This is a genomic window from Leclercia adecarboxylata (genome assembly GCF_023639785.1).
GTDB classification, from domain to species: Bacteria; Pseudomonadota; Gammaproteobacteria; order Enterobacterales; family Enterobacteriaceae; genus Enterobacter; species Enterobacter adecarboxylatus_D.
In genome coordinates, this window is the sequence record NZ_CP098325.1 from 1,491,435 (window position 1) to 1,549,105 (window position 57,671).

The window sequence follows — 57,671 nt, forward strand, 5'->3', positions numbered from 1 at the left end:
CGGCTATATCCGCCGCCTGCCGCAGGATCCGTGGGGCAACGACTATCTGCTGGTGAGCCCGGGCGAACACGGCGCGATTGATGTCTTCTCTGCCGGTCCGGACGGCGAAGCCAATACTGCCGACGATATTACTAACTGGTCGCTCGCGAAAAAATAATGAGTAAGCAACGCGGCTTTACCCTGCTGGAAATTATTCTCGCGCTGGTGATATTTGCCAGCTGCGCGATGATGGTGGTGTCGACTATTCCATCGCGCAGCGGCGCGGATATATTTGGCCAGCAGTTAAAAGCCCTTGTGGAATATGGATCCGATCGCGCGGTGATGGACGGGAATATTATTGGCCTGACCATCACTACCGATAAATATCAGCTGGTGACCTTCGAAGAGAAGAACGGTAAACGGGGCTGGGTGCCCTTAAGCGCCGGGCGGATCACCACCCGGGGGGATTTCCCGGAGGCCATGCACGTGTCGCTGTCACCCCAGCGGCTGGCGGCCACGGCGGATGCCGACCCGCAGATCCTCTTTTTGCCGGACGGCGAAATCAGCCGTTTCACTCTGTCGCTGCAAAGTGATGACAAACAGCACCGCTTTCGCGTGATCTCCCAGGGCGCGGCCCCGGTAACGGTAGAAAACGATGGCTAAGGCCAAACAACAGGGCATGACGCTGCTGGAGGTGATGGTCGCCCTGGTGATCTTCTCCACCGCCGCGCTGGCGCTGATGAACTCGGTGTCGCTTAACGTCCGCTTCACCTACGGGCTGGCGGATACGTTACAGGCGAGCTGGGTGGCGGAAAATCAGCTGGCGGAAGCCCACCTGAGGCAGAGCGACTTCCCCGACACCGAGGAGGAGGGGCGCGAAACCCAGGGCGGGCGCAGCTGGATCTGGCGCAAACAGCGGGTGAAAAGCAGCGAACATGGCCTGGTGGATGAGATCCGCGTCTGGGCCGACGGTGACGACAGCCAGCCGGTTATCACCCTGGATATCATCCCGCCAGGAGAGAAAAAGTGAAACAGACACGGCGCCAGCAGGGGTTCACCCTGCTGGAGATCATGATTGCGCTGACCATCTTCGCGGTGATCAGCACCCTGGCGTGGCAAATTCTGGATGGCGCGATGCGTACCAGCTCCGCCACCGATGCCAGCGCGGCGAAGCTCAACCAGCTGCAACGCGCCTGGAGCCTGCTGGAGCGCGATTTTTTTCAACTGCAGGGGCGCGCGCCGCGTAACGGAACGGGAGCGTTTCGCCTGAAAAACAATGCCCTGGAGATGACGACCCTCAACGGCGTCAGCGGCCAGGTACAGCTTGAGCGCGTGCGCTGGCGGCTGGAGGGCGGCCGCCTGTGGCGCGACGTCTGGCCGACCCTTGACGGCCCGGCCAACAGCAAACCGGACGAAGTGCCGATCGTCAGTGAGGTGAAAGCCGTGCAGTGGCGATTCTGGCAGGCGGACTGGCAAAAAACCTGGCGCGACATCGACCATCAGCCGGAAGGCGTGGAGCTGACGTTAACCATGGACAACGGCGACCGCTGGCGCTGGGTCTTTACCACCCCAGGAGATCTGCCCCCGGAAGCGGAAAAACCGGCGGAGCCGGAGGCGGAAAAACCGGTCCAGACGCCGTCGGACATCGCGCCGGACATCGCGCCAGAAGCCGCACCACTCTCCCCTGAAACGCCGCCCGCAGCGGAGGCCTTACGATGAATCGGGTACGCAAACAGCAGGGTGTCGCCCTGCTGGTGGTGCTGATCCTGCTGGTAATGATGTCGGCGCTGGCGGCGAAAATCAGCCAGCAGTTCTGCCGCAACCTGCAGAAAACCCACTACCAGGTGAGCCAGCAGCAGCTGCGCTGGGCGATGCAGCGTCAGGAGGAAGAGGTCAAACACCGGCTGCTGATGGCCATCAGCGGCGAGAACAGCGTCCTCACCCTGCAGGGCGAATGGCATGAGCCGCTGGAGACCCAGGGGGAGTACTACACGGTGGTCAGCCAGGTCGAGGATGCCCAGGACTGCTTTAATGTTAACAATCTGCTGGCGGTGCCAGCCACCGCCGGAAAGGACGAGACCCCGGCGCCAGTGGTAACGGAAAAGCCGCGCCAGCAGCAGATCGTGGAGCAGCTGCTCACCGACAGCGGCGTCAACACCCTTACGGCCGAGGAGATTTATCACCAGCTGGTGGATTACCTCGATGCGGACAGCCTGACCGCCAGAGCAGGGCAGGAGGATGATGCCTGGGCCGGGCTTGAGCCCGCGCGCCTGCCGGCGAACCGGATGATGCTCAGCCTGAACGAACTCAAGCTGCTGCCCGCGTTTCCGGCAGCGGCGTGGCCGAAGGTGAGCAAGCTGTTCTGCGCGCTGCCCACCACCACCAGCCGAATTGACGTCAACACCCTGACGGCGCAGCAGGCGGGCCTGCTGGCGGCGCAGTTCCCCGGCAAGCTGACCGCAGATGAGGCGAAGCGGGTGATCGATGCCCGCCCGGACGACGGCTGGGAGAGCGTTAAGGCGTTCAGCGAGCTGCTGGAGCGTAACGCCCCGCAGCTGAAGGACGATCTGAAACAGGCCGCCAGCCAGTTTGATGTCAACAGCCGCTTTTTCCGCGTGGATTACACCGGCAATACCGACGAGTTAACCCTGCGCGTGGTCAGCCAGCTGCGGGCGGAGCGCGACACGGGCGAGGTCAGAACCTGGCAGCGCCGTTACCGAATGATTGAATAATAAAAGTCTGAGTCTATGAAACAGGTAATTTTTGTGCGTCCCGACAGTCACGAGGACGCAAAGGTATGGTGGTGCGAATCGGGCAGTGAGCAGGTGATGGCGTTGAACGGGCATCAGGCGCTCAGCGAGCTGGCGTCACATCCGCTGGCGTCGAGCGTCTGTCTGCTGTTACCGGCGAGCGAGATGATTTTCCGTCACTTTACGCTGGCGAAAAAGACACTGTCCGCGCAGAACACGCCCTTTTCGTGGATGGCGGAAGAGACGCTGATCGGCGATGTCGACACGCTCCACTGGACGGTGCTGAACAAAGCCGGACGCGAGGTGGATGCGGTGGCCATCGACGCCCCGCGCCTGCATTGGTGGCTGGCTCTCTTCCATGACGCCGGGCTGAAGGTGGTGCAGGTGCTGCCGGATGCCTGGCTGCTGCCGGGCGAGGCAACCAGCAACACTCTGGTACCGCTGGAAGATCAGGTCTGGCTGCGCTGCGGCCAGACGAGTGCCTGCGAGGTGGATACTGCCCTGCTACCGCTGCTGCTGGCGAAAACCGCCGGGGAGATCGTCTGTTATGGTGAGGCCCCGGCGGGAGTGGCATGCAGTGAAACCCTGCCGGGGCAGCATCCGCTGGTGTTGATCCAGGCGCGCTGGAAACACTGCCGCATTAACCTGCTGCACGGTGAGTTCGACCGGCGGGTGGATGACAAAGGGGCGGCGAAAAAGCGCCGCCTTGCGACCGCGGCGATGGCGCTGCTGTGCGTCGGGTTACTGATCGGGCCACGGGCCGCCACGGCGTGGCTGCTGGTACAGGAGGAGAACCATCTCCAGCAGGAGATGGTGCAGCTTTATCAGCACCATTTCCCCAGCCTGCGCCAGCAGACCAATATCAAATACCATTTTGGTCAGAATATTAAAAAACAGAAGAAAGGGATCTTCCAGCAGCTGGAGGCGCTGGAGCAAATTAAACGCCGGGTGCCGGGTATGGAAATAGAAGGTATCGAATACGACAACGCGCAAAATAATCTCACGCTCAGCGTAAAAGCACAAAACCCGCAGCAGTTTCAGGAGTTTGTTCAGCAGGCGAGCGCGAATTTTGCCTTTTCCTTACAGCCTGTTTCCACGGCAGCACCTTATACCGCGATAGTGACAGGGAAATATAAATGAAAACGAAAATAGCGCAGTTAAAAAGCCGCTATCAGCAGTACAGCCTTCGCGAGCGCAACCTTATTAAGGTAGGGGCGGCAGCGCTGTGCTGTGCGGCGGTGTATTACGGCGGAATGGTACCGCTGGACACGATGATCGGCCGCAGCCAGGCGACGCTGCACCGACAGCAGGAGACATTGCGCTGGATGCGCGACGAAATTACCAAAAATCACCTACAGGTTCAGCAGTTGAAAACCAATAATCCACGCATCGCGGTAGAAAACAGCGCCCATGAGATCAACCTGACGCTCAGCGACGTGCATCAGGACGGACAATCCATGACCTTCGCCATTAACCGGGTGAACGTCTACGTGTTGAAAAACTGGCTGCGGGAGATGAACCTCGCCACCGGCATACAGCTGGAGAAGATGAGCCTGACCCCGGTGGATCACCTTAGCGACGTGAAAGCGGATATTCAGCTCATCTGGAAAAAACACGCATGACGGGGCCAGGATTCTGGGCCGCCAGCGGCGTGCTGGGGGCGATCCTCGGCAGCTTTCTTGGCGTGGTGGTGGAGCGCCTGCCGGGGTGGATGCGGGAAGAGGAGGGGGCGGGCAATCTGCTCTATCCCCCCTCGCACTGCCCGGCGTGCCAGCACCGGCTGAGCGCGTGGGAAAATATTCCGCTGGTCAGTTGGCTGATGCTGCGCGGACGCTGCCGCTGCTGCCGCTCGCCGATCCCCCTGCGGGTGCTGATGGTGGAGCTGCTCAGCGCGCTCTTTTTCGCTCTCAGCGCCTGGCTGATACCCGACTTAACGGTCCTGCTGGCGTTGTGGCTGCTGTGGTGCGGCCTGCTGCCGCTGGCGATGATCGACCTGCGGGAGCGGCTGCTACCGGACTGCCTGACCCAACCGCTCCTGTGGGCCGGGCTGCTGGTACATCTGCATGCGCACCTGCTGCCGCTGACCGATGCGTTATACGGCGCGGTGGCAGGCTATCTGGCGCTGTGGCTGGTTTATCACGGACATCGGCTGGTGACCGGGCGGGAAGGGCTGGGCTATGGCGACTTTAAGCTGCTGGCGGCGCTAGGCGCCTGGTGCGGCTGGCAGGCGTTACCCTCGATCCTGATGCTGGCGGCGCTGGGGGGGATCCTCGGCTGGGCTCTCTGTTTCCGCCATCAGGAGAATGGCAACGTTATTCCGTTCGGTCCTTTTCTGGCCCTTGCCGGACTGGTGATATTTATTCTGCAGCACGCCCTATTCATCATTTAATTCCTCTGGTCAAGTTTTTCCTCAGATTTTTTCATGAAAGCGAAGACGCGAAAAATAATGCGCCGGACGATATCGTAACAGCGGATTAATTAATCCTTTTACCATGCAGAATGGATCGCATGGGCTATTTAAGTTCACGTACATCAACAGGAATGAATAATGAAAATCATGCAGCCTAAATATCTGGCTTTATTTGTCGCTGCGGCGGTCAGTCCGGTATTCGCAGCAGTGCCGGGTAAACCGTCGCTGAGTAGCGGGAATGACAAATTTGCCATTGTTGAGGTGGACCAGGCAGCGCAGGTCTATAACTCGCTGATTAAGGTCAAGGACGGTGCTGATGTGACCGTTGAATGGAACACTTACAGCGGCGATGCTCCGACATCTGCCAAAGTGCTGTTGGACGGCCAGGAAGTCTGGAGCGGCGCGGGCAGCGCCTCCGGCAAAGCCACCTTCAAGGTGAAAAAAGGCGGTCGCTATCAGGAGCAGGTCCAGCTGTGTAACGCCAGCGGCTGCAGCACCAGCGACAGCAAGCTGGTCATCGTGGCAGATACCGACGGTAGCCATCTGCTGCCGCTGAACGCCCCGCTGCGGGAAAACAATAAATCCTTCGCTCAACACTCCGACAAAGTCGTCGCGGCCTATTATCCTGAATGGGGCGTCTACGACCGTAACTTCAGCATTGATAAAGTCCCTGCTGCCAACGTAAACCACATTATTTACGGCTTCATTCCGATCTGCGGTGACAACATTAACGCCAGCGCTGGTAACGCGCTGCAGGCGCTGAAAAAAGCCTGTGAGGGCCGCCCGGATTACACCGTGGCGATCCACGATCCCTGGGCCGCGCTGCAGATGCCGCAGGCCGGCGTTTCCAACTGGGACGACCCTTACAAAGGCACCTACGGCCAGATGATGGCGCTGAAAAAAGCGCATCCGGGCCTGAAAATTCTGCCATCCATCGGCGGCTGGACCCTCTCCGATCCGTTCTTCCAGATGCACGACAGCGCCATCCGCGCCCGCTTTGTCTCCTCGGTGAAAGAGTTCCTGCAAACCTGGAAATTCTATGACGGCGTGGACATCGACTGGGAGTTCCCGGGCGGCGGCGGTGAGAACCCGGCCCTCGGCAACCCGCAGGTGGATAAAGAGACTTACACCCTGCTGATGCGCGATCTGCGCGCGATGCTCAACGAGCTCTCCGCCCAGACCGGCCGTACCTATGAGCTGACCTCCGCCATTGGCGCAGGCACCTCGAAAATCGCCAACGTTGACTACAACGCGGCCCAGAAGTACATGGACTACATCTTCCTGATGAGCTACGACTTCTACGGCTCCTGGAGCATGACCGACCTCGGCCACCAGACTGCGCTGCACGCGCCAACCTGGAAACCGAATAGCGTGACCACCGAAGGCAGCGTGAATGCGATGCTGGCCCAGGGCGTTCAGCCGGGTAAAATCGTGGTCGGCGCGGCGATGTACGGTCGCGGCTGGACCGGCGTTCACGGCTATACCGGCGACAATCCGTTTACCGGCACCGCCACCGGCGCGATCCCTGGCTCCTGGGAGCCGGGCATTGTCGATTACCGTGACATTGTTAACAAGTACAAAGACAAAGCGGGCTGGGAATACAAATATGACGCCACCGCTGAAGCGCCATACCTGTTCAACAAGAGCACCGGCACGCTGATCACCTATGACGACGCCCGCTCCGTACAGGCGAAAGGCAAGTTCGTCCTGAACAAAAATCTGGGCGGTCTGTTTGCCTGGTCTATGGAATCCGATAACGGCGACATCCTCAACGCGATGAACGAAAGCCTGCTGAGCGGCACCTCCGGCAACGATGAACCGGTAGTGACCAACCATGCGCCTGTGGCGTCGGCAAGCGACCTGACCGTGAATGGCCCGGCGACCGTCACGCTGGATGGCTCTGCCTCTTCTGACCAGGACGGCGATGCGCTGACCTACAAATGGACGCAGATCTCCGGTACGCCGGTAACGCTGACCAACAGCACCAGCGCCAAAGCCACCTTCCAGGTCGCCGCGGTAACCAGCAACCAGACCCTGGTCTTCCGTCTGACCGTCACCGACAGCAAGGGCCTGAGCAGCACCGCCGACGTGCAGGTGGTGAACAAAGCGGCGAAAGCCAACCAGGCACCTGTCCTCAATGCGATGGAGCCGGTTGTTGTTGAAGCAGGCCAGACGGTCTCCTTACACGCGCAGGCTGTCGATCCTGATGGCGACGCGATGACCTACACCTGGAGCGTACCGGGCAACCTGAATGCCACAGGGACCGACACTGCAAACCTGAGCATCACCGCACCGGAAGTCAGCAGCGAAACCGCTTACAACCTGAGCGTACTGGTCAGCGACGGTAAAACCAGCGTACAGGGTAACGTTGGCGTTACCGTAACGCCGAAAGCCGCCGAAGAAGAGACCACCCCGGCTGAGGATACCACTCCGGCTGAGGACACTACGCCTCCTGCGGATGACAGCAGCTGCGCAAGCGCTGCGGATCCTGCTGCCAGCAACTATGCAGCATGGAGCGCCAGCACCGTTTACACCAGCGGCAACATGGTCAGCTTCAACAACCTGGTCTGGAAAGCGAAGTACTGGACCAAAAATAACCAGCCGGGCCTCGGCTCAGATGCCTGGGAGCTGGTGAGCCAGGTGAAATTCGACTGGCGTCCTGAGATGGTCTACAACGGTGGCGACACCACGACCTTTGAAGGCAACGTCTACCGTGCGAAATGGTGGACGAGAGGGGACAAACCAGGCCAGAACGACGTCTGGGTGAAAGAGGGCGCGGCACCAGATTGCCATTAATCGTCCGCAGCTGATATGACGGGGGCTTGCCCCCGTCTTTTTGCGTCTGGTGGGTAAGGAAATGAAACGTCTTATACTTCTCTGGCTGCTGCTCAGCCAGAGCGCCCTGGCTAACTGCTGGGATAGCGCAGGATACCGCTATCATGTCGATCCTTATTTGCTGTTTGCCATTGCGAACGTGGAGTCGGGGATGAACCCCTATGCGGTGGGATGGAACCATGACGGCACGCGGGATGTCGGACTGATGCAAATTAACAGTTCACACTTCCCGGAACTGCAACGCGCCGGCATTGATGAAAACCGTCTGATCACTGAGCCCTGTACCTCTGTCATGGTCGGGGCCTCAATCTTATCAGGGATGATCAAAGTGTATGGCTACAACTGGGAAGCGGTAGGGGCTTATAACGCCGGGTTAAAAAAAGAGAACTATCCGCAGCGCATGCTCTACGCCCGCAAGGTCTGGCAGAAATACCAGCAGCTCAAATCCCCCGGCAGACGCTAATCAACGATGTAGCTTACCGTGATCCCGCAGCCAGGCGGCGGTGCGCTCAATGCCTTCATCCAGCGTCACCAGCGGCTTATAGCCGAGCTCGCTCTCGGCGCGTTGCGTGTCGAGGGTAAAATCAAAGTTCAGTTTCGACACCCCGTAGTGGGTCAGCGCAGGCTCTTTGGCGGCTTTATTCCCCAGCCGCTCCATGCTGCGGGCAATAATATCCAGCATCGGGTAGGGCACAGAGCGGATCCGGCAGTGAATATTCAGCTCGTCGATCAGCTTTTGCACAATGCTGCGCAGGGAGCGCGGTTCACCGTTGGTGATGTTGTAGGCCCGGCCGGACGGCAGACCGTCGCAGGCGCTCTGGCTCGCCAGCCACATGGCGTGAATGGCGTTGTCGAAATAGGTCATGTCCACCAGCGCATCCCCGCCGCGCGGCAGCAGCACGCTGCCGTAGTGGTGCATCATCTGCGCCAGGCGCGGAATAAACACTTTATCGTGCGGGCCAAACAGGCTCTGTGGACGCAGAATGGTAAAGCGGGTGTGCGGGTTCGACTGCGCCAGGAGATCGATCACCTCTTCGCTGGCGGCCTTGCTGCGGGCAAATTCGCAGGCGAAGCGGGCCGGGCGGAAATCTTCCTGGATATCGCGATGGTGGTGATAGTCAAAATAGAGCGACGGGGAGGAGATATGCACGAAGTTGCGCACGCCCCAGGCCACGGCCCACTCGCCGAGACGGCGGGTAGCCCGCACGTTTGCCAGATCGAACGCTTCCTGGGTTCCCCAGGGTGAGGTAAAGCTGGAGCAGTGCCACAGCGTATCGATCCCGGCCAGCATCACTTTTGCCTGAGAAGAGACCAGTTCCGTCAGGTCGGCATGGACAAACTCTGCGCCCATTTTTTGCAGCAATTTACCCATCGCTTCATTACGACCGGTGGCCCGGACGCTGACGCCTTTATTGCGCAAAAACTCCACCGCATTGCGGCCTAAGCCGCTGGTGGCGCCGGTAACCAGTACCTTCATATCGATCCACTGTTTTGAAAGAATTTCGTGCGCATTCTTCCGTGAATTACGCCTGTATGCAATGGGAAACGTGAAAGATTCGGAGTTTTAATTAGTCCTTTTCTGGGTTTTGTTCTGCCAGAAAGGCAATGCGCCGCGCCATCCCCCGGAAGATAAACAGGTGCGCCGGGATCATCAGCAGCCAGTAGAACAGACCCGGCATGCCGTGCGGATGCCACCAGGCGCGCACGTCCAGCTCACGGCAATCACCTTTATCCTTCAGGGTAAAACAGAGCCGTCCGAGGCCGGGGGCTTTCATGCCAAACAGCAGCGCCAGCTGCTTCTCTGGCTCAACGATGATCACCTTCCAGCTGTCAACGGTATCGCCGGTTTGCAGGTACGGTGCGGCCGGGCGGCCTTTCGCCAGCGTATGCCCGACAAGCCGATCCATCATCGCCCGGGTTTGCCACAGGGCGTTGCCGAAGAAGTAGCGCTCTTTGCCGCCGATCTGGTTCACCACCTGCCACAGGGCACGCAGGCTGGCGGCGGTTTTCACCGTGCATCCGGCCTGTTTCGGGTAGTACCCGTATTCCGGACGCCAGCGGGCGAAGGCCTGGGGGTCGTAGCCCCAGTCGCTGGAGTTCACCAGCTTCTCCTCTTCCTTCAGCGTGTTGCGAACCGCCTCATCAAAGGGGATCAGCGTTTGCGGGATCAGGGCGCGCAGTTCGCGATCGTCCGCCAGCAGATCGTGCTTCAGGCCCTGGATTAGCGCTTTGGCGACGGTCGGCGGGACGGAGGTGATGACGTTTAAAAACCACACCGAGATCCAGCGGGTCGGGAAGGGGATGGGGATCAGCGGACGACGACGGCCGCTCACCCGCATAAAGTGTTCGAACTGCTGCTGATAGCTCAGTACTTCGGGCCCGGCGGCCTCCAGCACCCTGTGCGCTGTTGTGGGATGATTCAGCAGCTCAAACAGGTAGTGCAGCAGGTTCTCCAGCGCAATCGGCGTGGTGCGCGAGCGCACCCAGCGCGGCGGGGTCAGTACCGGCAGGTTGTAGACCATATCGCGCATCACTTCGAAGGCCGCCGAACCCGCGCCGACGATGATCCCGGCCCGCAGCTCGGTGAGCGGTATTCCCGCGCTGCGCAGGATATCGGCGGTCACTTGCCGGGCGCGCAGGTGGTCGGACTGCTCATGCGCCGGGGCCTGCAAGGAGCTGAGAAAGAGTATCTGCTTAACGGGATGTTCCAGCAGCACGTCGCGGACGTTCATCGCCACCTGGCGTTCGTGGGCAATAAAATCGCCCCCTTCGCCCATGCTGTGGACCAGATAGTAAAGGGTGTCGACCCCCTCCAGCAGCGACGCCAGCGTCTGCGGCCAGTTGAGGTCGACAGTATGGCAGGTCACGCCCGGCAGGTTCTGCTTTTGCAGACGCTCAATACTGCGTGCCGCCGCCCGTACCTGATGCCCGCGTGCGCTCAGGGCGGTAACCAGATGTTGACCGATATACCCGCTGGCACCCAGGACCAGAATACGTTGCGTCACGTGTGTTCCTTAGCGCTGCAAAAACGCCTGCCAGTGGGCAACCACGTCTGCCAGTTGCTGGCGGTTGACATCGAGATGCATCACCAGACGCACCACCGGCGAGGCGTTAATCAGCACGCCGCGCGCCTTCATAAACTCACCCAGCGCCGCCGCGTGCTCATCCCCGACGCGGATAAACAGCATGTTGGTGTCGTGACGCATCACGTCAGCGCCGATCTCGCGCAGCTGCGTGGCCATCCACGCCGCGTTATCGTGATCGTCCTTCAGACGGGTAACGTTATTTTTCAGAGCAAACAGACCCGCTGCGGCGAGGATCCCGGCCTGGCGCATGCCGCCGCCGGTCATTTTACGCCAGCGATTTGCGCGCTTGATGTAGTCGGCATTGCCCACCAGCAGGGAGCCCACCGGCGTGCCCAGCCCTTTGGAGAGACAAATGGTGAACGAGTCGCAATATTGCGTTATTTCTTTCAGCTCGCAGCCATACTCCACCACGGCGTTAAAGATGCGCGCGCCATCAACGTGCAGACCCAGTCCGCGCTCGCGGGTAAATTCCCATGCCGCCTTCAGGTACTCACGCGGCAGCACTTTGCCGTTATGGGTGTTTTCAAGGCTGAGCAATTTTGTGCGGGCGAAGTGGATGTCGTCGGCTTTGATTTTGGCCGCGACCTTGTCCAGCGGCAGGGAGCCGTCTGCGGCGGCATCAATGGGCTGGGGCTGAATGCTGCCGAGCACCGCTGCACCGCCGGCTTCGTACAGGTAGTTATGCGCACCCTGGCCGACGATATACTCTTCGCCGCGCTCGCAGTGGCTGAGCAGAGCCACCAGGTTTGCCTGGGTGCCGGTCGGCAGGAACAGAGCGGCCTCGTGGCCGCTCAGCCCGGCGGCATAGCGCTGAAGCTCATTAACGGTCGGGTCATCGCCGTAGACGTCATCCCCGACCGGCGCGGCCAGCATCTCTTCCAGCATGGCTCGGCTCGGTCGGGTGACGGTATCACTGCGTAAATCAATCATGGCATTTCCTTATTATTTTAAAGGCGATGCCGATTGTTTTACCTGAGCCAGTTGGTTTTGGCTAGCTCCAAAACTTCGTCGCCACGGCCGCTGATAATGGCGCGCAGCATGTACAGGCTAAAGCCCTTTGCCTGCTCCAGTTTGATCTGCGGCGGAATGGCCAGCTCCTCTTTGGCGACCACCACATCCACCAGCACCGGCCCCTCGGTGGCAAAGGCGCGCTGGAGGGCGTCATCCACTTCCGAGGCCTTCTCGACGCGGATACCGGTGATGCCGCAGGCTTCGGCGATGGCGGCGAAGTTGGTGTCGTGCAGATCCGTACCGTCGGTCAGATAGCCGCCCGCTTTCATCTCCATTGCCACAAAGCCCAGCACGCTGTTGTTAAAGACGACGATCTTGATCGGCAGCTTCATCTGCGCCACGGAGAGAAAATCCCCCATCAGCATACTGAACCCGCCGTCGCCGCACATCGCCACCACCTGTCGCTCCGGCGCGGTGGCTTTCGCCCCCAGCGCCTGCGGCATGGCGTTGGCCATCGAGCCGTGGTTAAACGAACCCAGCAGACGGCGCTTGCCGTTCATTTTCAGATAGCGCGCCGCCCAGACGGTGGGAGTGCCCACGTCACAGGTGAAGATGGCATCGTCGTCGGCATAGTGGCTGATCTGCTGCGCCAGATACTGCGGATGCAGCGCCTTATCGCCGGGCTTCGCCAGATCGTCCAGCCCTTTGCGGGCATCGCGATAATCGCTCAGGGCCTTATCCAGGAAGGTGCGATCGGTTTTCTCCTCCAGCAGCGGCATGAGTGCGGCGAGGGTGGCCTTGATGTCGCCCACCAGCGCCATGTCCACCTTGCTGTGCGCCCCGATGCTGGCAGGGTTGATGTCAATCTGAATGATTTTGGCGTCTGTGGGGTAAAACGCGCGATAGGGGAACTGGGTGCCGAGCAGCACCAGGGTATCGGCGTTCATCATGGTGTGGAACCCGGAAGAGAAGCCGATCAGCCCGGTCATCCCCACATCGTACGGGTTATCGTACTCCACGTGCTCTTTTCCACGCAGGGCGTGCACAATCGGTGCTTTAAGGGTGCCGGCAAATTCCAGCAGCTCCTCATGCGCGCCGGCGCAGCCGCTGCCGCACATCAGGGCGATATTGCTGGAATAACGCAGCAGCTGGGCCAGTTTTTTCAGCTCGGCATGGGCAGGGGTGACCATCGGCTGCGGTGCCGGATACCAGTGGGTGCTGGCCTGTTCCGGCGCCGGTTTCAGCGCCACGTCACCGGGCAGCACAATGACAGAGACGCCGCGCTTGAGGATGGCGTTGCGCAGCGCCAGCGCCAGCACCTGAGGGATCTGCTCCGGGGATGAGACCAGTTCACAGTAGTGGCTGCATTCGCGGAACAGCTCCTGAGGATGCGTCTCCTGAAAATAGCCGCTGCCGATTTCGCTCGACGGAATGTGCGCGGCAATGGCGAGTACCGGGACATGGTTGCGATGACAGTCAAACAGGCCGTTGATCAGGTGCAGGTTACCCGGCCCGCAGGATCCAGCGCAGACCGCCAGCTCACCGGTAAGCTGCGCCTCGGCCCCGGCGGCAAACGCGGCGACCTCCTCATGGCGGGTCGGCATCCATTCGATAGTGCCCATCCGGTTCAGGCTGTCGCTCAGACCGTTGAGGGAATCACCGGTAACGCCCCAGATCCGTTTGACCCCGACCTGTTCCAGCATTTTCGCAATATAGTTCGCCACGGTTTGTTTCATGGTAGTCCGTCTCCTGAATGTGATAACGCTTTCAAGCTTAGATGAAACTGACCGGCGTGCCCGCGAATTCCCCCTGATTAATCGTTGCTTTCAATGTGCAACATTTCGTCATATTCTGGTGGCTATAACTTTAAAAAATGGAGTAAATTCAGGTGGTTAAATCATTGTTAATGGCTGTTAATAAAACGCTAACGCGCGACGATGCCGGCAAACTGTTGTTGCGTCTGGCGGTAGGGGGCTTGATGCTGTTTCACGGGATGCATAAGGCCATCGATGGGGTGGGGGGCATTGCAGGCATGCTGGTGGCAAAAGGGCTGCCAGGCTTTATCGCCTATGGCGTTTTGATTGGCGAAGTGGTGGCGCCGATCCTGATTATTCTTGGCATTCTCACCCGTCCGTCGGCACTGGTTCTGGCCTTTACCATGGTGGTGGCGTGGCTGATGGTGGGTACCGGCAAAACCTTTGCGCTGGACGCGGTAGGGGCCTGGGCGATTGAAAGTCTGGTCTATTTCTTCGTTGGTGCGCTGGCCGTGGCATTTTTAGGGGCAGGGCGGTATTCGGTGGTGAGCGATCCCGTCTGGAAGTAACGCCGGGCGGCACTGCGTTTGCCCGGCCTACAAAACCCGTAGGCCCGGTAAGCGCCAGCGCCACCGGGCGTTACATCACGCCAGAACCAAATCCCCCTGCGGATGACAGGAGCAGGCCAGCACATAGCCTTCTGCCACTTCGGCATCCGTCAGCGTCATGGTGCTGGTGACGGTATAATTTCCGTCCATCACCTTCGTTTTACAGCATCCGCAGACGCCCGCCCGACAGGCGGCAACAACCGGTACGTTATTGCTCTCCAGCGCTTCCAGCAGCGTGCTGCCCACGCGGCCAAAGAAGGTTTTTGCGGGCTCCAGTTTGGTAAACTTCAGCCCACTGGTGGCGGCTTCGGCCACTGGCGTGAAGAACTGCTCTTTGAAGAAGCGGGTGACGCCCAGGGCCTTCACCTCTTCTTCAACGATGTCCATATAGGGCGCCGGACCACAGGTCATCACGGTCCGGGAGGCGATATCCGGCACGCTTTGCAGCAGCTCGCGGCTCAGGCGACCGGCGACAAACCCCTCGGTGGCGTTATTTTCCGCCACCAGGGTCACCGGATAATTCCGCCATTCTTCAGCAAAAATCACATCCTGCGGCGAGCGCACGCTGAAGATCACCGCCACGTCAGCCTGCGGACGGTATTTCGCCAGCCAGCGACGCATGGACATCACCGGCGTCACGCCGCAACCGGCGGCCAGCAGCAGGAATTTATCGTCCGGCTTGTCGTCACAGGTAAAATCACCCTGCGCGTCAGAAAGCCAGATGTAATCCCCACGTTTGACATCGTGCGTCAGCCACTGAGAGCCTGCCCCCTCATCAATGCGGCGGACGGTCAGCGTAATGTACTCGCTGATGCCAGGCGTCGAGGAGATCGTGTACGCCCGCAGCGTATCCGCTGAGTGACGCACGCTGACCAGCGCATACTGCCCGGCACGGTATGGATAGTAGTCGTGGCACAGCAACGAAATTGTCCAGACATCCGGCGTTTCCTGATGGATGTGGTGAACCTGCATCCGCCATGGGCACTGATGGGTTGGCATAGTCATTCTTTTACTCCTTACGCGCTCAGCAGTTGCTTCATGTCTTCTTCAACGGTGGTCACGGAACGCAGACCAAACTTCTCGTTGAGCACCGCCAGCAGATCCGGGGTAAAGAAGCCCGGTGCGGTCGGGCCGGTGACGATGTTTTTTACGCCCAGCGACAGCAGGGTCAGCAGGATCACAATCGCTTTCTGTTCGAACCAGGAGAGTACCAGCGACAGCGGCAGGTCGTTCACGCCACAGCCCAGTTTTTCTGCCAGGGTGACCGCCAGGATAATGGCAGAGTAGGCATCGTTACACTGACCGGCATCGATCAGGCGCGGCAGGCCTTCGATATCGCCGAACTCCAGCTTATTGAAGCGGTATTTACCGCACGCCAGGGTCAGGATCAGGCAGTCGTCCGGGACGCTGGTGGCAAAGTCGGTGAAGTAGTTACGTTCGCTGCGCGCGCCGTCACAGCCGCCCACCAGGAAGATGTGACGCAATTTTTCGCGGCTCACCAGGTCGATCAGGGAATCGGCAGCGCCCAGCAGGGTCTGACGACCGAAACCGACGGTGATCAGGTGAGGAATTTCGCTGTAGGGGAAGCCCGCCATCTGCTGCGCCTGGGCAATCACCGGACCAAAGTCGTCCCCTTCGAGGTGGCTTACGCCCGGCCAGCCGACGATGCTGCGGGTCCAGATGCGATCGTCGTAGGCGCCCACGGTTGGGTCGATGATGCAGTTAGAGGTCATCACGATGGGGCCAGGGAAGCGGGCGAATTCCACCTGCTGGTTCTGCCAGCCGCTGCCGTAGTTACCGATCAGATGTTTGAATTTACGCAGCTCCGGATAGCCGTGGGCGGGCAGCATTTCGCCGTGGGTGTAGACGTTGACGCCGGTGCCGTCGGTCTGCTCCAGCAGGTTATAGAGATCTTTCAGGTCGTGACCGGAGATCAGGATGCACTTGCCTTCGGTCGCCTTAACGTTGACCTGAGTTGGGGTTGGGTGGCCATATTTGCTGGTTTCACCGGCGTCCAGAATGCTCATCACTTTGAAGTTCATCTGGCCGATTTCCATGGCGCACTCCAGCAGCGCGTTCATGTCCGCAGGCCAGGTGCCCAGCCACGCCATGATGTTGTGGTACTGGGCGTAGATGGCGTTGTCGTACTGATCCAGCACGTGGGCGTGTTCCATATAGGCCGCGGCACCTTTCAGGCCGTACAGGCAGAGCAGGCGCAGGCCGAGGATGTTCTCGCCAATCGCGGCTTTGTCTTTGTTCGGGGTAAATTCTGCCGCCTGGCGCTGCAGGTCACCGAGGTCGTCGCTTACCAGCTGCAGGTCGGCCATCGGGTTATCGACGCGGGCGCTGGCATCGGCATTCAGGCACTGCGCTTTAAGGGCTTCACGCAGGGCAATGGCTTCCCGGGCGTAGCCCACGATGCGCGGGGAATCGAAGTTAACGTTGGTCAGGGTTGAGAAAAACGCGCGCGGGGCGAAGTTATCGACATAGTGGTCGATAATGCCATATTCCCGGGCCTTAAATGCCCAGGCGGATAAACCCTGCAGGGCGGCAATCAGTAAATCCTGCAGATCGGAGGTTTCGGCGGTTTTACCGCACATGCCCTGTGCGTAAGAGCAGCCGTTGCCGGCTGGGGTACGGATGGTTTGTTCACATTGCACACAAAACATAATCACACCTGTTAAAGTTATATTTGATATACATGTTTAAGGTTATGCCTGTGTCGGTACGCTGAAAAGGGCTTTCTACGACAAAATAGAGGGAGATTGATTTAGCGCAATTTTGGCGGCAGCAGGCTACCGCCAAAGAAGTATCAGGCTGAGAAGAAGGCCATCATGACGGGCACCAGCAGGCTTAAAATAAAGCCATGCACGATGGCAGCAGGCACCATCTCCAGCCCGCCTGAACGTTGCAGAACCGGCAGGGTAAAGTCCATTGAGGTGGCGCCGCACAGCCCCAGCGCCGTGGAGCGGCTGCGGCGAACCAGACCCGGGATCAGCATAATGGCGATAAGCTCGCGGGCGAGATCGTTAAAGAAGGCGGCGCTGCCAATCACCGGACCAAAGGATTCGGTTAACAGAATGCCGGAAAGGGAATACCAGCCAAAGCCGGAGGCCATCGCCAGGGCAGTATTGAGCGGCAGGTCGAGAATAAAGGCATTAATTACGCCCCCCACCAGCGAACTGCCCACCACGACGACCGCCACCATCATGCCGCGACGGTTAAGAACGATCTGCTTCAGGGTCATGCCATTATTTCGCAGCTGAATACCAATAAGGAACAGCAGGAAGATCAGCGTATATTCGCTGGCCTCGGTGGCGTGCTGTAAAAAAGCGTAGCCCGTCAGCCCCAGCAGAAAACCGAGGACTAGCACGCCGCATAATTTTAATGACTCCAGCGCCATCGCAATACGTGAGGGTAATTTTTCCTGATGATGGTGGTTTTTCCATGGAATGGCGCGCTCCAGCCAGAAAAGAGCCGCAATATTGCACGCGAGGATAACCACCATCGTAATAATGGAGTAGTGAAGAATAGAGAGCAGATTGGTGGCCAGATTATCGAGGAAGGCGAGGCTGATCCCCATAAAAAAGAGAATGACGTAGACAATCCAGCTCAGTAAACGGTTGATCAGTTTTAACGCTGACACTTGATGAAGCGGAATGAGATAGCCCACGATCAGCGGGAGGAGAATGATTAAGAGTCCTGAAAACATGAACAACCGGTCCTTTATTTGAGTGGCGCTGAGACACTACCCAATAAAGGCTGTTCAGTAAAGGTAGAAAATGGGGGCGGTGCGGTTTAATGCCGGGCGGCGCTGGCGCTTGCCCGGCCTGCGAAATGCCCTGTCTGTAGGCCGGGTAAGGCGAAGCCGCCACCCGGCACCACAACGCGTGCAATCTTAATCGCGTTTTTCCAGCAGGGTACGATACAGCACGCCGCCAAGGATACCGCCAATAATCGGCATCACCCAGAACAGCCACAGCTGCTGAAGCGCCCAGCCACCCTGGAAGATAGCTACCGCGGTGCTGCGAGCTGGGTTAACGGAGGTATTGGTCACCGGAATGCTGATCAGGTGGATCAGCGTCAGCGCCAGGCCAATTGCAATCGGTGCGAAACCGGCCGGAGCGTGTTTGTCGGTTGCACCGTGGATCACCAGCAGGAAGCCAGCCGTCAGCACAATTTCAATCACAATGGCAGAGAGCATGGAGAAGCCGCCCGGGGAGTGCTCGCCAAAGCCGTTTGAGGCAAAACCGCTGGCCGCAGCGTCAAAGCCCGCTTTACCGCTGGCAACGACATACAGAATAGCGGCAGCGATAATTCCGCCAATCACCTGGGCAATAATATAGCCAATAACGTCTTTCGCCGGAAAACGACCGCCAGCCCACAAGCCTAATGTTACCGCCGGGTTAAAGTGACCACCGGAAATATGCCCTACGGCATAGGCCATGGTTAATACCGTTAAGCCGAAGGCCAGTGAAACACCAACAAAACCGATTCCCAGCTCCGGGAAACCTGCTGCCAGTACTGCGCTGCCGCAGCCACCAAATACCAACCAGAATGTACCAAAACATTCTGCTGCTAATTTTCTGAACATAACCACCTCAAAGAAAAATGAGCGCAATCCTGCGCCATTATTATTTATCGCCAAAATTAGCGATGATTTAAAACGCCACTATTCTAAAAATGAATATTCCCCCTCACCAGTTAAATAAATACGGTAAGTTTGATGTAGGGCAATGTGTTGCGCTTCCTTGCTAAATTAAGGCGCTGCAAAGCAGAGTTGCATTTTCGGCCGCTAGAATATTCGGCAGGAATTGTTATTTCAAATGAAAGTTGCTGGTTAAATTCTTAATTTTCGATCCTGCCGCCCTTTATTCCGCCGACGATTGGGTGTCCGTCCGGGCCCGCTGGCGTTATACTCCTGATAACTTAAAGGAAAAAGTTCATCTCTCCCGGAGGGTACATGTTGCTTGAACGTGTGGAAATCGTGGGGTTTCGCGGCATCAACAGGCTGTCGCTGATGCTTGAGAACAACAACGTACTGATCGGGGAAAATGCCTGGGGTAAATCCAGTCTGTTGGATGCCCTGACGCTGCTGCTGTCACCGGAAACGGACCTGTATCATTTTGTCCGGGAAGATTTCTGGTTCCCGCCCGGGGATGTACTGGGGCGCGAACACCATCTGCATATCATCCTCACCTTTCGTGAAAGCGAGCCTGGTCGCCATCGCGTCCGCCGTTACCGTCCCCTGGCCGACTGCTGGGTGCCCTGTGATGACGGCTACCAGCGCATTTTTTATCGTCTGGAGGGCGAGCTGGCCGACGATGAGAGCGTCCTGACGCTGCGCGGTTTTCTCGATACCGACGGCCATGTCCTGCCGCTTGAGGACATCGACGAACGGGCACGCCATCTGGTACGCCTGATGCCGGTGCTGCGCCTGCGCGACGCCCGCTTTATGCGCCGCATTCGCAACGGTACGGTTCCGGATATGCCTGATGTGGAGGTCACCGCCCGGGAGCTGGACTATCTGGCCCGGGAGCTGGTGGCCCGCCCGCAAAACCTGACCGACGGCCAGATCCGCCAGGGACTGTCGGCGATGGTGCAGCTGCTGGAACACTACTTCTCCGAGCAGGGCACCTCGCCGGGACGTAACCGGCTGATGCGGCGACGCTCCCATGACGAGCAGCGCAGCTGGCGATATCTCGACATCATCAACCGGATGATTGACCGGCCCGGCGGCCGTTCGCACCGGATGATCCTGCTTGGGCTGTTCTCTACGTTGTTGCAGGCGAAAGGCACCGTCCGGTTGGATCGGGACGCCCGCCCGCTGCTGCTGGTGGAAGATCCCGAGACGCGCCTGCACCCCATTATGCTCTCGGTGGCGTGGCACCTGCTGAACCTGCTGCCGCTGCAGCGCATCGCCACCACCAACTCAGGGGAGCTGCTGTCGTTAACGCCGGTGGAACATGTCTGTCGCCTGGTGCGTGAGTCGTCGCGCGTCACGGCTTATCGCCTCGGACCGGGCGGCATGAACGCCGAAGACAGCCGTCGTATTGCCTTTCATATTCGCTTCAACCGGGCCTCCTCGCTGTTTGCCCGCTGCTGGCTGCTGGTGGAAGGGGAGACCGAAACCTGGGTCATTAACGAGCTGGCCCGTCAGTGCGGCCACCATTTCGATGCCGAGGGCATCAAGGTGATTGAGTTTGCCCAGTCGGGTTTAAAACCGCTGATTAAATTTGCCCGACGGATGGGCATTGAATGGCACGTGCTGGTGGACGGTGACGAGGCGGGCAAGAAGTATGCAGCGACCGTGCGCGGGCTCATCAATAACGACAGGGAGGAGGAGCGCGAACACCTGACGGCGCTGCCAGCCATGGACATGGAGCATTTCATGTACCGTCAGGGGTTTTCTGACGTCTTTCACCGGGTGGCGATGATCCCCGACGATATCCCGATGAACATGCGGCGGGTGATCATGAAGGCCATTCACCGTTCGTCGAAGCCCGATCTGGCAATAGAGGTGGCGATGGAGGCGGGACGACGCGGCGTCGAGGCGGTTCCCACGCTGCTGAGGAAAATGTTTTCCCGCGTGCTGTGGCTGGCGCGCGGGAGAGCGGATTAACGGCGGGTTGCCTGGTTGACTTGTTCAACCAGGCTGTCCAGCAGGGCAAAGCGGCGGCGATATTCGGCGCGTTTTTTGCTGGCGATCTCCTCCATCGGTTTGCGCGGCATGGCGAGTGGCAGCCTGAAGTTGCCCGCGCTGTCGCGCTCCCCGCCAAGGGAGAGCCAGAAGCTGTCGTAGTCGGCCAGCAGTTTGCCCTCTTTTTTCTTGCGATAGCGCCAGCTGCGATAAATATGGGTGCTGTTGCTCACGGCAATAATGTGATCCACGGCCAGGGCGCTGCCCAGCGTCATGGCGGCCTCCACCAGCAGGCGTTTCGGGAACAGACCGTGGCAGGCTTTGGTAGCGCTCTGGATCGCCTCGTGCGGCACGAAGGCTTTTGCCCCCTGCATTCCGCCGATAAACAGCGTGGAGGTGCCGTTAATCTGGCACAGGGTAAAGGTCATCTCCGCCAGCACCGTCTGCTGCGCGTCGCAAAACGCCAGCGTCGCTTCGCCCTCTTTATCGAGAAACGCATCGGCGCACAGGCGCACGGTAAAAAGCTGCTCGTCTTTGCCGATGAGGGTCAGTAACGTGATCCCCTCCCTGGAGAGATAACCGTTCATCAGCGCGGCCGGGAGCTGGCGCTGCAGGGTCTGATAGTGCCAGTTCAGCGCCTGCAGCGTCTGCTGGCGGTTCATCGCCACCGAAAGCCACGGACGATGCAGGCGGCAGGGCAGGCCAGGCTGAGCCTGTAACATCTGCATTAACTGCGGCTGCTTTGCCAGATTGGCGAGCAGACGCCCGGTGCTGAATGGCGTCATCAGCGATCGCAGCATAAACTTGCGGCGATAGGCCGGGTTGCGCCAGGCGAGGCCGGGGGTTAATGTCCCGGATGCCAGATGCTGAAACAGCTGCCAGGCGGATTTTGGCTGCGGCTGATGTGAATAAGATGACTCTGCGATGGATGACATGATAAATCCCGGTCTTGTTGCCAGGGCTTTATTTCAGCAGGGGAATTATCAACCTCTCCTCAACGATTTTCATCCATCCGGAACTGCAGGGGTTTCGTTGAGGAGCGGTTTAGTTAGAATCAACAGTTATGTAAGCCGGAATAGCTATTTGGAATATTTATGAACTTAAAGGGAAAGCGCAGGAAGCTGTTTCTGCTGCTGGTGCTGATTGTACTGGTGGGTGGATTCTGGCTGTGGCGGGTGCTTAACGCGCCGGTGCCGCAATATCAGACACTGATTGTCCGTCCGGGCGAGCTGCAGCAAAGCGTGCTGGCTACCGGCAAGCTGGACGCGCTGCGCAAGGTTGACGTGGGCGCCCAGGTCAGCGGCCAGCTGAAGACGCTGTCGGTGGAAATTGGCGACAAGGTGAAAAAAGGGCAACTGCTGGGGGTTATCGACCCGGAGCAGGCCGAAAACCAGATTAAAGAGGTGGAAGCGACGCTGATGGAGCTGCGCGCCCAGCGTAGCCAGGCGGAAGCGGAGCGCAAGCTGGCCCAGGTCACCCTCAATCGCCAGCGCCAGCTGGCCACGACCCAGGCCATCTCGCAGCAGGATCTGGATACGTCGACGACCGAGCTGGCGGTGAAGCAGGCGCAGATTGGCACCATCGATGCGCAGATCAAACGCAACCAGGCCTCGCTGGACAGCGCGAAGACCAACCTTGATTACACCCGTATCGTCGCGCCGATGGCCGGGGAAGTGACGCAAATCACCACCCTGCAGGGGCAGACGGTGATTGCCGCTCAGCAGGCGCCGAATATCCTGACCCTTGCGGATATGAGCACCATGCTGGTGAAGGCTCAGGTATCTGAAGCGGATGTGATCCACCTTAAGCCGGGGCAAAAGGCCTGGTTTACCGTGCTGGGCGATCCGCAAACCCGCTATGAAGGGGTGCTGAAAGATATTCTCCCGACCCCGGAGAAAGTCAACGACGCCATCTTCTATCACGCCCGCTTTGAAGTGCCTAACCCGCAGGGGGTGCTGCGCCTGGACATGACCGCCCAGGTGCATATCCAGCTGTCCGGCGTGAAAAACGTACTGACCATTCCGCTGGCGGCGTTAGGCGCGCCGGTGGGGGATAACCGCTATAACGTGAAGGTGCTGCGTAACGGCGAAACGCGGGAGCGTGAGGTGAGCCTCGGCTCGCGTAACGACACCGATGTGGTGGTGGTTAAAGGTCTGGAAGAGGGGGAAGAGGTGGTCATCAGCGAGAGCCAGCCGGGGGCGGCTAAATGACGGCCCTGCTGGAACTGAATGATATCCGCCGCAGCTACCCGTCCGGCGACGGGCCGGTAGAGGTGCTGAAGGGCATTACGCTGCGGGTGGAGGCCGGGGAGATGGTGGCGATTGTCGGGGCCTCGGGTTCCGGTAAATCGACGCTGATGAATATTCTCGGTTGCCTCGATAAACCCACCAGCGGCACCTACCGGGTGGCAGGCACCGATGTCTCAACTCTGGATAGCGACGCGCTGGCCAAACTGCGCCGGGAGCATTTCGGCTTTATCTTCCAGCGCTACCATCTGCTCTCGCACCTGAGCGCGGCGCAGAACGTCGAAGTGCCGGCGGTCTATGCGGGCGTAGAGCGTAAGAAACGTCTGGAGCGGGCCCAGGCGCTGCTCACCCGTCTCGGGCTGGGGGAGCGGGTGGATTATCAGCCTTCGCAGCTCTCCGGCGGCCAGCAGCAGCGGGTCAGTATCGCCCGGGCGCTGATGAATGGCGGGCAGGTGATCCTCGCTGATGAACCCACCGGGGCGCTGGACAGCCACTCCGGGGAGGAGGTTATGGCGATCCTGCATCAGCTGCGGGATCAGGGGCATACGGTGATCATCGTGACTCACGACCCGCAGGTGGCCTCCCAGGCTGGGCGCATCGTCGAGATCCGCGATGGCGAACTGGTCAGCAATCCACCCCCCAGCCTCAACGCCACCCGGCGTCAGGAGGTGGCGCTCCCGCCGCCGTCCGGCTGGCGGCAGTTTGCCAGCAGTTTTCGCGAAGCCTTGACGATGGCCTGGTTGGCGATGGCTGCAAACAAAATGCGCACCCTGCTGACCATGCTCGGGATCATCATCGGTATCGCCTCGGTGGTATCCATTGTGGTGGTAGGCGATGCCGCCAAACAGCTGGTGCTCTCGGATATCCGCTCCATCGGCACCAACACCATTGACGTCTATCCCGGCAAAGACTTCGGTGATGATGAGCCACAGTACCAGCAGGCGCTGAAATATGACGATCTCGCGGCGATCCAGAAGCAGCCGTGGGTTAACTCTGCCACCCCGGCGGTATCGCAGAACCTGCGTCTGCGCTACGGCAACATCGACGTGGCCGCCAGCGCCAACGGCGTCAGCGGGGATTACTTTAACGTCTACGGCATGACCTTCAGCGAAGGGGGCACCTTCAATGGAGAGCAGCTCGCAGGGCGGGCCCAGGTGGTCGTGCTGGATGCCAACTCCCGGCGACAGCTGTTCCCTGATAAAGCCAGGGTTGTGGGCGAGATCGTGCTGGTGGGCAATATGCCCGCGACGGTGATCGGCGTGGCGGAGGAGAAGCAGTCAATGTTTGGCAGCAGCAAGATTTTGCGCGTCTGGCTGCCTTACACCACCATCTCCGGTCGCATTATGGGGCAGTCCTGGCTCAACTCGATCACCGTGCGGGTGAAAGATGGCTACGACAGCGCCCAGGCGGAGCAGCAGCTTGAGCGCCTGCTGTCCCTGCGCCACGGGAAGAAAGATTTCTTCACCTGGAACATGGACGGGCTCTTGAAAACGGCTGAAAAGACCACACGTACTTTACAGCTCTTTCTCACCCTGGTGGCCATCATCTCTTTGCTGGTAGGGGGAATTGGGGTGATGAACATTATGCTGGTGTCGGTAACGGAGCGTACCCGGGAAATCGGCATTCGCATGGCGGTGGGGGCCCGGGCCAGCGACGTACTGCAACAGTTTTTAATTGAGGCGGTGCTGGTCTGTCTGGTTGGCGGGGCGCTGGGGATTGCGCTCTCGTTGTTAATCGCCTTTACCCTGCAGCTGTTTTTACCCGGCTGGGAAATTGGTTTTTCACCGATGGCGCTGCTAACCGCCTTTCTTTGTTCTACCTTTACCGGGGTGCTGTTTGGCTGGCTACCGGCAAGAAACGCCGCGCGGCTGGATCCGGTGGATGCGTTAGCCCGGGAGTAAGTGCGTTGGCACACAAGAATTTGTAGGCCAGTGCAAGCGTAGCGCCGCCGGGCATCAGGCCGCACAACCGCACACAAATAAAAATGCCAGCGCATCGGGCTGGCATTTTGAGAGCGGGGTGTACACAATGAAACAGAGGGCTATGCCACCACTTCTGCTTCGATGGGCACAATAACGCTGGCATGATTGCCTTTTGGCCCAAGGTGTACATCGAACCGGACGGCCTGCCCGGCTTTCAGCGTTCTGTAACCATCCATCTGAATGGTGGAGTAATGCGCGAAGATGTCTTCGCCGCCGCCTTCAGGGCAGATAAAACCAAACCCTTTGGCGTTGTTGAACCACTTAACTGTACCCGTTTCCATGCTTCGACATCCTTCGTAAATCTTATTGAGTTAGATGTAATGAACCGGTGGTGAAGTGGGGGCTGTTCAAAACCTCGCCAACTCACGCTTGTACAATTTAGATAAACCAAAGGCAGCGTCAAGCGTTTGGCGGGGAAGAGAGAGGAAAAATGCGTCAAAATTTGAAGCAGTTAACGCTATTGCCAGGTATTGTGACAGACATCGCGGATGGTAATAATAGGTGTGAGTTATCTGACATCTGAGGTAGATTCAGGTTATGTATAGCCTCCCGTCAGCATCAGAAAGACGCGACCGGAGACCGTAAACGAAGATGACGGCTGATAATGGGTAAGACGAACGACTGGCTCGATTTTGACAAGCTGGCGGAAGATAAAGTGCGCGACGCGCTAAAACCGCCATCTATGTATAAAGTTATGTTAATGAACGATGATTACACGCCGATGGAATTTGTTATTGACGTGCTACAAAAGTTCTTTTCTTATGATGTAGAACGTGCAACGCAACTGATGCTTACGGTTCACTATCATGGCAAAGCCATCTGCGGTGTTTTTACTGCTGAAGTCGCCGAAACAAAGGTGGCAATGGTGAACCAGTATGCGAGGGAGAACGAGCATCCGTTGCTGTGTACGCTGGAAAAAGCCTGAATAAGGCAATGAAAATTGGGGGAGGTGCCTATGCTCAATCAAGAACTGGAACTCAGTTTAAACATGGCTTTCGCCAGAGCGCGTGAGCACCGACATGAGTTTATGACGGTCGAGCACCTGCTGCTTGCACTGCTCAGTAACCCATCCGCCCGCGAAGCACTTGAAGCCTGCTCCGTGGACCTGGTGGCGCTGCGTCAGGAACTTGAAGCCTTCATCGAACAGACCACACCTGTGCTGCCCGTCAGTGAAGAGGAGCGCGATACACAACCCACGCTCAGCTTCCAGCGTGTACTCCAGCGTGCGGTGTTTCACGTCCAGTCCTCCGGACGTAGCGAAGTTACCGGTGCAAACGTACTGGTTGCCATCTTCAGCGAGCAGGAGTCGCAAGCCGCCTACCTGCTGCGCAAACACGAAGTCAGCCGCCTTGATGTGGTGAACTTCATCTCTCACGGAACGCGAAAAGACGAGCCGAATCAGGCGTCGGATTCCAGCAATCAGGTCAACAGCGAAGAGCAAGCAGGCGGGGAGGAACGTATGGAAAACTTCACCACCAATCTTAACCAGCTTGCCCGCGTCGGCGGTATCGACCCGCTGATAGGCCGCGACAAAGAGCTGGAAAGGGCGATTCAGGTGCTTTGCCGCCGCCGCAAGAACAACCCGCTGCTGGTGGGGGAATCTGGCGTGGGTAAAACCGCCATCGCCGAAGGGCTCGCCTGGCGCATTGTGCAGGGCGACGTCCCGGAAGTGATCGCCGACTGCACCATCTATTCGCTGGATATCGGTTCCCTGCTGGCCGGCACTAAGTACCGCGGTGATTTTGAAAAACGTTTCAAAGCGCTGCTGAAACAGCTGGAGCAGGATACCAACAGCATTCTGTTTATCGACGAGATCCATACCATCATCGGTGCCGGTGCGGCTTCCGGTGGCCAGGTAGATGCCGCCAACCTGATTAAACCGCTGCTCTCCAGCGGCAAGATCCGCGTGATTGGCTCAACCACCTACCAGGAGTTCAGCAATATTTTCGAAAAAGATCGCGCCCTGGCGCGTCGCTTCCAGAAAATCGACATTACTGAACCGTCGGTTGAAGAAACGGTGCAGATCATCAACGGCCTGAAGCCGAAGTACGAAGCGCACCACGATGTGCGTTATACCGCGAAAGCGGTGCGTGCGGCGGTGGAGCTGGCGGTGAAATACATCAACGACCGTCATCTGCCGGATAAAGCGATCGACGTGATCGACGAAGCGGGCGCGCGTGCCCGTCTGATGCCGGTCAGCAAGCGTAAGAAAACGGTCAACGTGGCGGATATTGAATCCGTGGTGGCCCGCATCGCGCGTATCCCTGAGAAGAGCGTGTCTCAGAGCGACCGCGACACGCTGAAAAACCTCGGCGATCGCCTGAAAATGCTGGTCTTTGGTCAGGATAAAGCCATTGAGGCCTTAACCGAGGCCATCAAGATGGCCCGCGCCGGACTGGGGCATGAACATAAGCCTGTAGGTTCCTTCCTGTTCGCCGGTCCGACCGGGGTGGGGAAAACCGAGGTGACGGTGCAGCTCTCTAAAGCGCTGGGTATTGAGCTGCTGCGCTTTGATATGTCCGAGTATATGGAGCGTCACACCGTTAGCCGTCTGATCGGTGCGCCTCCGGGCTATGTGGGCTTTGACCAGGGCGGCCTGCTCACCGATGCGGTGATCAAGCATCCGCATGCGGTTCTGCTGCTCGATGAGATCGAGAAAGCGCACCCTGACGTCTTTAACCTGCTGCTGCAGGTGATGGACAACGGCACGCTGACCGACAACAACGGGCGCAAGGCGGACTTCCGTAACGTGGTGATGGTGATGACCACCAACGCCGGTGTGCGTGAGACCGAGCGTAAGTCCATCGGCCTGATCCACCAGGATAACAGCACCGATGCGATGGAAGAGATCAAGAAGGTCTTTACGCCGGAGTTTCGTAACCGTCTGGATAACATTATCTGGTTCGATCATCTGTCTACCGAGGTGATCCATCAGGTGGTGGATAAGTTCATCGTCGAGCTGCAGGTTCAGCTGGATCAGAAAGGGGTCTCCCTGGAAGTGAGTCAGGAAGCCCGCAACTGGCTGGCGGAGAAAGGCTACGATCGTGCGATGGGTGCCCGTCCGATGGCGCGTGTGATTCAGGACAACCTGAAGAAACCGTTGGCTAACGAGCTGCTGTTTGGAACGCTTGTGGACGGCGGGCAGGTGACGGTGGCCCTGGATCAGGCGAAGAACGAGCTGACGTATGATTTCCAGAGTGCGGCGAAGCATAAGCCGGAAGCGGCTCACTAACGCTGTTATGTGATGATAAAAACCGGGTGAAAGCCCGGTTTTTTTTATGTTTGAGTTTGGGCGGGCGTTGTAGGCCCGTGCAAGCGCAGCGCCGCCGGGCAATGCACGGTGGTGACATGTGGCAGCTGTGGTGGTTCCGTTCACCATACTTTCCTTGCTTCTCTGTCAATCACGTCACCCGTGAACGTGCCAGGGGGGCTCGCCTGCACTGAACCCCGGATCCTGGACACCAGATTCCAAATCTGGAGGTTCAGAACGATGAAACATCCTTTCCATATCAGACTTGCGGCTGTAGAGCATTACATGGCCGGAAAGTCGGGCATTAAAGAAACAGCCCGCCTGTTCAGTGTCGGCAAATCACCCCTGACCCGCTGGCTACGGGCTTACCGTCGTCAGGGTAAAGCCGGGCTGGAGGACCGTCCTGCGCGGACCTATACTGCAGAATTCAGGCTCCGCGTTGTCCGTTACGTCGCAAAAAACAGGTGCAGCTATGCGGAGGCTTCATCGCGCTTCGCCATCCCCAATGAATCCCTTATTCTCAACTGGATGAGGCGCTACCGGAGGGGAGGGGCAAAGGCGCTTCACACTGCCAGACCCGGACCCGCTATGTCACAGAAAAAATATGTCCCCGGTGCTAAGCCCTTCAGTGAAATGACGCCCAAAGAACTGCAGAGGGAGCTGGAATATCTGCGTGCGGAAAATGCTTACTTAAAAAAGCTGAAAGCCCTGAGAGAAGAAAACGCGCTCAGGGAGCAGGAGAAAAAACCAGAATAGTGCAGTCGTTGCTGACGGCACACAGGCTGCCCTGCCTGCTGTATGCCGCGCGGTTGTCACGCAGCACATATTATTATCATGTCTCGCACCCTGAGCACGGGACTGAGCGTTATGCGGATGCGGTCAGTGCAATGAAGGCCATCAGCCAGCGGCATGCGCAGCGTTATGGCTACCGGAGAATGACGAGAGCACTGCGGGATGAGGGCTTCACGCTCAATCACAAGACAGTGCGCAGGCTGATGAAAGAGCATGGCCTCACCTGTCAGCTGCGGCGGAAAAGATACCGCTCGTATATGCCGGATGCAGGGCTGGCATCCGCCAATCTGCTGGCCCGCGACTTCAGCGCTGAACGAAGCGGGATCAAGTGGTGTACGGATGTGACGGAGTTCCGGGCCGGGGGACAGAAACTGTACCTGTCAGCCCTGCAGGATCTGTTCAACAACGAAATCGTGGCCTGGAATATGTCGACCAGCCCGTCACAGCCTCTGGTCTGCAGGATGCTACATAAGGCCCTGAAAGCAAAAAGACATAGTGAAGGCCTGGTCTTACACAGCGATCAGGGCTGGGCTTACAGGACGCCGGCATGGCGGTTAATGCTGGAAAAAGCCGGGATAGTCCAGAGTATGTCGCGAAAGGGAAACTGCCTGGATAATGCAGTAATGGAAAACTTCTTCAGTCATCTGAAAGTGGAGATGTACTACCGCAAGAAGTATGGTTCCGTGAAGGAGCTGGAGCGGGATATCAGGGCTTATATTCGTTACTTCAACACCGAACGAATTAGCCTGAAAACTGGCGGCCTGAGCCCGGTGACGTACCGGACTCAGGCAGAAAAAACAAAAGAATAGAGGTGTCCAGGAAACGGGGTTCAGTGCACCGCCTCCCCCCTGGCAACCCCGGCTCCCGGCAAAGAAAATCGCCGCTTTGCGGTTCCTTCGGCTTATTCCCTTCGGCTTTCGGGTCGGGGGCGATCCTACATCCATGTAGGTCGCCCCCTCTCGGCGCGTCCATGCGCCTCGCCCCGGCCTGCGTTCAACGCCTCAGCGATTTTCAGCCGGACCAGGTCGTCGCTATAGTTGCCAAATCAAACTTGCGCTCTGGCATCGCTGCATGCTCGATCGGTTCCCTCTCCCTGAGGGTTAGGGTTAGGGTGAGGGGGAGGCCGCGTGAACCCTAATCAATAATTTTGCGAGGCGTTATCCAGAATTGAAACAGGGATATTGCTGGATAAAACCACAGTAATAAAATGGTGATGCCCTGCAAAATCAGGTGCCGGGATTGGCGTCCTGAATTGTGTGCACAGATATGTTCCCGTGCATAAAGGATTGATTTATGACTAACGAAAATAATGTTGCCCAGCTTTACAGCGAACTCGAACACAGCACCCCCGATCTATCCACTCTCGCCGCGCGCTGCAACCTGCTCACCGAAATCCTCGTCGATTGCGACTCCCTACCGCAAACGCAGCCCGTCTGCCGCTGTCTTGCGGCATACCTGAACGCATTTAAAAGCGAGCTGGAAAAATCGATGACCGATTTTCGCGTGCTGGATGAGACGGAGCTTCCGCCCACGCACAAACAGGAGTGGCTGCTGGACAGCACCGAAGCCCAGTGCGATTACTGCCGGGCCTTAAACCATGTGCTGCTGGTGTCGCATTTTGACCGCGAAATGCTCCCATATCTCACCGGGCTGCTGCACGAGATTTCCCATGCGATGCTGGCCGATCTGACCGTGGTGCATATCCACTGATACACGACGGGCATAAAAAAAGGCCGGGATTACCCGGCCTTTATTATTCTCACTACGCCATTCGCGGCGAAAAACTCTTAGCGACTACGGAAGACAATGCGGCCTTTGCTCAGGTCGTACGGGGTCAGCTCAACAGTCACTTTGTCGCCCGTCAGAATACGGATATAGTTCTTACGCATTTTACCGGAGATATGCGCGGTAACAACGTGACCGTTTTCCAGTTCTACGCGAAACATGGTGTTAGGCAACGTTTCGAGAACGGTACCCTGCATTTCAATATTGTCTTCTTTGGCCATCTAATCCTCTGGGGTATCACTACCAAGTTTTGAACCGGCAAGATAATGCCGAAATTCATCAATTAAGTAAAGATTTGCGCGTTTAAAACGCAGCAAAGCAGTTTCAGCGTATTACCCGGACGTCACGGATGAACCGTACGAAAAGCGCATACGTAAAGGGGAGATGGCAGGATAAACGATAGGGCGTTATCGGATGCGAACTATTCCCAAACGGCGGCGGGGCAACAGGCAGAACCTACTCTGCGGCAGAATTATAGCACTTTGAGGAAAAATATGCGGAAAACATTTATCTCTGGGGCATAAATAACGTCGTTGGCACCCAGAAGTTCTGCGGTAATTTTTGCATGCGCAGGGTTGCCAGCTGTGCGAGATATTCATGGCGGGAGATCTCAACCGCGCCCAGGGAGGCGGTGTGTTCGTTCAGCACCTGGCAATCAACTAATTTCCCGCCGCTGCGGGCAAAACGCTCGCAGAAGACCAGCAGCGCGGTTTTCGAGGCGTTAATCGCCCGGCTGAACATCGATTCGCCGCAAAACAGCGTGCCCTGCGCCACGCCGTACATCCCGCCTACCAGCTCGTTTTTATCGTCCCATACCTCAATGGAATGGGCGTAACCCAGTTCGTGCAGGCGATGGTAGGCGGCGATCACCTCGGGGGTGATCCAGGTCCCTTCAAAACGATCGCTGGCGCACCCCTGGATCACCTGGCCAAAGGCGTGGTTAAGGGTGACGCGGTAGGGGGAGCGGACGTGAAAGCGCTTCATGCTGCGGCTGATATGAAACTCTGCGGGCCACAGAATGGCGCGGGGATCCGGTGACCACCATAAGATCGGATCGCCAGGGGAAAACCACGGAAAAATCCCGCGCTGGTACGCCATCAATAAACGCGACGGGCTCAGATCGCCGCCCAGGGCCAGCAAACCATTAGGTTCGCGTAGCGCCCCTTCCGGAGAAGGGAACGCAAGAGAATGACGAGAGAGCTGGACCAGGCGCATGACAACAAAACTCCAGTACGCAAAGTGGGGATCGGTTCAAATATAGACTACAGACGTTGTTTAAACTGGTAGTAGCGGCCCTGTTTTGCCAACAGTTCAGCGTGATTACCTTGCTCAATAATTTGTCCGTTGTCCATCACAATAATTTGATCGAAATCCGCCAGGCCGCGCAGACGGTGCGTCACCATTAGCACCGTTTTGCCCTGCATCTCTTTTTTCAGTAAATCAAGGATTTGACGCTCCGTGGTGGCGTCCAGTCCCTCGGTAGGTTCATCCAGCAACATCAGTGGCGCATCGTGCAGCAGCGCGCGGGCAATCGCCAGACGGCGCAGCTCGCCGCCGGAAAGCTGACGCCCGCCTTCACCGAGCCAGCTGTTGAGCCCGTCGTCTTCCAGCAGCTTGTGCAGACCCACTTTCTCCAGCATCGCACCTAATACCTCGTCGGCGGTGCCGGGGGCAGCCAGCAGCAGGTTGTCGCGCAGGGTAGCGCTGAAAAGATGGACCCGCTGGGGCACCACGCTTACCGTTTTGCGCAGCGCGGGCTCACTCATCTGCATCAGGGGCATATCGTTGAACAGGATCTCTCCCTGGGCCGGATCCCAGGCTCGGGTCAGGAGCTGCAGCAGCGTGGATTTACCGCAACCCGTACGTCCCAGCACCGCAACCTGTGCGCCTGCGGGGATCGTCAGAGTAATGTGGTCCAGCGCGGGTTGGGCCTGGCCGTCGTAGGAAAAACTCACATCCACAAGACGCAGCGCCAGTTGCTCAGGTACTTCAGAGGCGGTGGTGCTGAACCGTACCTCAGGCTCCTGGCCGGTAATTTGCGTGATGCGCAGCGCCGAGGCTACCACCTGACCCAGATGCTGAAACGCACCGGTCACCGGAGCAAGGGCTTCGAACGCTGCCAGCGCACAGAAGACAAACAGCGCGATGAGCGGACCCGGCTGGGTATTATCGCCCACGCCGCCGGAGGCCAGCCACAGCATCGCCATGACTGCGCCTGCGCCAATCAACAGCATCAACGCCTGAGACAGGGCCGTCAGCTCAGACTGCTTGCGCTGGGCTTCGTGCCAGTTCAGCTCGGTATTTTCCATCTGCGCGCGATAGCGACGGCTGGCACCAAAGATTGTCAGCTCAGCCTGACCCTGCAGCCAGCCCGTCAGCTGCTGGCGATACTCCCCGCGCAGGCGGGTCAGGTTTTCACCGGTCGGTTTTCCGGCGCGGTAAAACAGCGGCGGCAATAAAAAGAGCGTCGCGAGCATGATGCCGCCGAGCACCAGGGCAATGTGAACATCCAGCAGGCACAGCCCGAGGGTGACAACCACAATCACCACCAGCGCCCCCACCAGTGGAGAGATCACGCGCAGGTAAAGGTGATCGAGGGTATCCACGTCGGCGACGACGCGGTTAAGCAGTTCACCCTGACGATAGCGCGCCAGCCCGGCAGGGGAGAGGGGTAATAGCTTGCTGAAGGTGGTCACGCGCAGGTGTTGCAGCACGCGGAAGGTCGCATCGTGGCTGACCAGACGTTCAAAGTAGCGCCCGGCGGTACGGGTGATCGCCGTGCCGCGCACCCCGGCGGCAGGCAGCATATAGTTGAAGCTGTACAGTCCGGCAAACCCGGCTACCGCCGAGGCAGAGAGGAACCAACCGGAGAGCGTTAACAGGCCGATACTGGCCAGCAGGGTGACAATCGCCAGCACCACCCCCAGCGTCAGCAACCACTTGTGACGCATATACAGCGCCAGATAAGGCAGTAAAGCGCGCATCAGATCTCCTCCTGACGGTTTGCCAGCAGGGCCGCAAACGGACCCTGTGCCGCCGCGAGCGTAGCGTAATCGCCCTGCTCAACAAGCTGGCCGTTTTCCATGACCCAAATCTGATCCCACTGAGCAATGCCCTCCAGCTGGTGGGTCACCATCAGTGTGGTCTGCTGCTGCGATGCGGCATCCAGGGCCAGCATTACGCGCTGTTCACTGTGCGCATCCAGGCTGGCGGCGGGCTCATCCAGCAGTAAAAGCTGGCACGGGTTAAGCAGGGCGCGGGCCACGGCAATACGCTGCGCCTGGCCGACGGAGAGCCCCGCCGACTGATCGCCCACCACTGTGTCCACACCGTTCGGCAGCAGAGGCAGAAACTCGCTGACCCACGCACGATCGAGCACCGACTGCAGCTCTTCTTCGCTGGCGTCCGGGCGCGCCAGGAGCACGTTTTCCCGCAGCGTAGGCGCTGGCAGCTGCGGGTTCTGACCCACCCAGCTCAGGTGGGTGCGCCACTCATCAGGATCGAGCGCAGAGAGCTCTGCCTGATTGATCCGCAGCGAGCCGCTGTAGGCCATAAAGCCGGACAATGCATTCAGCAGCGAGCTTTTGCCGGAGCCGCTGGTACCCACCAGCACCACCCGCTGACCAGCCGCCAGGGTGAAGTTTAATGGCCCTGCCAGCACTTTGCCCTCTGGCGAGAGCACGCAAAAATCTTCGGCCTCCACGCTGACCGGTTTGGTGGTGCTCAGGGTGACGTCGCCGCGCTGCGGATGGGCCAGCGGGGTTTCTAGGAAGGTTTTCAGGCTGTCGGCTGCGCCCACTGCCTGAGCCTTCGCATGGTAAAAGGTGCCCAGATCGCGCAGCGGCTGGAAAAACTCTGGCGCCAGAATCAGGGCCAGGAAGCCTGCGGAGAGGGTCACAGCGGTACCGTAGTGACCAAAATCGAGGGCACCCAGATAGGAGAAACCAAAATAGACGGCAACCAGCGCAATCGACAGCGAGGTGAAAAACTCCAGTACGCCGGAGGAGAGAAACGCCAGGCGTAACACTTCCATGGTGCGCTGGCGGAAATCCTGCGAGGCGTGGCGGATGTTTTCGGTTTCAGCTTCACCGCGACCAAAAATACGCAGCGTTTCCATGCCACGCAGGCGGTCAAGGAAATGGCCGCTGAGACGCCCGAGCGCCAGGAAGTTGCGGCGGTTGGCATCGGCCGCGCCCATGCCGACCATCGCCATAAACAGCGGGATCAGCGGGGCGGTACCCAGCAGGATCAGCGCCGCGACCCAGTTGTAGGGGAAAATAGCGAGCACAATCAGGAGGGGAACAAAAGCGGCCAGCGCCATCTGGGGCAGATAGCGGGCATAGTAGTCGTGCATATCATCGATTTGCTCGAGGATCAGCGTCGCCCAGCTTCCGGCAGGCTTGCCCTGGATCCACGCGGGTCCGGCCTCCTGCAATCTGTCGAGCACCTGGCGGCGAATTTCATAGCGAATGTTCTGCCCGGCGTGAAAACCCACGCGCTCACGCAGCCAGGCCACCCAGGCACGCAGGATAAACACAAGGATCAGCACAATGAAAGGCAGTAACAGCGCCTCCCGCGGGATATTTTCCATGATCATATGGTTAAGAATGCGGGCCAGCAGCCATGCCTGGCCAACAATCAACAGCCCGCTGATAAACCCTAAAAGACGGGAAATATTCAGCCAGCGGCGGGAAAGAACGCTTTGCTGTTTAAGCCAGCGTGTTAACTCTTGTTGACGGGTTTTTTCCATTGCGTGCTTTGCAGGTGAAGTTATTAGGTATTGGGCACGGCAATGTTACAACGCAGGGACAATAAAGGCGACTTATCGTCGCCTTTTTTACGTTTGTTGCTGATTTGTAAAAATTATTTACTCTGATCGGCCAGTCCGTCGAGATATCGTTCTGCATCCAGCGCGGCCATACAACCGGTGCCTGCAGAGGTGATCGCCTGACGATAAATGTGGTCCATTACGTCGCCCGCAGCGAATACGCCAGGGATGCTGGTCTGGGTCGCATTGCCATGAATACCGGACTGCACTTTGATGTAGCCGTTCTCCAGCTCCAGCTGACCGTCGAAGATCGCCGTGTTCGGACTGTGGCCGATGGCAACAAACAGACCCGCCACTTCCAGCGTTTCGACGTTGTCGGTGTTCTGCGTATCACGAATGCGCAGACCTGCAACGCCCATCTGATCGCCGGTCACCTCTTCCAGGGTGCGGTGGGTGTGCAGCACGATGTTGCCGCTGGCCACTTTATCCATCAGACGCTTGATCAGGATCTTTTCCGCGCGGAAAGTATCACGGCGGTGAATAAGATGAACTTCAGAGGCGATATTCGCCAGGTAGAGAGCCTCTTCAACCGCGGTGTTGCCGCCGCCGATGACCGCGACCTTCTGGTTGCGATAGAAGAAACCGTCGCAGGTTGCGCAGGCGGAAACGCCGCGGCCTTTAAACGCCTCTTCAGACGGCAGACCCAGATAGCGGGCAGAGGCGCCGGTAGCGATGATCAGCGCGTCGCAGGTGTATTCCGCGTTGTCGCCGGTCAGGCGGAACGGACGGTTTTGCAGATCGACCTGGTTGATGTGGTCAAAAATGATTTCGGTATCAAATTTGGTGGCATGCTCATGCATGCGCTCCATCAGCAGCGGCCCGGTCAGGCCTTCAGGATCGCCTGGCCAGTTTTCTACTTCAGTGGTGGTGGTCAGCTGACCGCCTTTTTCCATGCCCGTGATCAGTACCGGTTGCAGGTTAGCGCGTGCCGCGTAGACCGCTGCGGTGTATCCCGCAGGTCCAGAACCAAGAATTAGCAGCTTACTGTGTTTGGCCGTGCCCATGAGATCCCCATTGTTGTTGGCAGACATTTTCCCGGATTGTAGGGAATTTACTGCCGTAAAAAAAGGGCGCAGCGATTTTGTTAACGATGTGTGTAATAGAAAGCGCCAATCAACCGCGGTGCAGAAAAGGTGATTTTATAACAATATTTGTAGGCAATCGGTCGAAACTGCGGCGGTAACATGAGGATTAATCGCCGGACGTAATGAATATCCGGCATGTTGTACTAAAAATCGATGTTTTGCTTTGACAATCCCCTGCGCTTTTGCGAAAACATTCAAGGAAGAAAAAAATCGGTCTTTGTGTTTCGCATAGTCATGCACAAAATCACCATTTTTACCGGGTCAGCGAAATCTACGCATGGTGTGGACAGATGCCATTCGTGATGTTGATGGCCGCCTCTGGGCAACGGTCTTCATACCACATAACCCCAATCGGTATCGCGTAAACTAAAAAACAGGCGATGCGGTTAACCGGGGGAAAGACTCTGAACAGTGAAGTGCACAGGGTCCTGGCAGGAGTTAGGGAAGGAATACAGAGAGACAATAATAATGGTAGATAGCAAGAAGCGCCCTGGCAAAGATCTCGACCGTATCGATCGTAACATTCTTAATGAATTGCAAAAGGATGGGCGTATTTCCAACGTCGAGCTTTCAAAACGTGTGGGACTTTCCCCGACGCCATGCCTTGAGCGTGTGCGCCGACTGGAAAGACAGGGTTTTATTCAGGGCTATACAGCGCTGCTGAACCCGCATTATCTGGATGCCTCACTTCTGGTATTTGTTGAGATTACTCTGAATCGTGGTGCGCCGGATGTGTTTGAGCAATTCAATGCCGCCGTACAAAAACTTGAAGAAATTCAAGAGTGTCATCTGGTTTCCGGTGATTTCGACTACCTGTTGAAAACCCGCGTACCTGATATGTCCGCATACCGTAAGCTGCTGGGTGAAACCCTGCTGCGACTGCCTGGTGTGAACGACACCCGTACCTATGTGGTAATGGAAGAAGTCAAACAGAGCAATCGTCTGGTTATTAAGACGCGCTAACACGGAACAGGTGCATTATCAGCGTACTTTGATTACACTCCTGGTAATCCATACAGCAACAGTGTCGGGCTTCCCGGCACTGTTGTCCGTTTAGCACTCAGGCAGGAATTGCCTGATACCTGGAGAGCCTGTTTTGAGCCAGGAATATACCGAAGACAAAGAAGTCAATTTAACCAAGCTCAGCAGTGGGCGCCGACTCCTTGAGGCGTTACTGATCCTTGTTGCTCTTTTTGCCGTCTGGTTGATGGCAGCCTTACTCAGTTTTAATCCCTCCGATCCCAGCTGGTCACAAACCGCGTGGCACGAGCCTATTCATAATTTAGGCGGCGTACCGGGCGCATGGCTGGCGGATACGCTGTTCTTTATCTTTGGCGTGATGGCGTACACCCTTCCCGTGATTATTATTGGCGGCTGCTGGTTCGCCTGGCGCCATCGCCAGAACGATGACTACATCGACTATTTTGCCGTTTCGCTGCGCCTCATTGGCGCGCTGGCGCTGATCCTCACCTCCTGTGGTCTGGCGGCGATTAACGCTGATGACATCTGGTATTTTGCCTCCGGCGGCGTGATTGGCAGCCTGCTGAGTACTGCACTGCAGCCGATGCTGCACAGCAGCGGCGGCACGCTTGCGCTGCTCTGCGTCTGGGGCGCGGGGCTGACGCTCTTTACCGGCTGGTCCTGGGTGAGCATTGCCGAGAAAATCGGCAGTGTGATCCTCAATCTCCTGACCTTTGCCAGCAACCGCACCCGTCGCGACGACACCTGGGAGAACGACGAGGAGTATGAAGACGACTACGAAGATGCCGAGCCGAGCCCCGAGCGTCGTGAGTCCCGTCGGGCCCGCATTATGCGCGGGGCGCTGGCGCGTCGTAAGCGTGTGGCAGAGAAGTTCGCCAACCCATTAGGCCGCAAAACCGACGCGGCGTTGTTCTCCGGCAAACGGATGGACGACGACGAAGAGGTGGCTTACAGCGCCCGTGGCGTAGCCGCCGATCCGGATGATGTGCTGTTCTCCGGCAATCGTGCGCTGGCATCCGATTATGATGAATACGATCCGCTGCTCAACGGGCACTCAGCGGCTGAGCCGCTTGCCGCCGCCGCGGCTGCAACTACGGCAACCCAGGCTTTCGCTGCACCCGTTGATCCGGTGATCCCGACTCCTTCGGTACCGGAGATGCCGCTGCAGCCTCCTGCCGTTGACTGGCAGGCTGAGCCTGTTGCGCCAGCAGCCCCGGCGTATATCCCTGAGCCAGAACCTTACACCGCCCCTGCCTCACAGGAGCAGTGGCAACCGCCTTATCAACCTGAGCCGGTCTTTGCGCAGCCGCAGTACGAGCCACAGCAGCCCGTTTATCAGCCAGAACCCGTTTATCAGTCTGAACCTGTCTATCAGCCAGAGCCGGTTATTGCTCAACCGGTTGTTGAAGAGCCGCCGGTTGAAGAGGTGAAACCGTCCCGTCCACCGCTTTACTATTTCGAAGAGGTGGAAGAAAAACGTGCCCGTGAACGTGAGCAGCTCGCAGCCTGGTATCAGCCGGTACCTGAGGCGGCACAAGAGCCAGCCCCTGTTAAAGCCGCTGAAACCCCGACTATTCCGGTTCCCGCTGTGGAACCCGCCTCCGTCGTCGCGCCTGTTGCCGCCAGCGTACAGCAGGCAACAAGTGCAGGTGCCGCTGCGGCCAGCGCTGGAGCACCGTTATTCAGCCTCGCGACCAGTGGCGCTCCGCGTCCGCAGGTGAAAGAGGGCATTGGCCCACAGCTGCCGCGCCCTAACCGCGTGCGCGTTCCTACCCGCCGTGAGCTTGCCTCCTATGGCATCAAGCTGCCTTCTCAGCGGATGGCGGAAGAGAAAGCGCGTGAAGCCGGACGCCAGCAGTACGAGGATGAACACTACGATGACGATGCCGATGAAATGCAGCAGGAGGAGCTGGCCCGCCAGTTCGCTCAGCAGCAACATCAGCGGTATGGTGGCGATGAGTATCAGGCCGAGCCGCCGCAGTTCGTCACTCAGGATGACGAAGACGATGCCGCAGAGGCGGAGCTGGCGCGCCAGTTCGCCGCCACGCAGCAGCAGCGTTATTCCGGAGAGCAGCCGACGGGCGCTAACCCGTTCTCGCTGGCGGACTTCGAATTCTCGCCTATGAAAGATCTGGTGGATGATACGCCGAGTGAACCCCTGTTCACGCCAGGCGTGATGCCGGAAGCCGAGCCGCCGCGCCAGGCGGTTACGCCACAGCAGCCACAGCAGTATGCCCAGCCGCAACAGCCTGTTCAGCAGCCGCCGCAGCAGTATGCCCAGCCGCAACAGCCTGTGCAGCAGCCGCCTCAGCAGTATGCCCAGCCGCAACAGCCTGTTCAGCAGCCGCCGCAGCAGTATGCCCAACCTCAGCAACCTGTGCAGCAGCCAGCGCTTCAGTCTCAACAGAGCCTGATCCATCCGCTGCTGATGCGTAACGGTGACAGTCGGCCGCTGCAAAGACCGACCACGCCGCTGCCGTCATTTGATCTGTTGACACCGCCGCCAACCGAAGTTGAACCCGTCGATACCTTCGCCCTCGATCAGATGGCGCGCCTGGTTGAACTGCGTCTGGCCGATTTCCGTATCAAAGCGGATGTGGTGAACTATTCACCTGGTCCGGTAATCACGCGTTTCGAGCTGAACCTGGCGCCGGGCGTAAAAGCCGCGCGTATTTCCAACCTCTCTCGTGACCTGGCGCGTTCGCTGTCGACCGTGGCCGTGCGTGTGGTTGAGGTGATCCCGGGTAAACCATACGTTGGCCTGGAACTGCCGAACAAAAAACGTCAGACCGTTTATCTGCGCGAAGTGCTGGATAACGCCAAATTCCGTGATAACCCGTCGCCGCTGAGTGTGGTGCTGGGTAAAGACATTGCCGGCGAGCCGGTGGTGGCCGATCTGGCCAAAATGCCACACCTGCTGGTAGCGGGTACGACCGGTTCCGGTAAGTCTGTCGGCGTGAACGCCATGATCCTCAGCATTCTGTATAAGGCGCAGCCGGAAGACGTGCGTTTCATCATGATCGACCCGAAAATGCTCGAGCTGTCGGTCTATGAAGGAATACCGCATCTGCTGACCGAAGTTGTCACCGACATGAAAGATGCTGCCAACGCCCTGCGCTGGAGCGTCAACGAGATGGAGCGTCGCTACAAGCTGATGTCTGCGCTGGGCGTGCGTAACCTCGCCGGTTATAACGAGATCATCGCCGAAGCGGCGAAGATGGGACGCCCAATTCCGGATCCGTACTGGAAGCCGGGCGACAGTATGGATGCCGAACATCCGGTGCTGGAAAAACTGCCTTACATCGTGGTGCTGGTGGATGAATTTGCTGACCTGATGATGACCGTCGGCAAGAAAGTGGAAGAGCTGATCGCCCGCCTGGCGCAGAAAGCGCGTGCGGCAGGTATTCACCTGGTGCTGGCGACCCAGCGTCCGTCGGTGGATGTTATCACCGGGCTGATTAAGGCGAACATTCCGACCCGTATCGCCTTTACCGTGTCGAGCAAAATTGACTCCCGTACCATTCTCGACCAGGGCGGCGCGGAATCGCTGCTCGGTATGGGGGATATGCTCTACTCCGGGCCTAACTCGACCTCGCCGGTGCGTGTCCACGGCGCGTTTGTCCGTGACCAGGAAGTGCATGCTGTGGTTCAGGACTGGAAGGCGCGCGGTCGTCCGCAATATATCGAAGGCATCACCTCTGACAGCGAAAGCGAAGGCGGCGGCGGTGGCGGCTTTGACGGCGGCGAAGAGCTGGATCCGCTCTTCGATCAGGCCGTTAATTTCGTCACTGAAAAACGCAAAGCCTCTATTTCCGGGGTTCAGCGCCAGTTCCGTATCGGCTACAACCGGGCGGCACGCATCATCGAGCAGATGGAAGCCCAGGGCATCGTGAGCGAACAGGGCCACAACGGCAACCGTGAAGTACTGGCACCGCCGCCGTTCGAGTGATGTTTTGATTGCAAAGATGGGTAAAGCAGCAAAATTTAAGCATTTTCTTCTGTCGCCTGCCTGCGGGCAGGTCCAGAATAGTGACAGAACCCCCCATTTCGGGAAGACGCTTTGTAAGGATGAACAATGAAAAAAATCGCAATCACCTGTGCATTACTGACTGGCTTTGTGGCAAGCAGCGTCTGGGCTGATGCCGCCAGCGACCTGAAAAGCCGCCTGGATAAAGTGAGCAGCTTCCACGCCAGCTTCACGCAGAAAGTGACCGATGGCAGCGGCAACGCGGTGCAGGAAGGTCAGGGTGACTTGTGGGTTAAACGTCCGAATCTGTTCAACTGGCATATGACCCAGCCGGACGAAAGCATCCTTGTCTCCGACGGTAAAACCCTGTGGTTCTTTAACCCGTTTGTTGAGCAGGCCACTGCCACCTGGCTGAAGGATGCCGCCAGCAACACGCCGTTTATGCTGATTGCCCGTAACCAGGCCAGCGACTGGCAGCAGTACAATATCAAACAGACCGGGGATGACTTTGTCCTGACGCCAAAAGGCGGTAGCGGCAATCTGAAGCAGTTCACCATTAACGTGAGCAGCAACGGCACCATCAATCAGTTCGGTGCGGTTGAGCAGGACGATCAGCGCAGCAGTTATCAGCTGAAATCCCAGCAGAACGGTGCGGTCGATGCATCGAAATTCACCTTTACCCCGCCGAAGGGCGTAACGGTGGACGATCAACGTAATAAGTAAGAGGCGTGAGTGAGCAATCTGTCGCTCGATTTTTCAGATAATGCGTTTCAACCTCTGGCCGCCCGTATGCGGCCAGAAAATTTAGCGCAGTATATCGGCCAGCAGCATCTGCTGGCTGCGGGCAAACCCTTGCCGCGCGCTATTGAAGCCGGGCATCTGCATTCGATGATCCTCTGGGGGCCGCCCGGCACCGGTAAAACGACGCTGGCAGAAGTGATTGCCCGCTATGCTGATGCCGACGTCGAGCGCATTTCCGCCGTCACCTCCGGCGTGAAAGAAATCCGCGAAGCCATCGAACGGGCGCGACAGAACCGCAATGCCGGGCGCCGCACCATTTTGTTTGTCGATGAGGTTCATCGTTTCAACAAAAGCCAGCAGGATGCCTTCCTGCCGCACATCGAAGACGGCACCATCACCTTTATCGGTGCCACGACCGAAAATCCCTCGTTCGAGCTGAACTCGGCCCTGTTGTCCCGCGCCCGCGTTTATCTACTAAAGTCGTTAACCACCGAAGACATCGAGCAGGTGCTGACCCAGGCAATGACCGATAAGGCCCGGGGCTACGGCGGCCAGGATATCGTGTTGCCGGACGAAACCCGTCTGGCCATTGCTGAGCTGGTGAATGGCGACGCGCGCCGGGCGCTGAATACGCTCGAGATGATGGCCGATATGGCGGAAGCCGACGACAGCGGTAAGCGGGTTCTGCTCCCGGCGCTGCTGACGGAAATCGCCGGTGAACGCAGCGCGCGTTTCGATAACAAAGGCGATCGTTTCTACGACCTGATCTCCGCGCTGCACAAATCGGTACGCGGCAGCGCGCCCGATGCCGCGCTGTACTGGTATGCGCGCATTATTACCGCCGGGGGCGATCCGCTCTATGTGGCCCGCCGCTGTCTGGCCATTGCCTCGGAAGATGTGGGTAACGCCGATCCGCGCGCGATGCAGGTGGCGCTCTCTGCCTGGGATTGCTTCACCCGGGTTGGGCCTGCCGAAGGCGAACGCGCCATCGCGCAGGCGATTGTCTATCTGGCCTGTGCGCCGAAAAGCAATGCCGTCTATACCGCCTTCAAAGCCGCGATGTCCGATGCCCGCGAGCGTCCGGACTACGATGTCCCGGTCCATCTGCGTAACGCCCCGACCAAACTGATGAAAGAGATGGGTTACGGTCAGGCGTATCGCTATGCGCACGACGAGCCGAACGCCTATGCCGCCGGGGAGGAGTATTTCCCGCAGGAAATGGCACAAACACGCTACTATCACCCGACAAACAGAGGCCTTGAGGGCAAGATCGGCGAAAAGCTCGCCTGGCTTACCGGACAGGATCAAAATAGCCCTATAAAACGCTACCGTTAGCGCTATCGTTGCGGTAATGTTGACGCTGTATCTGATGACCGCAGGCTGCGGTCATTTCCTCCTATTTTTTAATTCGATAAGCACAGGATAAGCATGCTCGATCCCAATCTGCTGCGTAACGAGCCAGACGCAGTCGCTGAAAAACTGGCACGCCGGGGCTTTAAACTGGATGTAGATAAGCTGCGCGCTCTTGAAGAGCGTCGTAAAGTTCTGCAGGTACAAACAGAAAACTTGCAGGCAGAGCGTAATTCTCGATCGAAATCCATCGGCCAGGCGAAAGCGCGCGGGGAAGACATCGAGCCATTACGCCTGGAAGTGAACAAACTGGGCGAAGAACTGGATCAGGCGAAAGCGGAGCTGGACGTTCTTCAGGCCGAAATTCGTGACATCGCCCTGGCGATCCCGAACACTCCCGACGACAGCGTACCTGTCGGTAAAGACGAAAACGACAACGTTGAAGTGAAACGCTGGGGCACGCCTCGCGAGTTCGACTTCGAGGTTCGCGATCACGTGACGCTGGGTGAAATGCACGCGGGCCTGGACTTTGCCGCCGCGGTTAAGCTGACCGGTTCCCGTTTTGTGGTGATGAAAGGGCAGATTGCTCATCTGCATCGTGCGCTGGCCCAGTTTATGCTGGATCTGCACACCGAGCAGCACGGCTACAGTGAAACCTACGTACCCTATCTGGTTAACCACGATACGCTGTACGGCACGGGCCAGCTGCCGAAATTTGCCGGCGATCTGTTCCATACCCGTCCCCTGGACGAAGAAGCAGACAGCAGCAACTATGCGCTGATCCCAACGGCAGAAGTGCCGCTGACCAACCTCGTACGCGATGAAATCATCGACGAAGATGACCTGCCGATCAAACTGACCGCACACTCTCCGTGCTTCCGTTCTGAAGCGGGCTCCTATGGTCGTGACACCCGCGGTCTGATCCGTATGCACCAGTTCGACAAAGTTGAGATGGTGCAGATCGTGCGTCCGGAAGAGTCTATGGCGGCGCTGGAAGAGATGACCGGCCACGCGGAAAAAGTGCTGGAGCTGCTGGGTCTGCCGTACCGTCGTATGGCGCTGTGTACCGGTGATATGGGCTTTGGTGCCTGCAAAACCTTTGACCTCGAAGTGTGGGTTCCGGCGCAGAATACCTACCGCGAAATCTCCTCTTGCTCCAACGTAGGTGATTTCCAGGCTCGCCGTATGCAGGCTCGTTGCCGCACTAAATCCGACAAGAAAACCCGTCTGGTGCACACCCTGAACGGTTCCGGTCTGGCAGTGGGTCGTACCCTGGTGGCGGTGCTGGAAAACTACCAGCAGGCTGACGGTCGTATCGAAATCCCTGAAGTGCTGCGTCCGTATATGAAAGGCCAGCAGTACATCGGTTAATGTGTTTTAAGTAAAAAAGCGCCTCAGGGCGCTTTTTTTATGTCCCGCTTTTGATGTCAGGCAATATCCCCTCCCTCTAAAGTAGTAATACTTGCCAAACAGTTGGTTAGCGAAAACATCTGCTAACGCATGCTTTCCTTATATAAAAAACTATATAGCGACTATGTCGCACCTTTGGACTTTGTGAGTAATCAAAGTGAGAGTCTATGAAAATGAAAACGCCTGAAGCTCTGCTGGCTGCTGAGGTAAGTCGACGTGGGTTGATGAAAACCACGGCGATTGGCGGCCTGGCTGTTGCCAGTAGCGCATTCACATTGCCTTTTTCACGTCTGGCATCGGCGGCTGAAGCCGCAACTGCAGTAAAACCCGATGAGAAAGTAGTCTGGAGCGCCTGTACGGTGAACTGTGGCAGCCGCTGCCCATTGCGTATGCACGTTGTCGACGGTGAAATCAAATATGTTGAGACCGACAATACCGGGGATGATAACTACGAGGGATTACATCAGGTTCGCGCCTGTCTGCGCGGTCGCTCGATGCGCAGACGCGTCTATAACCCGGATCGTTTGAAACAACCCATGAAGCGCGTGGGTAAACGCGGCGAAGGCAAATTCGAACCCATCAGTTGGGAAGAGGCCTTTGACACTATCGCCGGTACGATGCAGCGTCTGATTAAGGATTACGGTAACGAATCCATCTATCTGAACTACGGCACCGGCACCCTCGGCGGTACCATGACCCGCTCCTGGCCGCCGGGAAAAACCCTCATCGCACGTCTGATGAACTGCTGCGGAGGTTATCTCAATCATTACGGTGACTACTCCACCGCACAGATTGCCGCTGGCCTGAACTACACCTACGGCGGCTGGGCCGATGGCAACAGCCCGTCGGATATTGAGAACAGCCAGCTTGTTGTGCTGTTCGGCAATAACCCTGGCGAAACGCGTATGAGTGGCGGCGGGGTAACTTACTACATCGAACAGGCGCGGCAAAAATCTAACGCCCGGATGATTATCATCGACCCACGCTATACCGATACCGGGGCAGGGCGCGAAGATGAGTGGATCCCGATCCGTCCGGGCACGGATGCGGCGCTTATCTCCGCCCTGGCGTGGGTGATGATCAACGAGAACCTCGTCGACCAGCCTTTCCTCGATAAATACTGCGTTGGCTACGACGAGAAAACGCTGCCGGAGGGGGCGCCAGCAAACGGTCATTACAAAGCCTATATTCTCGGCCAGGGCAATGACGGCGTTGCTAAAACCCCGGCCTGGGCCGCAGCCATCACCGGCATTCCCGAAGCGCGCATCGTCAGGCTGGCGCGTGAAATCGCCACCGCGAAGCCCGCGTTTATCTCCCAGGGCTGGGGCCCACAGCGTCATGCTAATGGCGAACTGGTCTCCCGCGCTATCGCTATGCTGGCCATTTTAACCGGCAACGTGGGGATCAACGGCGGCAACAGCGGCGCACGTGAAGGCTCGTATTCGCTGCCGTTTGTGCGCATGCCGACGCTGGAAAATCCGGTTCAGACCAGCATCTCAATGTTTATGTGGACCGATGCCATAGCGCGTGGCCCGGAGATGACTGCCACCCGCGACGGGGTGCGCGGCAAAGATAAACTCGACGTGCCGATCAAGATGGTCTGGAACTATGCCGGTAACTGTCTGGTCAACCAGCACTCGCAGATCAACCGCACCCACGAGATCCTGCAGGACGATAAGAAGTGTGAGCTGATTGTGGTGGTGGATTGCCATATGACCTCTTCGGCGATGTATGCCGATATTCTGCTGCCGGACTGCACCGCCTCTGAACAGATGGACTTCGCCCTGGATGCCTCCTGCGGCAACATGTCTTACGTGATTTTTGCCGACCAGGCGATCAAACCGCGCTTCGGCTGCAAAACGATCTATGAGATGACCACCGAGCTGGCGAAGCGCATGGGCGTCGAGCAGCAGTTTACCGAAGGACGCACCCAGGAAGAGTGGATGCGCCACCTGTATGATCAGTCCCGCGAGGCCATTCCGGAACTGCCGTCGTTTGATGAATTCCGTCAGCAAGGCATGTTCAAAAAGCGTGACCCGGAAGGGCACCATGTGGCTTATAAAGCCTTCCGCGCCGATCCTGTCGCCAATCCGCTTACCACGCCGTCAGGTAAAATTGAGATCTACTCCGCCCAGCTGGCGCAGATCGCCGCAACCTGGGAGCTGGCGAAAGACGATGTGATCGATCCGCTGCCGGTTTACAGCCCTGGTTTTGAAAACTACGACGATCCGCAGAGCAAAGAGTTCCCGCTGCAACTGACCGGCTTCCACTACAAAGCGCGTACCCACTCTACCTACGGTAACGTTGACGTCCTGAAGGCGGCCTGTCGACAGGAGATGTGGATCAATCCCCTGGATGCAAAATCGCGCGGGATCGCCAACGGCGATCGGGTGCGGATCTTCAACGGGCGCGGCGAAGTGCATATCGAAGCCAAAGTGACGCCGCGTATCCTGCCGGGCGTCGTCGCGTTAGGCGAGGGTGCCTGGTACAACCCGGACGCCAACCGCGTCGATCAGGCTGGGTGCATTAATGTGCTCACCACGCAACGCCCGTCGCCGCTGGCGAAAGGTAATCCGTCTCACAGTAACCTCGTTCAGGTTGAAAAGGCGTAAGGAGTAGCCGATGACCACTCAGTATGGATTTTTTATTGATTCCAGCCGCTGCACCGGGTGTAAAACCTGCGAGCTGGCCTGCAAGGACTATAAGGATTTGACGCCGGATGTCAGCTTCCGCCGTATCTATGAATACGCGGGCGGCGACTGGCAGGAGGACAACGGCGTCTGGCACCAGAACGTCTTTGCCTACTATCTGTCCATTGCCTGTAACCACTGCGAAGATCCTGCCTGCACTAAAGTGTGCCCGAGCGGCGCGATGCACAAGCGCGACGATGGCTTTGTGGTAGTGAATGAAGATGTCTGCATTGGCTGCCGCTACTGCCATATGGCCTGCCCGTACGGTGCGCCGCAGTACAATGCTGCCAAAGGGCATATGACCAAGTGCGACGGTTGCCACGATCGTGTCGCCGAAGGCCAGAAGCCGATTTGCGTTGAATCCTGCCCGCTGCGTGCGCTGGATTTCGGTCCTATTGCCGAACTGCGGCAGAAATACGGCAAGCTGGCTGCCGTCGCGCCGCTGCCGTCGGCCCACTTCACGAAGCCGAGTATCGTCATTAAACCCAATGCCAACAGCCGACCTACGGGTGATACCACCGGCTATCTGGCCAATCCAAAGGAGGTGTGAGATGGGAAACGGATGGCATGAATGGCCGTTAATGATTTTTACCGTCTTCGGACAGTGCGTGGCGGGCGGTTTTATTGTGCTCGCGCTGGCACTGTTAAAAGGCAATCTGAATGCCGGACAACAGCAGCGCCTGGTGCTGAGCATGTTTGGCCTGTGGGTGCTGATGGGGATCGGTTTTATCGCTTCTACGCTGCACCTCGGTTCACCGTTGCGCGCGTTCAACTCACTGAACCGTGTGGGAGCGTCTTCCCTCAGCAATGAGATCGCCAGCGGGGCAATCTTCTTTGCTGTCGGTGGTCTGGGCTGGCTGCTGGCGGTGCTGAAAAAGCTGCCTGCCGGGCTGCGTACTGTGTGGCTGATTGTCACTATGGTGCTGGGCGTGGTGTTCGTCTGGATGATGGTTCGGGTCTATAACACTATCGATACGGTCCCCACCTGGTACAGCGTCTGGACGCCGATGAGCTTCTTCCTGACGATGTTTATCGGCGGACCGCTGCTGGGCTTCCTGTTGCTGCGCGTAGCCGGTGTGGACGGTTGGGCAATGCATTTACTGCCCGTCGTGTCGCTGCTGGCGCTGGTGGTGAGCGCCATCGTTGCCCTGATGCAGGGCGCAGAACTGGCAACAATCAGCAGTTCCATTCAGCAGGCCTCTGCCCTGGTGCCGGATTACGGTTCGCTAATGGCCTGGCGCGTAGTGCTCCTGGCGGCGGCGCTGGTCTGCTGGATTGTGCCGCAGCTCAAAGGTTATCAGCCTGCAATCCCGCTGCTGTCTCTGGCTTTTGTGCTGGTCCTGGCAGGTGAACTGCTTGGCCGTGGGGTGTTCTATGGACTGCACATGACCGTTGGAATGGCCATCGCCAGTTAACGCTCATGTTCGCGATATAAAGCCGGGCCTGAGTGCCCGGTTTTTTTATTTTTCGATCATGAAATTTTTCAACTGTCGTTTGGTTTCGGTTTTAGTCAGATACAAATAAAAACAAACACATAATTAATATTGCCAGCAGGCTTTTCATTAGCAGGATGAGTTTTTTCAATCGACAAAGAGCATATCGTGCGTGCGGCCCAAACGGGTGGATTGACTTTGTTTTTGCCAGTGGCATGATGCGCACGAAATCTGAACTTCCTCACGGTTTTTAATCCATGTCGACCTATACCCGGCCAGTGCTTCTGTTGCTCTGTGGCCTGCTTTTGCTGACCCTGGCGATCGCGGTGTTAAATACGCTCGTCCCGCTGTGGCTCGCCCATGAAAACTTACCGACCTGGCAGGTGGGTATGGTCAGCTCGTCCTTTTTTACCGGCAACCTGCTGGGAACATTGCTGACGGGAAGCCTGATCAAACGCTTTGGTTTTAACCGCAGCTATTATCTGGCATCGCTTATTTTTGCCGTCGGATGTGCCGGGCTGGGACTGATGGTTGGCTTCTGGAGCTGGATGGTCTGGCGCTTTATTGCCGGCGTCGGCTGCGCCATGATCTGGGTGGTGGTGGAAAGCGCCCTGATGTGCAGCGGCACCTCCCGCAACCGCGGTCGCCTGCTGGCGGCCTATATGATGGTCTATTACGTCGGCACGGTTCTGGGCCAGCTGATGGTCAGCAAACTCCCGACCGACCTGATGAGCGTACTGCCGTGGGTAACAAGTATGGTGCTGGCGGCGATTCTGCCGCTGCTCTTTACGCGCATTGTGAACCAGAATAGCGAGCATCAGGAAGCGACACACGTCTGGCCCATGCTGAGATTGCGTCAGGCGCGTCTGGGTGTTAATGGCTGCATCATCTCCGGGATTGTGCTGGGCTCACTGTATGGCCTGATGCCGCTTTACCTGAACCATCAAGGAGTGAGCGATTCCGGAATTGGTTTCTGGATGGCGGTGATGGTCAGTGCGGGGATTGTCGGGCAGTGGCCGGTTGGGCGTCTTGCCGACCGTTTCGGGCGTCTGCTGGTGCTGCGCGTACAGGTCTTCGTGGTGATCATGGGCTGTCTTGCCATGCTCAGTAATGCCGCTATGGCTCCCGCTCTGTTTATTCTGGGGGCGGCTGGCTTCACGCTCTATCCGGTTGCGATGGCCTGGGCCTGTGAGAAAGTGGAGCATCATCAGCTGGTGGCCATGAACCAGGCGCTGCTGCTGAGCTATACCATAGGTAGCTTACTGGGGCCGACCTTTACCGCCATGCTGATGCAGAACTATTCCGACAATCTGCTGTTTATCATGATCGCCAGCGTGTCGTTTATTTACCTCTTAATGTTGCTGCGTAAAGTGGGTGAACATCCAACCCCAGTGGCACATGCCTGAATAAATAAAAGCCTGTCGATGACAGGCTTTTTTGTCTTTGTCACATCTAAGAGTTTTACGCATTGTTTGTTTATCGCGCCAGGCGATAATTCAGATGCGTTCTACCACTAAAAGGCAGCGATCATGTCTACTCGTCGTTTTACCACTACCGCGCTCGCCGTAGTGTTATCTTTATCATTTGCAACTGCACCTGTTATGGCTAATCCAGGCAACGGGAATGGAAATGGCCACGGCAATGGCGGTGGGCAAGGTAATAGTGGCAATCATGGTAACGGAAACTCGGGTAAAGGGAATTCCGATAATCATGGGAATAAACAGAATAACGGCAACCAGAATCCGGGCAAATCCAGTAAGAGCGTCAGTGACGATGTGAATGCGCGCGTCAGTTACGATCACGCTCGCCATCTGGCACTGAACTATGGCTTAACGGGCTATGATTCACTGCCTCCGGGTATTGCGAAAAACCTCGCACTCGGTAAGCCGCTGCCTCCGGGTATTGCGAAAAAGACCGTGCCAGCGTCAATGTTGGGTCAATTGCCTTCTTATCCGGGCTATGAATGGCGGGTAGTTGGAAAGGATCTGGTATTAATAGCGCTGAGTACTGCGATTGTGACGACCATTATTAATGGTGTCTTTGACTAATAAAAAAAACGCCCGGTTATACCGGGCGTTTTTTTAATACATCACCTTGTGACCGTACTGCTCAAGAATGCCTTTTACACGTTCCATGGTCTCTTTCTTCGGCGGCTTCACGCCATCAAGCTTGTATTCTTCGCCCATCGCTACCCATTTATGTTTGCCCAGCTCGTGATAAGGCAGTAATTCAATTTTCTCGACGTTACCCATATCACGCGTGAACTCACCCAGGCGGTGGGCCGAGTCGTCATCATCTGACCAGCCCGGCACCACGACATAACGAATCCAGGTTTTGATGCCTTTGGCAGAAATGTATTTCGCGAACTCTAACGTGCGGTGGTTAGAGACGCCCACCAGGTTCTGGTGGATCTCGTCATTCATCTGCTTGAGATCGAGCATAACCAGATCGGTTACTTCCAGCAGTTCGTCGATTACCGGATCGTAGCGGCGAACAAAGCCGTTGGTATCCAGACAGGTGTGAATGCTCTCTTTATGGCAGGCACGGAACCAGTCACGCACAAACTCAGCCTGCAGGATGGCTTCTCCACCGGATGCGGTCACGCCGCCGCCGGAAGCATTCATGAAGTGGCGATAGGTCACCACCTCTTTCATTAACTCTTCAACGGTGACTTCTTTGCCGCCGTGGGTATCCCATGTATCACGGTTATGGCAATACATGCAGCGCATCAGACAGCCCTGGAAAAAGGTGATAAAGCGGATGCCCGGGCCATCGACGGTGCCACAGGACTCAAAGGAGTGAATGCGACCAATAGTTGACATTGCGGTGATATCTCCAGATTCGGCCCGTCCAGGGCCTGTGTATATGCACAGCTCAGGCGGCTGTGTCGAGTCTGTTTTGGCTGTTATCCATTTATTATAGATAGCGGGCAAAAGAGACTGCGGAGTAGGGAGGTGTTAAAAAGGCCCCACTTGCGTGGAGCCTTTATTGTACGCCTTTTACTGCGCGATTTCAGTCAAAACCACTTACATGGACTGAGTGAAAGTACGGGTAATAACGTCTTTCTGCTGCTCTTTAGTCAGTGAGTTGAAACGCACTGCATAGCCAGATACACGGATGGTCAGCTGAGGATATTTCTCAGGGTGTTCCATCGCGTCGAGCAGCATTTCACGGTTCATTACGTTCACGTTCAGGTGCTGACCACCTTCGATGGACGCTTCGTGGTGGAAGTAACCATCCATCAGACCCGCGAGGTTAGTTTTACGCACTTCGTCGTCTTTACCCAGCGCATTTGGAACGATAGAGAAGGTGTAGGAGATACCATCTTTAGCGTAAGCAAACGGCAGTTTCGCAACGGAGGTCAGAGAGGCCACTGCACCTTTCTGGTCACGACCGTGCATTGGGTTAGCACCTGGTCCGAATGGCGCGCCAGCACGACGACCGTCTGGGGTGTTACCGGTTTTCTTACCATACACAACGTTAGAGGTGATGGTCAGAACAGACTGAGTCGGGATAGCATTACGATAAGTAGTCAGTTTCTGAATTTTCTTCATGAAACGTTCTACCAGGTCAACCGCCATGTCATCAACGCGAGCGTCGTTGTTACCAAACTGCGGATATTCGCCTTCGATTTCGAAGTCAACAGCCAGACCGTCTTCGTCACGAATTGGTTTAACTTTCGCATATTTGATTGCAGACAGGGAGTCAGCAGCAACGGACAGACCTGCGATACCACATGCCATGGTGCGAACCACGTCACGGTCGTGCAGTGCCATCAGAGAAGCTTCATAGCTGTACTTGTCGTGCATGTAGTGAATGACGTTCAGTGCGGTGACGTACTGTTTAGCCAGCCAGTCCATGAAGTGATCCATACGATCCATGACTTCGTCATAGTTCAGCACGTCGCCTTTGATCGGCTCAGACTTAGGACCAACCTGCATTTTCAGTTTTTCATCAACGCCGCCGTTGATTGCGTACAGCATGGTTTTCGCCAGGTTTGCACGCGCACCGAAGAACTGCATTTGTTTACCAACAACCATTGGGCTTACGCAGCAAGCGATAGCGTAGTCATCGTTGTTGAAGTCAGGACGCATCAGGTCATCGTTCTCGTACTGCAGAGAAGAGGTGTCGATGGACACTTTAGCGGCAAATTTTTTGAAGTTCAGTGGCAGTTTTTCAGACCACAGAACGGTGATGTTCGGCTCCGGAGATGGCCCCATGGTGTACAGGGTGTTCAGGAAGCGGAAGCTGTTTTTGGTCACCAGGGTACGGCCATCAACGCCCATACCGGCGATGGATTCAGTTGCCCAGATTGGGTCACCAGAGAACAGTTCATCATACTCAGGGGTACGCAGGAAGCGAACCATACGCAGTTTCATGACCAGGTGGTCAATCATTTCCTGAGCATCTTGTTCAGTGATTTTGCCTGCTTTCAGGTCACGTTCGATGTACGCATCCAGGAAGGTGGATACGCGGCCGAAGGACATTGCTGCACCGTTCTGAGACTTAACCGCGGCCAGGTAACCGAAGTAGGTCCACTGGATAGCTTCCTGAGCGTTGGTCGCAGGACCAGAGATATCGCAACCGTATTTCGCTGCCATCTCTTTGATCTGACCCAGCGCACGGTGCTGTTCAGCGATTTCTTCACGCAGACGGATAGTCGCTTCCAGATTTACGCCATTTTCCAGATCGGACTGCAGTGACAGGAACTGGGAATATTTGTCTTTCAGCAGGAAGTCGATACCGTACAGCGCAACGCGACGGTAGTCACCGATGATACGGCCACGGCCATACGCATCTGGCAGACCGGTCAGAACGCCAGATTTACGGCAGTTCAGGATGTCTTTGGTATAAACATCGAATACACCCTGGTTATGGGTTTTACGGTATTCGGTGAAGATTTTTTTCAGCATTGGGTCCAGCTCGCGATTGTACGCTTTGCAGGAACCTTCAACCATTTTGATACCACCGAACGGGATAATTGCACGTTTCAGTGGCGCTTCAGTTTGCAGACCAACGATCTTCTCGAGGGACTTGTTGATATAGCCCGCGTCATGTGAAGTGATAGTGGACGCGATGGAGGTGTCGAAATCAACAGGCGCGTGAGTGCGGTTTTCCTGCTTAACGCCTTCCATAACGCTGTCCCACAGGGCAGTGGTCGCGTCGGTAGCACCGGCCAGGAAGGATTCGTCACCTTCATATGGGGTGTAGTTCTTCTGGATGAAGTCACGAACGTTGACTTCATTTTGCCAATCACCTTTGGCAAAACCTTCCCAGGCTGTGGCTAACTTTTCATTAAGTTCGGACATGTAACACCTACCTTCTTAAGTGGATTTTTTATTTACTGCCTGAGAGAACCATTAATGGTGGTTATCGCCACGCAGGTAAATGACCCAGTATGTCAACCCAACCAGCAGACCACCGCCGATAATGTTCCCGATTGTGACTGGGATCAGGTTATCAGTAATGAAGTTCATAACGGTCAGGTGAGAGAAATTTTCCGGGCTTGAACCGATGGCGGTCCAGAACTCCGGGCTGGCAAAGTCACGGATTACGATTCCGAAAGGGATCATAAACATGTTTGCAATGCTGTGTTCAAAGCCGCTGGCGACAAACATCGCGACAGGCAGAACCATAATCATGGCTTTGTCCATCAGGCTGCGTCCGGAGTAGCTCATCCAGACCGCCAGGCAGACCATCAGGTTTGCGAGGATGCCAAGAGCAACGGCTTCAATAAATGTATGGTGTACTTTGTGGTCGGCGGTTTGCAGGACGTTTAGTCCCCATGCGCCGTTGGCGGTCATATATTCACCCGACAACCACATCAACAGAACAAAGAGCAGACAGCCAACCAGGTTGCCAACGTAAACGTTGAGCCAGTTTTTGGCCAGTTGGCCCCAGGTGATCCTGCCGCTGGCTTTCGCTACGACAATAAGAACCGTGGACGTAAAGAGGTCGGCGCCGCAAATCACGCACAGAATCAGACCCAGTGAGAAACAGATGCCGCCAATCAGCTTAGCAATACCGAAAGGCATCCCCGCTGTACCGGTGGTTGCAGTGATATAGAAAACAAAGGCAATGGAGATGAACACCCCGGCAGTAATCGCCAGGAAGAACGTCGTCAGCGGTTGTTTCGTTGCTTTATAGACACCCGCTTCTTCGGCAACTTTTGCCATCGCAGCTGGGAGTAATAGATCAAAAGGGTTGTCAGCTTTCACACTAACTCTCTCTTTATTAAGTCGGCGACGAGATACTAACAAAGCATTATAGAAGAGAAATTGATGTAGATCATATCTCGCCTGGCTTATAGGCCCGCAAAGTGCGTGGTTTTACAGCAAATGCGGAGTAAGTATTTGATTATCCAAATAAAAATAAATTTTAAAAGTTACAAAATGATTTGATTTTTTTCTCCCGACCTTTTTGCGACAGTTAATTAGAATTGAGTATTCCATATAAAAATTAACAATAACCGTCTGGCAGCTATTATTATAGCTACCAATATTTAACTTAATTATTACAATTAAAAATTTATCGCCGGACAAATAAAAACGGGGCAATAAAATTGCCCCGTAATATAACGTAGGTGATTGTATTCGCCTACTGTTTGTAATGTTATGTAACCTTATTTACCCCAGTACGCATCTTTGGCCTTCTGCAATTTCTCGTAGGCTTTCAGCAACGACTGATGCGCAGGGAAGGCTTTCAGATCGCTGTCTACTGCCTGCAGGCCATAGAATGGCGCTTCGCCGCTCAGGGCTGCACTGGCGTTCTCTACCGCTTCGGCACCGTACATGCGGGTAAAGGCGTTCAGGTACTGCAGCGGCTGACGATCTTCTTCCTGCGCCAGCAACAGCAGGGTCTGCAGACAACGGTAGTAGTTCGCACGCTCTGCGCTGAACACCGAGGCGTTGAACTCGATGGTCCATTCTGTCCAGATCAGCGCCTGTTCGAGATCGCCGCCCGCCAGGGCCAGCATCGCTTTCAGTTCGCCAATACGCAGGGTGTACCAGCCATTGTCTTTGCCCGTTGCCAGACCCAGTAATTCACGTACGCGGGTAAAGTCGTCGTGACCTTCGTCGTCCAGTTGGGTAATAAGGTTCAGATAGTCCTCTTTCTCCCACGCGCTCTCAGGCAGGGCCAGCAGGGTTTCGCGCAGGTGCGCACCCATGCTGTTGTTCGCCAGCCACAGATCTTCCACCGGATAGATGTCAGACATGCCTGGCACCAGAATACGGCAGGCGTAAACGCCCAGGTGCTCGTAATCGGCGATATACACTTCCTGATCTTCGGCATTAAAGATTGCCATCAACGTGGCGAACTCTTCTTCTGTCGTGCCTGAGAAGCTCCAGTCAACAAACGGATAATCCGCGTCCTGCTTGAACATATCCCAGGAGATAGAACCGCTGGAGTCGATGAAATGTGTTTCCAGGTTGGCATGTTCAGCCACTTCTTCGTCATCGAACGTCGGCGGTGTGAACACGTCGAGATCTTTCAGGCTACGGCCCTGCAGCAGTTCGGTAACGGTACGCTCCAGCGCTACGCCGAAGTCAGGGTGTGCCCCGAAGGAGGCGAAGCAGGTGCCGTTCGCCGGGTTGAACAGCACCACGCAGATGACCGGATACTTACCGCCCAGGGAGCCGTCGTAAGCGAAGATTGGGAAGCCTTCGTCTTCCAGTTTGGCGATGGACTCCACCACGCCCGGGTAGCGGGCCAGCACGTCAGCCGGGATCTCCGGCAGGCTGATGGATTCCGCGATAATACGGTTTTTGATATGACGCTCAAACACCTCGGACAGACCCTGTACGCGCGCTTCGTTGCGGGTGTTACCGGCGGACATACCGTTAGAAACATACAGGTTACCGACGATGTTCATCGGAATATAGACGGTTTGCTCGTCAGACTGGCGGGTAAACGGCAGGGCGCAGATACCGCGATCTTCATTACCTGACTGCAGATCGACCAGCATGCTGGCGGTCAGCTGATTGTCCAGATCGTAGAAGGCGCGCAGCCGATCGTCGAGGATCCCTTCCGGCAGTTCGTCATCTTCGGTCAGCGGGAACCATTTTTCATTCGGGTAGTGAACAAACGGGCCATTCGCCACGGTGTCGCCCAGCCAGA

Annotated in this window: 47 protein-coding genes (2 of these 47 cut by a window edge); 28 read left to right on the forward strand and 19 right to left on the reverse strand. The window is 57.2% G+C overall.

Going from position 1 to position 57,671, the window contains the following annotated elements:
• The 10 genes from gspG to iagB all read left to right on the forward strand — a co-directional run.
• Positions 1 to 157: the end of a type II secretion system major pseudopilin GspG gene (gene gspG, locus NB069_RS06995; RefSeq protein WP_284677026.1), read on the forward strand. It extends 287 nt beyond the left edge of the window; only the last 157 of its 444 coding nucleotides appear in the window; the start codon falls outside the window, past its left edge; it ends in the stop codon at positions 155 to 157.
• Positions 157 to 642, forward strand: a complete 486-nt coding sequence (gene gspH / locus NB069_RS07000) for a type II secretion system minor pseudopilin GspH (RefSeq protein WP_250588696.1) — start codon at positions 157 to 159, stop codon at positions 640 to 642. The genes gspG and gspH overlap by 1 nt, the downstream gene beginning before the upstream one ends.
• Positions 635 to 1,009 (forward strand): type II secretion system minor pseudopilin GspI, encoded by a 375-nt coding sequence (gene gspI / locus NB069_RS07005; protein ID WP_250588697.1) that lies wholly within the window; start codon positions 635 to 637, stop codon positions 1,007 to 1,009. Before gspH ends, gspI begins: the two co-directional genes overlap by 8 nt.
• Complete coding sequence (gspJ, locus tag NB069_RS07010; RefSeq protein ID WP_250588698.1) at positions 1,006 to 1,698, forward strand: type II secretion system minor pseudopilin GspJ; 693 nt, start codon at positions 1,006 to 1,008, stop codon at positions 1,696 to 1,698. The genes gspI and gspJ overlap by 4 nt, the downstream gene beginning before the upstream one ends.
• A complete protein-coding gene (gene gspK, locus NB069_RS07015; RefSeq protein WP_250588699.1) occupies positions 1,695 to 2,711 on the forward strand; it encodes a type II secretion system minor pseudopilin GspK in 1,017 nt (338 codons plus the stop codon). The genes gspJ and gspK overlap by 4 nt, the downstream gene beginning before the upstream one ends.
• A gap of 15 nt (positions 2,712 to 2,726) precedes the next feature.
• Positions 2,727 to 3,869: a type II secretion system protein GspL gene (gene gspL, locus NB069_RS07020; protein ID WP_250588700.1), complete on the forward strand. Its 1,143-nt coding sequence runs from the start codon at positions 2,727 to 2,729 to the stop codon at positions 3,867 to 3,869.
• Complete coding sequence (gene gspM, locus NB069_RS07025) at positions 3,866 to 4,351, forward strand: type II secretion system protein GspM (RefSeq protein ID WP_250588701.1); 486 nt, start codon at positions 3,866 to 3,868, stop codon at positions 4,349 to 4,351. Before gspL ends, gspM begins: the two co-directional genes overlap by 4 nt.
• Positions 4,348 to 5,118, forward strand: a complete 771-nt coding sequence (locus tag NB069_RS07030) for a prepilin peptidase (RefSeq protein WP_250588702.1) — start codon at positions 4,348 to 4,350, stop codon at positions 5,116 to 5,118. Before gspM ends, NB069_RS07030 begins: the two co-directional genes overlap by 4 nt.
• A gap of 159 nt (positions 5,119 to 5,277) precedes the next feature.
• On the forward strand, positions 5,278 to 7,935 hold the full coding sequence (locus NB069_RS07035; protein WP_250588703.1) for a glycosyl hydrolase family 18 protein: 2,658 nt from the start codon (positions 5,278 to 5,280) through the stop codon (positions 7,933 to 7,935).
• Positions 7,936 to 7,996: 61 nt separating this feature from the next.
• Complete coding sequence (gene iagB, locus NB069_RS07040; RefSeq protein WP_250588704.1) at positions 7,997 to 8,437, forward strand: type III secretion system invasion protein IagB; 441 nt, start codon at positions 7,997 to 7,999, stop codon at positions 8,435 to 8,437.
• On the opposite strand, the gene NB069_RS07045 is transcribed toward iagB, so the two are convergent.
• The 4 genes from NB069_RS07045 to poxB all read right to left on the reverse strand — a co-directional run bounded on the left by NB069_RS07045 (position 8,438) and on the right by poxB (position 13,747).
• Positions 8,438 to 9,451 carry an NAD-dependent epimerase/dehydratase family protein gene (locus NB069_RS07045; RefSeq protein WP_250588705.1) on the reverse strand — a complete coding sequence of 338 codons (1,014 nt, stop codon included), beginning with the start codon at positions 9,449 to 9,451 and terminating at the stop codon, positions 8,438 to 8,440.
• A gap of 91 nt (positions 9,452 to 9,542) precedes the next feature.
• Positions 9,543 to 10,979, reverse strand: coding sequence for an SDR family oxidoreductase (locus NB069_RS07050; protein WP_250588706.1), 1,437 nt, complete (start codon positions 10,977 to 10,979; stop codon positions 9,543 to 9,545).
• Positions 10,980 to 10,988: 9 nt separating this feature from the next.
• Complete coding sequence (gene ltaE, locus NB069_RS07055) at positions 10,989 to 11,990, reverse strand: low-specificity L-threonine aldolase (protein WP_250588707.1); 1,002 nt, start codon at positions 11,988 to 11,990, stop codon at positions 10,989 to 10,991.
• Positions 11,991 to 12,028: 38 nt separating this feature from the next.
• Positions 12,029 to 13,747, reverse strand: coding sequence for a ubiquinone-dependent pyruvate dehydrogenase (gene poxB, locus NB069_RS07060; RefSeq protein WP_250588708.1), 1,719 nt, complete (start codon positions 13,745 to 13,747; stop codon positions 12,029 to 12,031).
• A 152-nt stretch (positions 13,748 to 13,899) separates the two neighbouring features.
• On the opposite strand from poxB, the gene NB069_RS07065 reads away from it, so the two are divergent.
• The gene (locus tag NB069_RS07065; RefSeq protein WP_250588709.1) at positions 13,900 to 14,334 is read left to right on the forward strand and encodes a DoxX family protein; all 435 of its coding nucleotides are present in this window, start codon (positions 13,900 to 13,902) and stop codon (positions 14,332 to 14,334) included.
• Positions 14,335 to 14,409: 75 nt separating this feature from the next.
• On the opposite strand, the gene hcr is transcribed toward NB069_RS07065, so the two are convergent.
• The 4 genes from hcr to aqpZ form a co-directional block, all read right to left on the reverse strand.
• Positions 14,410 to 15,378: an NADH oxidoreductase gene (hcr, locus tag NB069_RS07070; protein ID WP_250588710.1), complete on the reverse strand. Its 969-nt coding sequence runs from the start codon at positions 15,376 to 15,378 to the stop codon at positions 14,410 to 14,412.
• An 11-nt stretch (positions 15,379 to 15,389) separates the two neighbouring features.
• Positions 15,390 to 17,042: a hydroxylamine reductase gene (gene hcp, locus NB069_RS07075; RefSeq protein WP_250588711.1), complete on the reverse strand. Its 1,653-nt coding sequence runs from the start codon at positions 17,040 to 17,042 to the stop codon at positions 15,390 to 15,392.
• 143 nt (positions 17,043 to 17,185) lie between these two features.
• Entirely contained in the window at positions 17,186 to 18,085 is a 900-nt protein-coding gene (locus NB069_RS07080) for a lysine exporter LysO family protein (protein ID WP_250588712.1), read from the reverse strand.
• Between the two features lie 186 nt (positions 18,086 to 18,271).
• Positions 18,272 to 18,967 (reverse strand): aquaporin Z, encoded by a 696-nt coding sequence (gene aqpZ, locus NB069_RS07085; protein ID WP_250588713.1) that lies wholly within the window; start codon positions 18,965 to 18,967, stop codon positions 18,272 to 18,274.
• A gap of 369 nt (positions 18,968 to 19,336) precedes the next feature.
• Here aqpZ and NB069_RS07090 point away from each other — a divergent pair, with 369 nt between their 5' ends.
• The gene (locus tag NB069_RS07090) at positions 19,337 to 20,995 is read left to right on the forward strand and encodes an ATP-dependent endonuclease (RefSeq protein ID WP_250588714.1); all 1,659 of its coding nucleotides are present in this window, start codon (positions 19,337 to 19,339) and stop codon (positions 20,993 to 20,995) included.
• On the opposite strand, the gene NB069_RS07095 is transcribed toward NB069_RS07090, so the two are convergent.
• Positions 20,992 to 21,948 carry a VirK/YbjX family protein gene (locus tag NB069_RS07095; RefSeq protein ID WP_250588715.1) on the reverse strand — a complete coding sequence of 319 codons (957 nt, stop codon included), beginning with the start codon at positions 21,946 to 21,948 and terminating at the stop codon, positions 20,992 to 20,994. The genes NB069_RS07090 and NB069_RS07095 overlap by 4 nt on opposite strands.
• A 159-nt stretch (positions 21,949 to 22,107) precedes the next feature.
• Between NB069_RS07095 and macA the strand changes: the two genes are divergently transcribed.
• Positions 22,108 to 23,223: a macrolide transporter subunit MacA gene (macA, locus tag NB069_RS07100; protein WP_250588716.1), complete on the forward strand. Its 1,116-nt coding sequence runs from the start codon at positions 22,108 to 22,110 to the stop codon at positions 23,221 to 23,223.
• Positions 23,220 to 25,160 carry a macrolide ABC transporter ATP-binding protein/permease MacB gene (gene macB / locus NB069_RS07105; RefSeq protein ID WP_250588717.1) on the forward strand — a complete coding sequence of 647 codons (1,941 nt, stop codon included), beginning with the start codon at positions 23,220 to 23,222 and terminating at the stop codon, positions 25,158 to 25,160. Before macA ends, macB begins: the two co-directional genes overlap by 4 nt.
• 140 nt (positions 25,161 to 25,300) lie before the next feature.
• Here the strand turns inward: macB and cspD are convergent, their stop codons facing one another.
• The gene (gene cspD / locus NB069_RS07110) at positions 25,301 to 25,522 is read right to left on the reverse strand and encodes a cold shock-like protein CspD (RefSeq protein WP_032617324.1); all 222 of its coding nucleotides are present in this window, start codon (positions 25,520 to 25,522) and stop codon (positions 25,301 to 25,303) included.
• Between the two features lie 323 nt (positions 25,523 to 25,845).
• Here cspD and clpS point away from each other — a divergent pair, with 323 nt between their 5' ends.
• The 4 genes from clpS to NB069_RS07130 all read left to right on the forward strand — a co-directional run bounded on the left by clpS (position 25,846) and on the right by NB069_RS07130 (position 30,993).
• Positions 25,846 to 26,166 carry an ATP-dependent Clp protease adapter ClpS gene (gene clpS / locus NB069_RS07115; protein ID WP_032617325.1) on the forward strand — a complete coding sequence of 107 codons (321 nt, stop codon included), beginning with the start codon at positions 25,846 to 25,848 and terminating at the stop codon, positions 26,164 to 26,166.
• A 30-nt stretch (positions 26,167 to 26,196) separates the two neighbouring features.
• Complete coding sequence (gene clpA / locus NB069_RS07120; protein WP_250588718.1) at positions 26,197 to 28,473, forward strand: ATP-dependent Clp protease ATP-binding subunit ClpA; 2,277 nt, start codon at positions 26,197 to 26,199, stop codon at positions 28,471 to 28,473.
• Between the two features lie 258 nt (positions 28,474 to 28,731).
• Positions 28,732 to 30,092 (forward strand): IS3 family transposase gene (locus tag NB069_RS07125; RefSeq protein ID WP_250585650.1). Its coding sequence is split into 2 segments (ribosomal slippage): positions 28,732 to 29,182 and positions 29,182 to 30,092, totalling 1,362 coding nucleotides; the frame shifts between segments, so codons are not numbered across the junction.
• Between the two features lie 484 nt (positions 30,093 to 30,576).
• Positions 30,577 to 30,993, forward strand: a complete 417-nt coding sequence (locus tag NB069_RS07130; protein WP_250588719.1) for a hypothetical protein — start codon at positions 30,577 to 30,579, stop codon at positions 30,991 to 30,993.
• A gap of 77 nt (positions 30,994 to 31,070) precedes the next feature.
• On the opposite strand, the gene infA is transcribed toward NB069_RS07130, so the two are convergent.
• From infA to trxB, 5 genes are all read right to left on the reverse strand, one after another.
• Entirely contained in the window at positions 31,071 to 31,289 is a 219-nt protein-coding gene (gene infA / locus NB069_RS07135) for a translation initiation factor IF-1 (protein WP_001040187.1), read from the reverse strand.
• 286 nt (positions 31,290 to 31,575) lie between these two features.
• Positions 31,576 to 32,283 (reverse strand): leucyl/phenylalanyl-tRNA--protein transferase, encoded by a 708-nt coding sequence (aat, locus tag NB069_RS07145; protein WP_250588720.1) that lies wholly within the window; start codon positions 32,281 to 32,283, stop codon positions 31,576 to 31,578.
• 47 nt (positions 32,284 to 32,330) lie between these two features.
• Positions 32,331 to 34,052: a heme ABC transporter ATP-binding protein/permease CydC gene (gene cydC, locus NB069_RS07150; RefSeq protein ID WP_250588721.1), complete on the reverse strand. Its 1,722-nt coding sequence runs from the start codon at positions 34,050 to 34,052 to the stop codon at positions 32,331 to 32,333.
• A complete protein-coding gene (cydD, locus tag NB069_RS07155; protein WP_250588722.1) occupies positions 34,052 to 35,818 on the reverse strand; it encodes a heme ABC transporter permease/ATP-binding protein CydD in 1,767 nt (588 codons plus the stop codon). Before cydD ends, cydC begins: the two co-directional genes overlap by 1 nt.
• Before the next feature lie 113 nt (positions 35,819 to 35,931).
• The gene (gene trxB / locus NB069_RS07160; protein ID WP_250588723.1) at positions 35,932 to 36,900 is read right to left on the reverse strand and encodes a thioredoxin-disulfide reductase; all 969 of its coding nucleotides are present in this window, start codon (positions 36,898 to 36,900) and stop codon (positions 35,932 to 35,934) included.
• A 549-nt stretch (positions 36,901 to 37,449) separates the two neighbouring features.
• On the opposite strand from trxB, the gene lrp reads away from it, so the two are divergent.
• From lrp to NB069_RS07210, 10 genes are all read left to right on the forward strand, one after another.
• The gene (lrp, locus tag NB069_RS07165) at positions 37,450 to 37,944 is read left to right on the forward strand and encodes a leucine-responsive transcriptional regulator Lrp (protein WP_000228469.1); all 495 of its coding nucleotides are present in this window, start codon (positions 37,450 to 37,452) and stop codon (positions 37,942 to 37,944) included.
• 133 nt (positions 37,945 to 38,077) lie between these two features.
• A complete protein-coding gene (gene ftsK, locus NB069_RS07170) occupies positions 38,078 to 41,911 on the forward strand; it encodes a DNA translocase FtsK (protein ID WP_250588724.1) in 3,834 nt (1,277 codons plus the stop codon).
• 126 nt (positions 41,912 to 42,037) lie between these two features.
• The gene (gene lolA, locus NB069_RS07175; RefSeq protein WP_250588725.1) at positions 42,038 to 42,652 is read left to right on the forward strand and encodes an outer membrane lipoprotein chaperone LolA; all 615 of its coding nucleotides are present in this window, start codon (positions 42,038 to 42,040) and stop codon (positions 42,650 to 42,652) included.
• Between the two features lie 9 nt (positions 42,653 to 42,661).
• Positions 42,662 to 44,005 carry a replication-associated recombination protein RarA gene (rarA, locus tag NB069_RS07180; RefSeq protein ID WP_250588726.1) on the forward strand — a complete coding sequence of 448 codons (1,344 nt, stop codon included), beginning with the start codon at positions 42,662 to 42,664 and terminating at the stop codon, positions 44,003 to 44,005.
• Between the two features lie 93 nt (positions 44,006 to 44,098).
• Positions 44,099 to 45,391 (forward strand): serine--tRNA ligase, encoded by a 1,293-nt coding sequence (gene serS / locus NB069_RS07185; protein ID WP_039029498.1) that lies wholly within the window; start codon positions 44,099 to 44,101, stop codon positions 45,389 to 45,391.
• Between the two features lie 206 nt (positions 45,392 to 45,597).
• The gene (gene dmsA, locus NB069_RS07190; protein ID WP_250588727.1) at positions 45,598 to 48,042 is read left to right on the forward strand and encodes a dimethylsulfoxide reductase subunit A; all 2,445 of its coding nucleotides are present in this window, start codon (positions 45,598 to 45,600) and stop codon (positions 48,040 to 48,042) included.
• A 10-nt stretch (positions 48,043 to 48,052) separates the two neighbouring features.
• On the forward strand, positions 48,053 to 48,670 hold the full coding sequence (locus tag NB069_RS07195) for a DMSO/selenate family reductase complex B subunit (protein WP_250588728.1): 618 nt from the start codon (positions 48,053 to 48,055) through the stop codon (positions 48,668 to 48,670).
• A gap of 1 nt (position 48,671) precedes the next feature.
• Positions 48,672 to 49,535, forward strand: coding sequence for a dimethyl sulfoxide reductase anchor subunit family protein (locus NB069_RS07200; protein WP_250588729.1), 864 nt, complete (start codon positions 48,672 to 48,674; stop codon positions 49,533 to 49,535).
• Positions 49,536 to 49,810: 275 nt separating this feature from the next.
• Positions 49,811 to 50,959, forward strand: a complete 1,149-nt coding sequence (locus NB069_RS07205) for an MFS transporter (RefSeq protein ID WP_250588730.1) — start codon at positions 49,811 to 49,813, stop codon at positions 50,957 to 50,959.
• 123 nt (positions 50,960 to 51,082) lie between these two features.
• Complete coding sequence (locus NB069_RS07210) at positions 51,083 to 51,601, forward strand: anti-virulence regulator CigR family protein (protein WP_250588731.1); 519 nt, start codon at positions 51,083 to 51,085, stop codon at positions 51,599 to 51,601.
• A gap of 33 nt (positions 51,602 to 51,634) precedes the next feature.
• On the opposite strand, the gene pflA is transcribed toward NB069_RS07210, so the two are convergent.
• From pflA to ycaO, 4 genes are all read right to left on the reverse strand, one after another.
• A complete protein-coding gene (gene pflA, locus NB069_RS07215; RefSeq protein WP_250588732.1) occupies positions 51,635 to 52,375 on the reverse strand; it encodes a pyruvate formate lyase 1-activating protein in 741 nt (246 codons plus the stop codon).
• Positions 52,376 to 52,579: 204 nt separating this feature from the next.
• Positions 52,580 to 54,862 carry a formate C-acetyltransferase gene (gene pflB, locus NB069_RS07220; RefSeq protein ID WP_250588733.1) on the reverse strand — a complete coding sequence of 761 codons (2,283 nt, stop codon included), beginning with the start codon at positions 54,860 to 54,862 and terminating at the stop codon, positions 52,580 to 52,582.
• A 51-nt stretch (positions 54,863 to 54,913) separates the two neighbouring features.
• A complete protein-coding gene (gene focA / locus NB069_RS07225) occupies positions 54,914 to 55,771 on the reverse strand; it encodes a formate transporter FocA (RefSeq protein WP_250588734.1) in 858 nt (285 codons plus the stop codon).
• 404 nt (positions 55,772 to 56,175) lie between these two features.
• Positions 56,176 to 57,671, reverse strand: partial view of a 30S ribosomal protein S12 methylthiotransferase accessory factor YcaO gene (ycaO, locus tag NB069_RS07230; RefSeq protein ID WP_250588735.1) — the 3' portion only. 265 nt of this gene lie beyond the right edge of the window; the window shows 1,496 of its 1,761 coding nt (coding positions 266-1,761); its start codon lies beyond the right edge, outside the window; it ends in the stop codon at positions 56,176 to 56,178.

Coding starts and splice junctions, on each gene's coding strand:
- gspH (WP_250588696.1), top strand. CDS start 157: ATGAGTAAGCAACGCGGCTTTACCCTGCTGGAAATTATTCTCGCGCTG.
- gspI (WP_250588697.1), top strand. CDS start 635: ATGGCTAAGGCCAAACAACAGGGCATGACGCTGCTGGAGGTGATGGTC.
- gspK (WP_250588699.1), top strand. CDS start 1,695: ATGAATCGGGTACGCAAACAGCAGGGTGTCGCCCTGCTGGTGGTGCTG.
- gspL (WP_250588700.1), top strand. CDS start 2,727: ATGAAACAGGTAATTTTTGTGCGTCCCGACAGTCACGAGGACGCAAAG.
- gspM (WP_250588701.1), top strand. CDS start 3,866: ATGAAAACGAAAATAGCGCAGTTAAAAAGCCGCTATCAGCAGTACAGC.
- NB069_RS07030 (WP_250588702.1), top strand. CDS start 4,348: ATGACGGGGCCAGGATTCTGGGCCGCCAGCGGCGTGCTGGGGGCGATC.
- NB069_RS07035 (WP_250588703.1), top strand. CDS start 5,278: ATGAAAATCATGCAGCCTAAATATCTGGCTTTATTTGTCGCTGCGGCG.
- iagB (WP_250588704.1), top strand. CDS start 7,997: ATGAAACGTCTTATACTTCTCTGGCTGCTGCTCAGCCAGAGCGCCCTG.
- NB069_RS07045 (WP_250588705.1), bottom strand. CDS start 9,451: ATGAAGGTACTGGTTACCGGCGCCACCAGCGGCTTAGGCCGCAATGCG.
- ltaE (WP_250588707.1), bottom strand. CDS start 11,990: ATGATTGATTTACGCAGTGATACCGTCACCCGACCGAGCCGAGCCATG.
- poxB (WP_250588708.1), bottom strand. CDS start 13,747: ATGAAACAAACCGTGGCGAACTATATTGCGAAAATGCTGGAACAGGTC.
- hcr (WP_250588710.1), bottom strand. CDS start 15,378: ATGACTATGCCAACCCATCAGTGCCCATGGCGGATGCAGGTTCACCAC.
- hcp (WP_250588711.1), bottom strand. CDS start 17,042: ATGTTTTGTGTGCAATGTGAACAAACCATCCGTACCCCAGCCGGCAAC.
- NB069_RS07080 (WP_250588712.1), bottom strand. CDS start 18,085: ATGTTTTCAGGACTCTTAATCATTCTCCTCCCGCTGATCGTGGGCTAT.
- aqpZ (WP_250588713.1), bottom strand. CDS start 18,967: ATGTTCAGAAAATTAGCAGCAGAATGTTTTGGTACATTCTGGTTGGTA.
- NB069_RS07090 (WP_250588714.1), top strand. CDS start 19,337: ATGTTGCTTGAACGTGTGGAAATCGTGGGGTTTCGCGGCATCAACAGG.
- NB069_RS07095 (WP_250588715.1), bottom strand. CDS start 21,948: ATGTCATCCATCGCAGAGTCATCTTATTCACATCAGCCGCAGCCAAAA.
- macA (WP_250588716.1), top strand. CDS start 22,108: ATGAACTTAAAGGGAAAGCGCAGGAAGCTGTTTCTGCTGCTGGTGCTG.
- macB (WP_250588717.1), top strand. CDS start 23,220: ATGACGGCCCTGCTGGAACTGAATGATATCCGCCGCAGCTACCCGTCC.
- cspD (WP_032617324.1), bottom strand. CDS start 25,522: ATGGAAACGGGTACAGTTAAGTGGTTCAACAACGCCAAAGGGTTTGGT.
- clpS (WP_032617325.1), top strand. CDS start 25,846: ATGGGTAAGACGAACGACTGGCTCGATTTTGACAAGCTGGCGGAAGAT.
- clpA (WP_250588718.1), top strand. CDS start 26,197: ATGCTCAATCAAGAACTGGAACTCAGTTTAAACATGGCTTTCGCCAGA.
- NB069_RS07130 (WP_250588719.1), top strand. CDS start 30,577: ATGACTAACGAAAATAATGTTGCCCAGCTTTACAGCGAACTCGAACAC.
- infA (WP_001040187.1), bottom strand. CDS start 31,289: ATGGCCAAAGAAGACAATATTGAAATGCAGGGTACCGTTCTCGAAACG.
- aat (WP_250588720.1), bottom strand. CDS start 32,283: ATGCGCCTGGTCCAGCTCTCTCGTCATTCTCTTGCGTTCCCTTCTCCG.
- cydC (WP_250588721.1), bottom strand. CDS start 34,052: ATGCGCGCTTTACTGCCTTATCTGGCGCTGTATATGCGTCACAAGTGG.
- cydD (WP_250588722.1), bottom strand. CDS start 35,818: ATGGAAAAAACCCGTCAACAAGAGTTAACACGCTGGCTTAAACAGCAA.
- trxB (WP_250588723.1), bottom strand. CDS start 36,900: ATGGGCACGGCCAAACACAGTAAGCTGCTAATTCTTGGTTCTGGACCT.
- lrp (WP_000228469.1), top strand. CDS start 37,450: ATGGTAGATAGCAAGAAGCGCCCTGGCAAAGATCTCGACCGTATCGAT.
- lolA (WP_250588725.1), top strand. CDS start 42,038: ATGAAAAAAATCGCAATCACCTGTGCATTACTGACTGGCTTTGTGGCA.
- serS (WP_039029498.1), top strand. CDS start 44,099: ATGCTCGATCCCAATCTGCTGCGTAACGAGCCAGACGCAGTCGCTGAA.
- dmsA (WP_250588727.1), top strand. CDS start 45,598: ATGAAAATGAAAACGCCTGAAGCTCTGCTGGCTGCTGAGGTAAGTCGA.
- NB069_RS07195 (WP_250588728.1), top strand. CDS start 48,053: ATGACCACTCAGTATGGATTTTTTATTGATTCCAGCCGCTGCACCGGG.
- NB069_RS07200 (WP_250588729.1), top strand. CDS start 48,672: ATGGGAAACGGATGGCATGAATGGCCGTTAATGATTTTTACCGTCTTC.
- NB069_RS07205 (WP_250588730.1), top strand. CDS start 49,811: ATGTCGACCTATACCCGGCCAGTGCTTCTGTTGCTCTGTGGCCTGCTT.
- NB069_RS07210 (WP_250588731.1), top strand. CDS start 51,083: ATGTCTACTCGTCGTTTTACCACTACCGCGCTCGCCGTAGTGTTATCT.
- pflA (WP_250588732.1), bottom strand. CDS start 52,375: ATGTCAACTATTGGTCGCATTCACTCCTTTGAGTCCTGTGGCACCGTC.
- pflB (WP_250588733.1), bottom strand. CDS start 54,862: ATGTCCGAACTTAATGAAAAGTTAGCCACAGCCTGGGAAGGTTTTGCC.